We start from the raw sequence: 56,392 nt of genomic DNA, 5'->3' as shown, positions 1-56,392 counted from the left end.
CGTCGAACAACTCTCTTGCAACTTCTAAGGGCAAATCTTCTTGACCCAAATGCACACCGTCAGCTTCGCAAGCCAAAGCAAGATCAATACGGTCGTTTATAATTAGCAGTGCGTCATAACTTTCAGTTAGCTCACGTAGTTTTTTTGCTACCTTAAGCAATTCCCGATCCTTCATTTTCTTTTCTCTAAACTGAATTAGCCTAACACCTAACTCAAGGGCTTTTTTTGCCAAATCTTCATGTTTTCCAAACTTTGAGTCGGTGATGAAGTAAACTCCTTTAAGCATCGTAAGTATTTATTGCAGTCTGCATAAATCACTTTGGTGTCCCTCAAGGAAATGCTCAGGGATAAGCTCAGCGAAGAAGAGCTGAAAATCTTGCGAAGAAGCTTCGAGATAATTGGAGATATTGCAATAATAGAGATCCCAGATGAGCTAATCAGCAAGAAGGAGCTCATTGCGGATGCAATACTCAAAAAGCATAAGCATTTGAAGACAATTTTAAGAAAAGTGGGTGAAGTTAATGGCGTTTTCAGGGTTGCGAAATACGAGAAGATCTATGGAGAAGAGACTGAGACGATCGCTAAGGAGCATGGCTGTAGATTTCTCGTGGATCCAACGAAGGTTTACTATTCCTCAAAGCTCTCAACCGAGCGTGAAAGGATTGCAAGGCTTGTAAAGGAAGGCGAGAGGGTTTTGGTAATGTTTGCTGGCGTTGGACCTTATGCAATTGTCATCGCAAGGCTTTCAAAGGCTAAAGAAGTCGTAGGAGTTGAGCTGAACAGGATTGCGGTGGAGTATTTTAGAAGGAATGTTAAGCTCAACAAAGTCAACAATGTCGTTGTAATCGAGGGCGATGTTGCTGAAGTTGTTCCGAAGCTTGAGGGCAAATTCGATCGCATTTTAATGCCTGCTCCATATTCTGCGGAGAGCTTTGTTGGGCTGGTTAAGGGTAAAGTCAAATCAGGCGGTTTTGTTCATTACTACACGTTTGAAAGCGAGAATAATGAAAGCATGCTTGCTAAAAAGGTTGAAGATATTTTTTTAAGCAACGGAATAATTGCAAAGGCGAAATTCATGCGGAGATGCGGGAGCTTTGCACCCTATGTGAACAGATATGTTGTTGATCTTGAGTATTTGGGTGAAAAAGAATAAGAATTTGTAAAAAATCAAAAATTTTACCTTGGTGTTGTTGGATAGCCATGGAGAGCTTGCATTTTGTCAAGCCAGTTGCCAATTTTTGGAAAGATCTCACTCGGAGCTTTTAAGCCGAATGGTAGCTCAAGGTGACCTGTGCCTTTAATTAGCCAAGTTTCGTCGAGCGGATGTGGGGTCTTTCTTCCCATCAAGTCTTTTTCGATCTGCTCAGCTTCAACAAGTCCCGGGAGTTCTGAGAGGATCGTTATGAATGGGACTTGCACTTTGTTCATGTTGTATATATAGTAATAATAGCCATCCAAACCTGGCTTAGGATATGGTGGTGAGATCAGGTAGCTTCTCCCTCCATTTTCAAAGTATTCTCTGGCAGTAAGTCTTAGTCCAAAATCGCCGTATTGGACAAGCGTTGGTGTATAGATACTGTCCATTATATACCTGACTGCGAAATCACCGAGAGCATCATTCATGTCCTCGGTTGCATACATGGCCAAGGCTTTTATTAGTTCGCATCTGTCCCCATATTGATAGTATGCTTCTTCAATTACTTTGTAAAGGAAATTCATCGCAAGTAGAGTTGTATTCCATAACAATCTGCTTTTGGCTATGGTCTCAATAAGACTCCTCAGATCCATGTAGATCGGAATGTCAAGCAAAGCCCAACCAACTTTTGTATCCATAATTTGTGGCAGCGGTGGGATCATAGCAGGATCGAGGGCTATGACACCAAGCACAGTCTGAGCTCCTTTGATAATTCCATTTCTTTCCTTTACGAGGCTGTCATAGGAGACAACCTTCTTGCACCAAGGATCCCCACTAAGGCAAGAGACTGTGCTCTGGAATTTTGTTCCCTGCAAGTAAACGTAGCTAACTAAGCCACCAGTGCTGTGCCCCCCGATGATCGGGTTCTTTCCTGTCTTCGAGTAAACGTAGTTAATCGCTGCGGGCGTATCATACATTGCCCATACGTCAAGACTGACGTAAACAGAACCTTTTTGGCTTTTCATCGTGTCATAACCAGTTCCACGGTAGTTCACAAGCCAAACATCGTAGCCTTTTTTCCATAGATAGTAAGCAAGACTGTGCTGGAGCAGTGGGTCTGCTTTAACATTTGGATCATTCTGAGCCCAGCTTGCAATTGGCATCTGCGAATAGTATGGGGCGTAACGGCTCTTTAACTCTGCAGGGGTATGGGCGAGATACTCGTTCATGTTTGCCATTAGACCAGAGAATAGAACGATCGGCTGAGCTCCGTTATTGCAAACGCCTTTGTAGCAGTAGTGCAAAAGCTTGATCGAGACCCCATCAGCTGTTTTTACTGTGTGAATCTCACCGAATTGCTCAAAAGTGTTAGCTGTTGCAACAGAAATCATTGCAAGCACCAAGACTAACCCCGATAGCTTGGTGGACATAATGAGTTTTCGAATTTAGTGTATTTAAATTTTATCATATTTATTATTTAACAATAATTGTAATTATAATCATATGCTGCTCACATTTAAAAAATTTGCTCGGAACCCAAAAAGTTGAAAATAAAAATTCTCGTAGCAACAGGGTAAAAATTAGAGTAGGCGGAAGAGTTTTTAATATGGGAGAATATAGAGCTTTTGAAAAGGCGATGATGAAAGGGCCCCTCTGAAGCTGTGATGAGGGTTTTGAGTTCTGAGCCTAATCAATTAGATAAGCATAGAGCAATGGCAAGGCTATCGTTGCGTCGCAGTAGACTGTTACAGCCTTTGCATCGCCTTTGAGTTTGCACCAGCTTTTTGCTTCTTCAAGCGTTGCTCCGCTAAGCCCGCCGTATTGTGGAGTGTCTGTAGTGATCTGAACAGCGTAGTCGAAGCCCTCGGCAAGGAGCATTGCCTGCAAGGTAAAATTCTTGGGCACTCCTCCGCCGACGATTACGATGCCCATTTTTCTTTTCTGAGAGCAAAGATCAAGGAGCATTTTTGTATCCTTTGAGTAGTCAATCACTGCATTTTTTCCGTAGAGCATTAAATGAAGCCCTGCTATGGAGTCGTGAAGAGTTGGACAGAAGATCGGGATCTTATTTTCGAATGCAAGGCTTATAAAGGAGTCCTGAAGTCTTTTGCCAATTTCCCAAATTAGCTCGTAGCTTGAAAATATGCCTGAAAGCTCTTTAAAGGTTTCCATGAAAAATTGCTCCACAGCTTCAAAGGCAGGTGTTTCGATAAAAACGTCATAAATTCTGCTAATTCCCCTCTCTGCAAGTTCAACGTCATTGGCAAAGGGCGATCCGGAAGTGTGGGCATATCCAAGGGCTTCGCAGACTTCATGAACAATATTGGCTCCAGTAAGCACAAGGCTATGGGCAAATTTGTTTTCCAGTATGTCTTTAATAATATTCCTCATTCCCGCTGGTATCATAGCCCCTGCGAGGGTAAGGAAGATAAAAGCATCTTCTTTAACCATTTCTTTCCATATTTTTCCTGCTTCACCGAGTCTTCGGGCATTAAATGCTGTGCATGAAAGTTTTTCCACAAGCTCTGAAGCTTTTATGCCTTTTTCAACTTTTAGGTGTTCGATTTTCATGAATAAATGATCGGCAAAGAGTTTAAAAAGTTTCAAAAAACATAAATACAATAGATCAAAGAAGAGTATAATGCTTGTCCTTGTCAGCCCAAAGAATCTAAGCGAAGCCATCGAAGCCATTGAGGGTGGAGCGGATATTATAGACGTTAAGAATCCCGCAGAAGGTTCTTTGGGAGCAAATTTCCCTTGGGTCATAAGTGAGGTTGCAAAGCTTGCAAAAAAGCATGGCAAAGAAGTGAGTGCAACAACTGGAGACATGCCTTACAAGCCCGGCACAGCGAGCTTGGCAGCATTGGGTGCAGCAGTTGCGGGAGCGGACTACGTTAAAGTAGGTCTTTATGGAGTTAAGAATGAAGTAGAAGCAAAAGATGTAATAATGGCAGTTGTGAGAGCAGTTAAGAGCTACGACCAAAGCAAGAAGGTAGTTATTGCTGGTTATGGTGATTACTATAGGATTGGAGCCATATCTCCGCTTAAGCTACCACATATCGCTTCAGAATGTGGTGCAGATGTTGTCATGGTTGATACAGCAATAAAAGATGGTAGCTCAATCTTTGATCACATGAGCTTCGAATCTCTACAGGAATTCGTTTCTCTGGCAAAGGAAAATGGTTTACAGTGTGCCTTAGCTGGAAACCTTGGCTGGGGGCATCTGGAATCGCTTCGCAGACTTTCGCCTGACATTATAGGTGTTAGAACGATCGTATGTGAAAATGGAAGAAACTCACACGTAAAAAGAGAACTGGTCAGAAAGCTCAAGATGCTGGTTTAGCTTGTTTTGTAGAACAACAAAGGTTAAGGAGCTCTATTTCACTCTCTCTTGGCCCTTTTGCAATAAGTATGTCTCCTGCATGGATTGCAGTGCTTGCAGTGGGTCTTGTGATCCACTCGTTCCTTCGCTTTATTGCGATGATGTGCATTCCCGTGTTGCTCTCAACTCTTGTCTCTTTAAGAGTTTTATTCGTAAGCGGAGAATCCTTATCGACGTTTACCATAATTAGAATCTCTCCCGTTTTTCTCATTGCATCTTTAAAAACTTCCGGTAATTCCATCTTGTTGAGAAGTATTTCTGCAATTTCTCTTGCACTGTCAGCAATTTGCTCGGAGCAGTGAACTATCTCTATTATTGGGATCAATATCGAGGGATCATCGAACTTTTTGCTTGCACTCAGAATTAGCTTCTCAACTTCAAACTTCATGTTGTCGAGAACGCTTTCGATGTAAACGACTTCGAGTGCAACGTCTTCGTTTCCATAGATGAGCGAGGAATAGGCCAAGTCGACTGCAAGTTCTGAGAGATTTTTCATTTCGATTAGCAAATCAACAGCTCTGTCAAGCTCCGGAATCTCGAGCTCGCTTGCTATTCCAATTTCTCTGGTTTCATTCAAAACAAACTCATAGAGCCTTGGAACGCTGTTTGGATCTCCGCGAACAAAAAGCACGTCACCCTTCATTATTCTTGTGTCCCTGTCAACGTCGAAGATCCACTGTAGATCTCTTTTTATTGCTATAACTCTCATTCCCGTGACCTTCTGGAACATAACTTCTCCAAGCGATTTTCCTACTACGGGCGAATTTTCTGGTACCGTGACTTTTACTATGGTCTCCTCAGAGTGTGCAAGAATAAGATTTACGATGTTCTTCGGCAATTTGTAGCCTCTTAGCACGAGCGAAGAAATATCTCCAGCGGCACTGCTCATCTTGTAGCCAGCACTTGCTATCTGCAAAATGGAGGCAACTTTTTCAGTCTCTCTAATATGTCTTACTGATAAGGCTGCAATTTTTCTGATCTCTTTAATAAGATCGACAAACTTTGCCTCCAGTTCAAGCACTTCCTCAGCGACATCCTCGACATCATATAAAACGGATGAATAGGCGAGATCTATTACCAACTCGCTCGTATTTCTGATCTCCACAAGCAAATCCTTTACGGTTTTGGGCATCTCAATCTCATTAATAGATTTAATGATTTAAACTTTTCTGCCACTGAGTATACCGGGCTCTGTAACATTTTCGACAACTTATCAGAATAGTTCTCTGGTCTCTTGAAAATCCTGAAAATACATTAAAGCTTTTTATCGGTTCTCTAATTGTGGTTCGTTGCCTTGATGATGACCTTAAGATAATTTCGAACAATATAACCGCAATTAACCGCTCTTGGCTTTTTGTTCACGTCATTCTGGGGGTTTTTAAGTATACTCCAAGTAATCGCAATATCTTAAGCAACGAATTCTTCGTCAATTGCAGTAAAATATATCACGGATGGGCAAAAAGTTTATATACTTTAAATATAACTAAGGTTTGGCGGCGGGGTAGCTAAGGCTATACTCCGTCCGCTAAATCGTAGGATTTATATAGTAGGAAGTGAACGAAAATGCGGAAGGAGGTTGAGAAAATGAAAGGGTATGGATTGATAGGATTAGTGCTGTTAGTGATATTAATGTTGCCAGCGAGTGCAGTGCCAATGAAAAACGTTACAATTTATGCAGAGTTTGAATATGAAGGCCAAATGGTTAACAAGACGATATATCAATTCATAGATGGAATGAGCGCACCATACATCCCATGCACACTGCCAAACAATACAACTGCAAACTTAATATTTGAATTCGAGCTAAACCATACGGGAACTATACCAGACACATATACGATTAGAATTGTCCCACAGCCACCAATGCCAGGAGTTGAGTTCTATTTCGGTTTAGCCGATATTGGTTCTTACTACAGGACAAATCTCACTGCAATGGCTACATGGGATCTAACGAGCAAGGCTATTAAGAACACAACTGCTCCGAGTTATCTAGTGGTTACAGAAGTGAATGAACAGAATTATACACAGCTTGTTGGACCTCAGAAGTTCAAGCTCAATATTACAAATGTAAAAACCCCCAACAAGGGCGGATACTTTGTTACAGCTATTAACTTAATGGATTACTATCAAACTGTAGAGTATGGTGAATACACTGCAAAGATCTGCGTTGCTGAGCACGTTGTCATACCCCCACCGAATCCACAGGTATTGCCATGTGAAGGTGTGTGCTATTATAATTACAACAGCACTACAAACACAGTGATGCAAGCGGTTCCAGACTCTTGTTTCTATCTAAAGGCTCCGTATCAAGAGGGTAGAGAATTGCTATACTTCAAGAAATTCATCAAAATGCCAGGAGAGGACGGTGTATCAAGATGGGTTTGGGTTGAGCAAGTAACGCCTCAGGTGAAGAATACCAACGTATGCTTGGAGCCAGGAAATATTGAAGTGCCCAGTCTTGAGGGTAGAGAGTTATACTACTACTTTGATATTGATAGCTATAGTTGGACCGGGGATGGTCAGTGGAAATATGGCGAACCAACAATTCTTGGAGCACCTAACGCATGTCCAGATACGTATTATTATACAGGGAAACCTCTGAGTTCAATGAATGTCTGGGGATTCAACTTAACTGGAAGATACCTCGATAGACCCGGTAACCTTACGAGCCCACCAATAGCTTTGAGATGCAATAATTCTTCCATTAACGTCTACTTTATGTATACTTCAAATTTGGCTGGAAATGACAAGGTTGTTTTTGAGGCTTACTACGGAGGACAGTGGAATACTATAAAAGAATTCACTATTGATGATAATACTTGCTTAGACAAATTCGAGTATACAATATCTGATACGGGTGCAGCAGGGAATATACAGTTTAGATTCAGGTTTGTAAATGACACCAACCCAAGCAATGGATATGGGTTCTACGTATACGAATTCTATTTGGTTTCAGGTAATACTTGCTATATACCGGGATGTGCTAAATACAAGCCAGATTATTACTACACGGATTGTGAGTGCCTTGGAGATTACACAAAGATCGATTTGAACTATAAATATGAAGTTACAGTAGAAGCGGTTTACTACGACCCAGTTGCGGATGCAACATTTAGTTCTTATCCAAAGAAAAATCTGACAATAATTATCGACAATACTGGTCCAACTTTCAGTGCTATGCAGGATACTGGAACGAGCTTAGTTTTCAGCATCACCGATAACTTGGTCGGAGTTGAAGCAAACGCTGACAGTGAGCCCATTAAAGTGAAATACAAGGATGTAGGCTTCCAATTCAGCCGTTGGAACACTTATCCGCCATATGATAGAGATATTCGATACTACTATGATCTCTATGATCCATTGAAGCAGACGAGATCCGTTGCGGTGCACTTTGACAGAATTGAACTTGGCTATCAGGATTACCTGAGCATAATAGGAGGATGCAGAGACTGTGACATCTTCGAATACAACCCAGGAGACTGGGGAGGAAATTGCCGGTATGGATTATACACAGATTGGGACGAATACTACTGGAATGGCTGTCCACATAGCATGTGGGTAAGAGTGCCACTACAGAATTGCGAAATGGACTGCTCTGCTTCAGCAAATTGCGAGGGTTGCTACTATATGGAGGAGTGCGATGACTGTGCAAAGATCAGGTTCTACGATAATTTGGGTAGCTCCCAGTTTGGCATAAGCATCGACATGCTCGTCTATGGCACTGGAATTGCGGTGCTCAAGAATGGAGTTGACATAACAGATCAGTGCACCATAGCGAGCGATGGATTCAACGCAACTGTTACGGTTCCAAAGAACATCCTCGCTGTTGGAGATGAAGTAGTTGTCGTTGCGACAGACAAAGTCGGCAATGCAAACTACTTGAAGTATATCGTTTCCGGAGTTCCTTCAACACCGCCACCAACAACGCCACCTCCACAGGAGCCATGGCAGGCTTACGACAGCAACGGCAATGGCAAGATCGAAGATCAGGAGCTAATAGCAGCGATCTTGGACTGGTTAGGCAACGAATTGAGTGATCAGGAGCTCATAAACGTTATACTGAAGTGGCTAAGTGGCTAAACACTAAATTTTTACAATTTTTCTTAATTTTTTGATGATTGTAATCATTAGGAAAAGCTTTTAAAGCTCCATCCAGAATTTGTTTATGGAAAAAAGAATTATAGTGATGGGAAAAACAAGTTTATGTTTGGTATTGATAATGATACTTCCCGTGGCGTCTGCTAATATATATGTCCCAGACAACTATACCACGATCCAGCAAGCAATAGACAACGCAACGCCCGGAAGCTTAATAATAGTGAAACCCGGAGCGTATGCTGAAAATATAATTATAAACAAACCGCTAACAATCAAATCAGCCTGCGGATCAAATTGCACAATAATCGATGGCTTGGGTGTCGTCGCAATACAAATAAGAGCAAGTGATGTTACACTTGATGGTTTTAGGATAGTTAATTCAAGTTATTCAATTGATGCCAATGGTGTTAAGAACATTACAATTACGAACTGCACTGTTATAGGTGCTCCAGTTAAGTTGTGGTGGATTTCAGAAAGCAAATTCACAAACAATGTAATCCGAAACAGTTCTCTTTACGGATTGGCATGTTATTACTTCAAAAACAATGTCCTCCAAAATAATTCAGTCACTGGGAACAGTAAGGAAGGGGTAATACTCTATGCTGCAGAAGACAACGAGATCTCATGGAACACAATAGTGGATAACACTCGCCATGCACTTTATATTGTTAATTCAACGAATAATCGGATTTATAACAACCTTATCACGCAATATGTCTATTTAGAGAATTCCGTAAACTATTGGAATACGACCAAGCAAAGCTCTAAGAATATTGTTGGTGGTAACTACCTCGGTGGTAATGCTTGGATTCTACCATGGGGTGGCGGATTTTCAATGACTTGTTCAGATAGCAATAGCGATGGAATCTGTGACTCTGCTTACACAATTGCTATGAATAACATAGATTACTTACCATTAAAGGTTAATTTGACTCCAAGAGATCCTTGTTTAAACCTTGTTGGAGACATCTACGTTCCAGACAACTATACCACGATCCAGCAAGCAATAGACAACGCAACGCCCGGAAGCTTAATAATAGTGAAACCCGGAGCGTATGCTGAAAATATAATTATAAACAAACCGCTAACAATCAAATCAGCCTGCGGATCAAATTGCACAATAATCGATGGCTTGGGTGTCGTCGCAATACAAATAAGAGCAAGTGATGTTACACTTGATGGTTTTAGGATAGTTAATTCAAGTTATTCAATTGATGCCAATGGTGTTAAGAACATTACAATTACGAACTGCACTGTTATAGGTGCTCCAGTTAAGTTGTGGTGGATTTCAGAAAGCAAATTCACAAACAATGTAATCCGAAACAGTTCTCTTTACGGATTGGCATGTTATTACTTCAAAAACAATGTCCTCCAAAATAATTCAGTCACTGGGAACAGTAAGGAAGGGGTAATACTCTATGCTGCAGAAGACAACGAGATCTCATGGAACACAATAGTGGATAACACTCGCCATGCACTTTATATTGTTAATTCAACGAATAATCGGATTTATAACAACCTTATCACGCAATATGTCTATTTAGAGAATTCCGTAAACTATTGGAATACGACCAAGCAAAGCTCTAAGAATATTGTTGGTGGTAACTACCTCGGTGGTAATGCTTGGATTCTACCATGGGGTGGCGGATTTTCAATGACTTGTTCAGATAGCAATAGCGATGGAATCTGTGACTCTGCTTACACAATTGCGATTAACAATACTGACTATCTACCATTGAAATATACCGGTCTTCCGCCTACAACACCACCAACAACCCCGCCAACTACTCCACCTACCACCCCACCCACAACCCCAACTCCAACACCAACTCCCACTTCCGCACCAACACCTACACCTACTACCCCTCTACCAACAACCTCAGCAAAGATCTTCATCGAGCCAAACAAAACCACTGTTGCCCCAGGTGGAATCTTTGCAGTCGACATCAGCGTTCAGGATGGCACTGCCAATGCTGTGCTCCTCAACTTCACCTTCGACACTTCAAAGATCAGCTACGTTAGTGGCTCAACTCAGGGATTGTTCAACACAATGGACACAATATCCTCGAGTGCAAATTATGTCAGATATTTAGGAGTTTCAAGCTCTCCAGTTAACATTGCAAGCAAGACAAAAGTTGCAACCGCTGTGTTCCAAGTCGATTCTGGAGCTTCAGGGACTATAAGCTTCAATGTTGTTACTGCGAGTGTTAATGGAGTAAATGTATCCTTGGCTAATTTAACTGTGTTCAGCATTCAAATAGTTAAAAACAAGATCTTCATCGAGCCAAACAAAACCACTGTTGCCCCAGGTGGAATCTTTGCAGTCGATATCAGCGTTCAGGATGGCACCGCACAATCAGTGCTCCTCAACTTCACCTTCGACACTTCAAAGATCAGCTACGTTACTGGCTCAACTCAGGGAGTGTTCAACACAATTGACACAATATCCTCGAGTGCAAATTATGTCAGATATTTAGGAGTTTCAAGCTCTCCAGTTAACATTGCAAGCAAGACAAAAGTTGCAACCGCTGTGTTTAAAGTTAATTCAAACGCAACGGGGGCAATTGAATTTAGTATTATTGATGCAAATGTCGACAATAAACCTTCTGAAATTAGTATTTACAATATTCAAATCATTGAGGAGCCATGGCAGGCTTACGACAGCAACGGCAATGGCAGAATCGAAGATCAGGAGCTAATCACAGCGATAATGGACTGGTTGAACAACGAATTGAGCGATCATGAGCTGATAAATGTGATAATGAAGTGGTTGAGTTGAAATTTTAATTTTATATTTTTCTGAATTGGTGTTAGGATGCGGAAATTGGTATATGGTTGTTTAATGGTCTTAATATTGAATTTAGTGTTGTTTCCTGTGGACTGTAAGGAAATTGAAGAATCTCTCCCTGTTGCAGGAATGCCAAATCCAGCAGCAATTCGCTGTGTGAATTTAGGCTATAAATATGTCATTAAAGCAACTCCTTCTGGTGAATTGGGATTTTGTGTATTTCCAGATGGTAGTGAATGTGAATCATGGGCTTTCTACGATTGCGAATGTGGTTTATCCTGGAATGGGGGAAATTGCTCCGAAAAACTCAAAGCGGGAAAAATTGCAAATCTTGTCAAAAAAGGAGAAATAACCAGCACAGCCGACCCCTCGATCTACTTTGACTGGCGAAATTTCAAAGGAAAAGACTATACAACTCCAGTAAAGGATCAGGGTTTATGTGGTGCATGCTGGGCTTTCGCAATTGTTGCTGTATTGGAATCTCTAATAGAAATAAAAAGAGATGCCCCCGATCTCAATCCTGATCTCTCTGAGCAAGACCTGATCTCCTGTTCTTCTGCAGGTGACTGTAGTGGTGGATCCAGTTATATGGCATTGAGTTATTTGAAATCGCACGGTATCGTTAAGGAGAGCTGTTTTCCCTACTCGGATTACTATTGTAGTCCTCCAGCGTGCTTCACAACTAAAAAATGCTCTGAAAAATGCTCAATTGGAAATGAGATTTATAAAATATCAAATTTTTGGAATCTCACAGATGACATTGGCACTATAAAGAGGTTTCTTGTCTCATACGGGCCTCTTGTAGCAGTGATGAGGTATGATAGTAAAGGGTATTTCGACGAAAACGGAATATTCAGATGTATTGACGACATTTTTCTCGAGGAAGAAAATCATGCGGTAGTCTTAGTTGGATACAACGAGACAGGAAAATACTGGATCGTCAGGAACAGCTGGGGAGCAACTTGGAATGGGGATGGACATTTTAAGGTTGGTTATGGAGAATGTAGTATAGAAAAATCAGTTTACCTTGTTGATTTTGTTCCACAGAAGATTTACGTTCCGGACAATTACAGAAAGGTTCAGGATGCAATAAATAATGCAAAAAGTGGCGACTTGATCATAGTAAGAGATGGGATTTACAATGAAAGCATAAATGTAAACAGATCGGTGCTCCTCATAGCTGAAAATACCTCGGGTGCAATTTTAGATAGTTTTGGGGGTCCAGTATTCAATGTAACAGCAAGTTATACTCATATCGAAGGTTTTTCGATTAAGAATGGTTCGGTTGGAATCTATTTATGCTATACGTCGGAAAAAAACTCCATTGTCAACAATACGATTCACAATAATTCCGGGGGCATGTATTTATCTTACTCAAGTAGTAATATTATTTATAGAAACATAATTGAGAAAAATCCCATTTATGCAGTGTATCTGTTTAATTCTTCCAATAATTTGTTTTTTGACAACATAATAAATGGAACAGTTTATTTGGGCCCACTGGAAAATTCTTGGAATATTTCAAAAACAGCATTTAAAAATATTATTGGTGGAAAGTATACTGGAGGAAATGTCTGGTTGAACCCGATTGAGACTGGATATTCGCAAACTTGTGCAGACTCAGATGGCGATGGAATCTGTGACTCTGCTTACACAATTGCGATTAACAATACTGACTATCTACCATTGAAATATACCGGTCTTCCGCCTACAACACCTACACCTACTACCCCTCTACCAACAACCTCAGCAAAGATCTTCATCGAGCCAAACAAAACCACTGTTGCCCCAGGTGGAATCTTTGCAGTCGACATCAGCGTTCAGGATGGCACTGCCAATGCTGTGCTCCTCAACTTCACCTTCGACACTTCAAAGATCAGCTACGTTAGTGGCTCAACTCAGGGATTGTTCAACACAATGGACACAATATCCTCGAGTGCAAATTATGTCAGATATTTAGGAGTTTCAAGCTCTCCAGTTAACATTGCAAGCAAGACAAAAGTTGCAACCGCTGTGTTCCAAGTCAATTCTGGAGCTTCAGGGACTTTAAGCTTCAATGTTGTTACAGCAAGTGTTAATGGAGCAAATGCAATGCCAATAGTTCAGAGCATAAAAATTGGCACAGAGCCATGGCAAAGCTACGACAGCAACGGCAATGACAGAATAGAAGATCAGGAGCTAATAGCAGCGATAATGGACTGGCTGAACAACAGAATAAGCGATTTGGAGCTGATAAATGTGATAATGAAGTGGTTGTTTAATCCTAATTCTGGATTTGGTTAAAAAATATAGATGGCAGACAAAAGGATAATTAAAGGTGATCAGTGCACTCGCGGACAGACTTCTCTGAGTTCGTCAATTGCAGTAAAGTATATCACAGATGGGCAAAAAGTTTATATACTTTAAATATAACTAAGCTTTGGCGGCGGGGTAGCCAGGGCTATACTCCGTCCGCTAAATCGTAGGATTTATATAGTAGGAAGTGAACGAAAATGCGGAAGGAGGTTGAGAAAATGAAAAAGTTCGGACTAATAGGGTTGATGTTGTTAGTAGTATTAGTGACTCCAGTGATGGCTGCTACAGTATTCATAGAACCAAACAAAACCACTGTTGCCCCAGGTGGAATCTTTGCAGTCGACATCAGCGTTCAGGATGGCACTGCCAATGCTGTGCTCCTCAACTTCACCTTCGACACTTCAAAGATCAGCTACGTTAGTGGCTCAACTCAGGGATTGTTCAACACAATGGACACAATATCCTCGAGTGCAAATTATGTCAGATATTTAGGAGTTTCAAGCTCTCCAGTTAACATTGCAAGCAAGACAAAAGTTGCAACCGCTGTGTTCCAAGTCGATTCTGGAGCTTCAGGGACTATAAGCTTCAATGTTGTTACTGCGAGTGTTGACGGTGTAGATGCAACGCCTTCGGTTGGCAGTTTGACAATCTCAACAACCCCACCACCAACCACTCCACCAACAACCCCACCACCAACCACTCCACCAACAGTCCCAACTAATAAAGGACCGATCACAATACCTGATTTAGCCATAACTTCAATGAAGCTTTCTGATGAAGAAGTAACATATGGACAAGCCATCGACCTAACGGTAACTTGGTCTTATTATAAAGCAGAGGACTATGGAACGAGGTATATTGCGGTTATTGACTGGTATACATACACAACTAAGGTTAAAGTTGGAGGAGTATTTAACGTTGCAAAGGCTACAGACCCAGATAACTATAAGTGGCTTGAAAGCTTGCCTGAGCAGGGCGGAAGCAGGACATATAGCTTGAACACTGCAAACCAGGGCATGTATTCTAGCTACTACGTAGTCGTTGCTTTTAACAACTTGGGAACGATCTGGGATGATAGGCTTGTCTTCTTGGTTAAACCAGTAGCTGGTAAACCAGCAGTCTCAATAAGCGCAACTCCGATGACAGCAGCTCTCGGTGATAGAGTAGAACTAAAATATAGCCTGAGCGCATCTGAAGATTACTTTGTTGGCGTTCTAATGACCGGTTGGGAAGGCAAGGTGTATTATGCGGATTGTGTGAACGGAACATGGTCACTAACTCCTAAGGTTTACAAGGCTTCGAAATTCGATGAGAAATACATGAATTGTCCAGATTACTTCGAATTAACCTCTGCGTATGGATTCACAAAAGATACCGAGGGGTATATTGTAGCGAAGATAGCTGCTGGAAAAGATCCACAGAACCTGTTCTTAGGAACCGATCCTTATAGAGCAGAAGCCACTCAGGTAATAATACTCGCAAAGCCCACGCTTAGCTCAATCAGTGTTCCATCAAAGCATGTTAAGGGAACTGATCTGACTATAACTGGTGTTACAAATGTTGCAGAAACCAATAGCAAATATGACATTGGTCTTCCAAACATGGTCACGATAACTATAAAGGATCTTAACGATAATACGATTGGAACAACAAGTGCTATAATAGGTGCGGATAGAACATTCTCTGTCAAGATAGATAACTTTGGAACGAGATGGCCAGATTTAACCGGAGCCACACAATTGGATACAGGCTACTATAAGGTAGAATTCAAACTAACTACGGATACTGGTTTCGAAGATGATGAAACCACAGTGTTTGAACTCGTTAAAGGCATGGTTAAGATTAGCCCAGACAAGACCACGGTAGTAAGGGGCGACAAGGTCAAGTTCACAATAATAACAAATCTGAAAGTCAACAGTCCAGTATACTTCATAATGGAAGATAATAGGATCATCGGTGGAAGTGGGCAGGAAGTTAACGAAACCTTGAAAGTTGATGCTACTGGTAAGGCATATAAAGAGATCGAGGTAGCTCAGACTGCCCCCTTAACTGAATACAAATTCAAGGCAAAGATTGCTGGCGATGTTATAGATACTGTGTCAATATCGGTTGTAAAGCAGACGATTGATCTGAACGCTGACAAGACTACGGTTGCAAGGGGAGGAGAGATTAGGTTCACAGGCACCACGACTGCTAATAACGTTTGTGTATTTGCAAGTGAAGAAAATGTATTCGAAGGTGTGCCCAATGTAGATGATGTTACAACCGACTCCATTATTCCAATAACCGCTTGCACCAAGAAATTCGAGCCCGATTCGAATGACAGACTTGACTTTAAGATTAAAGTGAGATTAGATGCGGATGCTGGAACTTATTATCTCTACTTCTATGCTCCAACAAACGCTTCTCAAATTGATAAGTCTTCTGATCCACAAAAAATGTTCGCAATCGTAGTCACCGATCCAAGAATACTAAGTGTAGAGATCCCAAGCGTTATACCATATCAGGGAGAAGTTGAAGTTAAGATAGTGACTGATCCTGGTGATAGAAATTATGCTACTGTGACTTGGACACTGGAGGGACCAAATGTAAGGGCCAAACCAACTGCATTCGGCAAGTCTGAGTATACACAACCGGATGCCAATGACCAGGTGGAATTCCGCCTAGATCTTAAGGCCTACAAAGGAGCAACTAAACAACTTGAACCTGGTCTATATGTATTCACGGTTAAGCTATATCTCGGAACCGATGAAGTAGATAAGGTGCAGAAGCTTGTTGAAATTTCATCGCTTAAGATGGATGTCAAAATCGAGCCAGAGACAATAGTCGTCGGGGATCAGATTAAGATAACCGTCGAAACAAGCAGAGAAGGTGTTCCGGGCTACGACCATGTCTGGGTAACGATGGTTGGACCGAACTATAAGTCTTACCAGAGAGTAACACTCGATAGCACTGGAAAGGGAAGTGTTACGTTTGAGACTCTTGGTATCGCAGATGGAACCTATAAATTCTACATTAGAGATACTATGAATACAACTGCTGAGAAGACAGAAGACTATCTCGCCAAGGAGCTCTATTATCTCGATCCTGCAGATGCCTTAGCAAGAACATATAAAGCCCATGATGATCTCCTCGTAATCAAGACAGTCCAGATCCTCAAGGAGAAGCCAGCAGTTACAACACCACCACCAACGACTCCACCAGTTACAACTCCAGAAGTGACACCAACAACTCCGCCACCGACACCAGTCGAGACAACTCCGCCACCGACAACAACACCCGCTCCCGGACCAATTCCAGGCTTTGAAGCAATCTTCGCAATCGCTGGACTGATTGCGGTTGCCTACTTGCTGAGGAAGAGACAGTAAACCTAAATTTTTTCTTAATTTTTTCTTTTTAGTTTTCAGAATCATTGAGCATTCATTCTGCCGATTTTTGCGGGCTTTGGAAAATTTTAAATTCTCAATGAAAAAATGTCTGCATGCGTTTGGGAATTGCGATCGCAATACTGCTTGCGTTTATAGCTCCAGTTTCAGCACTCGAAAAGCTAACTTCAGATCACTTCAGTGTTGAGTTCCAGATGGATCCTGAACTTGACTGCTACACAACAGGAGAGAAATTGAACATAAAAATGGAAATTCTTCCAAAGAAATCTGATTATCGAACTCTGCTCGCAGGTGAAAAAGATAATCCAAGAACCTACTACTTCCAGACAGATCTCGAGCAGGCTTCATGGAGGTTGGCAATCGATTACTATCAGGGCGGTGTCTGGGATGAGGAGATGAAGGGCAAAAAGGTATCGATTGATGTCAAATACTTCGCTCTTGAAGGCGAAGAAAAGGGGATTTCGAAGCTGACAGCGAATTTAACTGGAATTGTTCCTTATTGCAATCTAAGGCTTTGCGAATTCAGTGCAGTAAATCCAACATGTGAGTTATGCGAGGCAAACGCATTGCCTAACATGACAATAAAGGTTGCTAACGAAGCTGTGTTCAAGAACGACATAAAATCCTTGAGGGCAAAGGCAAGTGAGCTTGCAGAGAAGCTGAAACAGGAGAACCTTTACAACGAAGAAGACTTCAAAAACGTTACCGAGCTAATAAATTCAGCAGAAACTTTTATGCTTGGCAAAAAATTCATAGATGCGGATAAAAAGCTTAAAGAAGCTGAAGCCTCGATTAATATGCTTTCGAACCTGACAAACAAGAAACTGGTGGAGAAACTCTATGATGAGGTGGAATCAAGGCTTTCAGAAATCAAGAAAATGCTTTTGAATTCCTCTGTCTTGCTGGATAAGATAAAAGGGAGTGAAAAATATGTAGATCTCGCTTTAGAGCAGAAAAATTTTGAGTCAGCGCTTAGCAATCTCGAAAGCCTGCTTAGAGAAGCTAAAGGATTGATAGATGCTGGAAAGTATGCTGTTGCTAAGGAAAGGCTTGAATCACTCGGCACAAACGCGAGCACCCTTCAGAAGAATGTCGAAGATTTATTGGAAATCATAAAGGTTGAAGCGGAAAAGTCCGGATTGGGATTTTCTTTGCCGTCTGTAGATCTGAACTTAGTGCTCATTGGGGCGGGAGTAGTTTTAATAGTAGTTCTCGGCTTGTTTGGATTTAATAGGGTTAGGAAGCGAAGAAAATGGGATGAGCTTCGATAAAGCTATAACATTTTTAATTTAAGGCAAGAATTGCAGTAAGATATATAAATTCTCTTTCATTGTTTTTTTAATGCTACCGATAAACGATATGAGAGAGCTGATCAAAGAAACGATCATTGAATTGCTTGAAAAGGATAAGGAATTTCGTTACGCGATGGCTGGGGCTATTGGACTCCAAGAAATTCTTAAAAGGCTTGATAAACACGAAGAAATTCTATTAAGACACGAGGAGGAGCTGAAAAAGCTTCGAGAGGACATGATTACAGGCTTCAAGAGACACGACGAAGAGATTGCAAAGCTTCGAGAGGACATGATTGCTGGTTTTAGAAGACACGATGAAGAAATAGCAAAGCTTCGAGAGGACATGATTACAGGCTTCAAGAGACACGACGAAGAGATTGCAAAGCTTCGAGAGGACATGATTGCTGGTTTTAGAAGACACGATGAAGAAATAGCAAAGCTTCGAGAGGACATGAACAATGGTTTCAAGTTGTTGAGGAATCAGATCTCCGCTCTGGGGGCAAGATGGGGAATAATGAGCGAAAAAGCCTTCAGAGCAGGAATCAGAGGAATAATCGAAAAAGAACTCGGAATGAAAGTCGAGGAATGGATTGGTAAAGACAAAGAGGGTTTCGTTTTCGGCTTTCCGAGCGATATTGAAATCGATGTCGCCATAAGCGATGGTAAGGTGATTTTGATAGAAGTAAAATCGAGCATAAGTCAGGGGGACGTTTTGGCTTTCAAGAGAAAAGCAGAATTCTACGAAAGAGAAACGGGAATTAAGCCAAGCAGACTTATCATTGTAACACCTTTTGCAGATGATAAGGCGATCGAATTAGCGTCGAATTTCGGAATCGAAATCTTTAATGCTTAATCTTTAATTTTCAGTTAATTCTCCACAATTGCTCCACTTTGTGATTAATTTAATCGACCACAGTAAACTTCGGGAAGAATTTTTATCCCGCAAGCCTTAGCATTGCCAATGCCAGTGATTACGCTTAACTGGAATGAACTCGAGAGACTTGTTGGGACGAGCAGAGATGTGATCCTTAAACGATTGCCAATGCTTGGCTGTGATATTGAGAGAAGCGATCAGGAAACGCTTGCGGTGGAATTCTTCCCCAATCGACCCGATCTTTACAGCATTGAGGGTGTTGCAAGAGCATTGCGTGGCTTTCTTGGAATAGAGACTGGCTTGAAGGATTACAAAAGCAGAAAAGGGAATTGGAAGATCTTCGTTGAAAAAAGCGTCTTAGCGGTTCGCCCGAGAATCGTTGGGTGTGTTGTAAGAAATCTGAAAATGAGCGATGAAGTGATCAGAAGCCTGATGGAAGTGCAGGAAGACCTTCACTGGACCATTGGCAGAAATCGCCGTAGAATGGCTATTGGAGTTCACGATCTTAGCAGGGTTAACTTTCCGCTTAAATACACCGCAGTTAACTCAGAATTCTCCTTTGTTCCTCTCGACTTCGCAAAAGAGATGAGTGTTGCAGAAATTCTCAAAGAGCATCCAAAGGGAAAGGAGTATGCGTTCATCCTTGAAGGCAAGAATGCATATCCGATGATCATCGACTCAAAAAACGAGGCGATTTCATTTCCCCCGATAATAAATGCGGAGAAGACAAGGGTGACTGAAAAAACAACAGATCTCTTCATAGACGTCACTGGCTTTGACGAATACGTTGACAAGGCTTTAAAGATCGTCGCATGCATGCTTCACGATCGTGGTGGGGAGATCGAGAGAGTTGAGGTTATTTACCCAGATCGGACTGAGGAAACACCAGACCTTTCAGCTATTAAGCTAAGAGTTCGAAAGCAAGAGATCTTTTCATTGCTCGGTTTTGAATTGAGCGATTCCGAAATCATTTCCTCACTTGAGAAAATGAGATTTGGAGCCAAAATTGAGGACGATGCGGTAGAAGTTTTTGTTCCACCATACAGAGCGGACATAATGCACGAATGGGATATAATCGAGGACATTGCGATAGGCTATGGCTATGAAAGGATCAAACCTGAATACCCAGCGACGATGACAATTGGCTTGGCGCATGAATGGAATGAGTTGAAGGAGCTTGTTCGGGAGATCATGCTTGGTCTAGGCTTTCTTGAAGTTATCACCTTCACGCTCACGAGTGAAAGGGCATATGCGAATTTGCGCAGATCTGCAGAGCCTTGGAAAGAATATGTTCCACTGATGCATCCGCTGACGATTGAGCACACTCTTGTTAGAACAGAAATTCTTTCAAAGCTTTTAGAAGTGATTGCGGTAAACAAACACGTAGAACTGCCTTTAAGGATCTTTGAAGTTGGCGATGTAGTTTTGGGGCTTAGGAATAGGCTTAGACTTTGTGCCTGCGTAACGCATCCAAAGGCAAATTTTGCTGAGCTTCGCAGTTATGTGCAAGCGGTAATGAGAGAGCTCGGATTTGAATGGACCGCTAAGGAGTCAGAAGATCCCGCTTTCATAGAGGGCAGACAGGGGGAGATCGTGGTTAAAAACGAGAAAGTTGGAGTTTTTGGAGAGATCCATCCAGAAGTCCTCGAAAACTTTGGAATTCCGAATCCAGTGGTTGCATTCGAGATCGAACTCGATAAGCTTTTTGAGTGTGGAGAATTGCTATGAAATTCCTTGTTTTAATCCCCGACGGAATGGCAGACTGGAGAATCGAAAAGCTTGGCAACAGAACTCCGCTGGAAGTCGCGGAGAAACCGAACTTGGACTTCATAGCAAAAGAAGGCTCATGCGGTTCCGCATTGACCGTGCCAAAAGGCTTTGAGCCGGGAAGCGATGTGGCAAATCTCACAATCCTTGGCGTTGACGTCAGAAAATACTACACGGGCAGGGGGCCTATCGAAGCTCTCGCAAGTGGTATCAAGGCAAATCTCGTTTTTCGATGTAATCTTGTTAGGGTAAGCGATGTGATGCTCGACTACGCTGGGGGAAGAATAACCGATGAAGAGGCTAAAAGGGTCATAGAGCACTTGAATTCGAACAAGAAGCACGACTTCGTTAAATTCTATCCCGGGAGAAGCTACAGAAACTTGCTTGCCATAAACAGGGATTTCGAAAATGATGTCAAAACTTACGCTCCGCACGATATTCAGGGTAAAAAGATCTCTGATTTCATGCCAAAAGGCGGAAAGCTTGCTGAACTTCTTTGCGAGCTCATGGAGTGGTCAAAAGAGGTTTTGCCAGCAGTGACGGATAAAGCGAACATGATCTGGTTATGGGGCGGTGGAAAGATCCCGAATTTTCCAAAGTTCAGTGCAAGCTTTGGGCTGAGGGGGGCAATGATCTCAGAAGTTGATCTGCTTAAGGGAATCGCCAATGGCTTGGGGTTCGAGTTTGTTGAAGTTGAGGGGCTTACAGGCTACATAGACACGAATTACAGGGGTTTGGTGAAGGCAACGCTTAAGTCGCTTGAAAAATTCGATTTCGTTGCCCTGCACACAGAAGGGATCGATGAGGTTAGCCACGAAGGGGATCTTGAGGGCAAAATTGAGGCTATAGAGATCTACGATGAGAAGATCGTTGGCAAGATTCTCGACAAAGCGGATCTTGATGAGCTAAAGATTCTTTTGCTTCCAGATCACCCTACGCCAATAGAGCTTAGAACGCATGTTGCCGAGAACGTCCCATTCGCAATTTATGGCTACGAAAAGGACGATGTTAAGACCTTCTCAGAGTTTGCCTGTGCAAAGGGAAGATATGGGAGCATAGATGGTTTAAAGTTGATGGATCTCTTTTTAAGACGTGAGAAAACGTGAGCCATGGATTGGATTGAGAAGGAGAAGAAGCTAATTCCTCAGGTTTATAAAAGGCAAAACGTTGTCTTTGAGCGTGGAGAAGGTTGCTATCTCTACGATCTCAATGGTAAAAAGTATTTGGATCTCGTAGCGGGAATTGCATGCATTGCCATTGGCCATTCCCATCCAGAATTTGTTTCAAGGGTTTGTGAGCAGTTGAAGAAGCTTGTCCATGTTTCAAACCTTTACTACACTACTCCACAGATCGCATTGGCTGAAAAGCTTCAAAAGCTAACGGGCATGGACAGATTCTTCTTCTGCAACAGCGGAACAGAGGCGATGGAAGCCTCGCTAAAATTTGCAAGAAAGGCAACGGGCAAGAAGAAATTTGTCGCATTCAAAAACGCCTTCCACGGCAGAACCATGGGCGCTCTTTCAGTCACATACAAGGAAAAGTTCAGAAAAGCCTTCGAGCCTCTAATTCAGCCAGTCGAATTTGCGAACTTCAACGATATCGCCGATCTCGAGAAAAAAGTTGACAGAGAGACTTCTGCGGTAATTCTTGAGCTGATCCAAGGCGAGGCTGGAGTTTATCCCGCGGAGAAGGAATTCGTGAAGGCGATATTTGAGCTTAAGGAAAAACACGGTTTCCTTGTGATCTTCGACGAAGTTCAGACAGGCTTTGGGAGAACTGGAAGATGGTTCGCAAAAGAGCATTACGGCTTTGAGCCAGACATAATGGCGATGGCCAAGGCAATGGGCTCAGGATTTCCAATTGGGTGCTCAGCAATAAAAGAAGAAGTTGCAGAAAAGCTTGAAAAGGGCGACCATGGCTCAACCTTTGGCGGAAACCCATTGGCATGCACCGCTTCGCTTGCAACGATCGAGATCATGGAGAAATACAAGCTTGTGGAGAATGCGGAAAAAATGGGCGATTACTTCATGAAAAGGCTGAAAGAGCTTTACAGCGAAGTCAGAGGCAAAGGGCTCATGATCGGCTTTAAAGTTTCGAACGCCGAAGATCTCGTTAAGAAAGCACTTGAAAAGGGGCTAATTTTGAATGCAACGTCCGAAGAGAACATAAGGCTCGTTCCACCGCTCGTAATTGGAAAAGAAGAGATAGATCTTGCAATAGAAATTCTTTCAGGTCTCGGTTAGCAACAGCTCCTAATACTATCCTTAACTGCCTCAATTCCCGCCTGAACGATCAGATCAGCAGTGGGGACTTCAAAAATCTTGCCGCCGATCTCGAGAGTTCTGCACTCATACGGGGCACAGAGATCACAGCAAGGAGTATGTCCGAGCTTTGCGTTGAGCCAGTCCTCGAGAGGAAGACCGTTTATAAGAATCTGATTTGAACTCAGCGGATCTTTTTTGAACTGCTCTGCAGAAATCTCCTTTTTTTCAAGCAGAACTTTAATGCCAAATGGTCTCAGGATTTCTCTTAAAGTTGAAACCGCCTTTAGAATCTCGATTTCAGTGGACTCACATCTACTGCAGGTCTTTCCATCTTCGATTAGCCTTTGCCACGTAATCGTAAGAAAATTTTCGGATCTTCCACAGCATTTCGAATTCATAAGCTTTGGTTTAAAAAAGGAAATAAAAATCTTACCTTTTATCCGCAGGGCGGTAAAACAGAAAAATACAATATAGGATGCATTCGGGTCAGTTCAACATTTCCCAAGGAAAATTTTATATAGTGTCAAATTGAAACATTTTTTTCAATGAGATATCTCGTAGTTTTACTGCTAATTCTTATACCGCAGGTTCTTGCATTAGAGCTGAGAGTAGGCGTTTATGATAACCCTCCGCTCGTGAGTCAAGAAGGTCTGAATTACGAAGGTCTATACATAGATCTGATTGAACATATTGCAGATAAGGAAGGCTGGAAAATTGTTTATGTATACGATCACTTTCCAAACTTAATAAAAAAGCTTGAAAATGGCGAGATCGATCTGATGACTGCAATAGCTTTCACTGAAGAGAGAGCGAGGCTTTTTAACTTTACAAACGAGACGGTTATCTCAAACTGGGGGGTGATTGTTGCAAAGCAGACATATGATTCGATTTTAGAGCTCCATGGGCTTAAGGTTGCAGGGGTTAAGGCAGACGTATATACGGAGGGTTTTAAGAAAATCTCAAAAGATTTCGAGCTGAGTTGCGAGATAATAGAGATAGATGGAGATTATAAGCAAGTTTTTGAAGCGGTTAGAGATGGCTACGCTGATGTAGGAATAGTTTCAAGAATCTATGGCTCCTTCTATGCTAAAGACTATGGTTTAGAGACTACAAATATAATATTTTCGCCCATAAGTCTGAAGTTCGCCTCCAAAAACAGAGAATTGCTCTCGGTCATAGACAGACACTTGGCAGAAATGAAAGCGGACAGCAACTCTGTTTACTACCGCTCACTTGATAAGTGGTTCGGTGTAAAACCAGAATTTATCTCAAGCTGGTTGTATCAGGTAATTGCTATCGGGGCTATTATTTTTATTGCTCTATTGATTGGCAATGTCTACCTCGGCAGAGAGATCAGAAAAAGAACTGAAAAAATTGCGGAAGAGGAGAAATTTTTGAGAGCGATTTTTGATGTCACTCCTGAGGGTATTTGTGTCATAGATCCAAACATGAAAATCATTTCTATTAATAAAACGCTTGAAAAATGGTTTGGGAAGGAGCAATCAATCGTTGGCAAGAAATGCTTTGAAATTTTCCAAAACCGTGCCTCTCAATGTGAAAACTGCCCATCGATTAAAGCTATGAAAAGCAGAAAAGTTGAGAAGGCAGTAATTGCCACCCCCCAGGTCATCAGGTTTATTGGCTTGAAGTCTTTAGCAGTCCTATTTTCGATGAAAGAGGGAATTTAAAAATGTCTGTTCTGTTCATGGAAGACATTACAGAGAAAAAGATCGCTGAAGAGAAGCTAAAGGAAGCCTATGAGCTCTACGATAACGTTTGGGAGAACTCCAATGATATCTTGGTGTATCACGATTTTAGAGAAGGCTATGTGAAAATGAACAGGAAGGCTCGAGAAATTGTTGGTTATGAAGTTGGCTCAAAAATCTCCTTATCAGAACTCTTTGATTCAAAATATCAAGAAATTGCTAAAAGCAAAATGCAGGAAGTTTTGAACACTAAAAAAGCAACAGAACCTTTTGAACTTCTATTAAGATCGAAAGACGGTAAAGAGATTTGGATCGAGGTTGTTGCTTCTCCAGTATTGAAGGATGGGGAAATCGTTGGGATGCATGTTATTGCGAGGGATATCACCGAGAAAAAGAAACTGATAGAGCAGCTCGAAAGAAACATGTTGGCAATGGCTCATCTGGTGGATAAGATAAAGAATCCTCTAACTGTGGCAAGAGCATTCTGCGAACTCCATGAGAAAGTTGGGGATGAGGGCATTGAAAAGGCAATTCAGGAAATAGACGTCGTTATAGACCTTCTTCGAGATCTTGACAAAGCATGGGTTGAATCGGAAAGACTTCGAAATCTGCTTTTTGGAAGAAAAATCTAAATTTTGCAAAATCTTGCTGGGATAGTTTCTGTCTCCTTAGCTTTTCCCTCTTCTTTCAGAAATCTCAAATAAGACAGAGTTTCAAGTAAAGCGAGATATTTGTCGAAACTGTTAAGCCGCCTATAATCTCCATGGCTCCACTTAATACTTTTGGCTATTTCTTCCAAGGTCATCGGTTTGCCCCCTATCAGTTCGAGAACTTCTGCGGTTCTCTGGCGGTAATGCTGGATTAAGTAGTCAATCCTGTCTGACAAGTCGTATATCTTTCTCTCGTGAGCGGGATAAACGACCTCAACTTCCAGTTCCTTGAGCCTTTCAAGAGCGTTTAGATAGTCTTTAAGACCATAAGGGAATTCGGGATAATAGCTCAAATTCGGCGTCGTATCGCTGAGAATTGCATCCCCAGAGAAGAGGACGTTATCTCGGTAGAAGCACATATGCCCCGGAGAGTGTCCGGGAACGTGGAGAGCCTTAAATCCGAGAATATCCTTTGTTATATCCCCGACTTTTGCCCGAAGACGCAACTTGAGATATGAAAGAACTTCAAGAGGTTTCACGTATTCTTTGGGTATTCCATATCTCTCGCATATGGCGTATTGCTTTTCAACAAAAACCCATGGAGTCTCGTAGATGTAGATCAATGACTTCTCAATCGGGTGAAAGAACGCATCAACTTCTGAAAAGAAAATATATCCAAGGTGATCTACATGGTGGTGTGTAATCAGCGCGTATTTCGGTTCAAGTTCCGCAATCTTATCAGCACTCTCCTGAGAGCAAAATCCGCCATCTATCAACACTTCAGAGTCGATGAGATAAACATAAACGAATTCAGGGTTGCCAAGGGGCAACTCTATTTTTAGGGTCTCGATCTCCATAAAGAATGGGAGCGGTTTTTAAATATAGCACAAAGCTTTTTAATTTCTACGTGAATTATATGATGCTCCACCTCTCACACCCGGGTGAAAAGCATGATCCTGGGTCGGTTGGTGGAGCAACAATATGTGGTTTTATGAGAATCTGCGGTGTGAACAGCGTTTTGGAAGCGTTGAAGTCCGGAAGGGTAATTAAGATCTACTATAACTCAGAGAATCCAAAGATTATCGAGATCGTGGAGATTGCCAGAAAAATGAAGATTCCTGTTTACAGAGCAAAAGTTCCAGAGAAGATCTGTGCAGAAATTAGCCCTATAAGGTATGCAAATCTTGAAGAAATAGCAAAAAAAGCTATAGCTGAAAATAGTTTTATACTTGTGCTTGATAATGTCAATGATCCTCAAAATCTTGGAGCATGTATAAGGACCGCTGAATTTTTTGGCTGTGCAGGGGTAGTTATAAAGAGAAGGAGGGCTGTTCAAATAACCGAGGGTGTTGTTAGAGCCTCAATGGGGGCGGTTTTTCATATTAGAATAGCAGCTGAAGAAAATCTGCCAAATGCAATAAGGAAATTAAAGCAATACGGTCTCTTTGTTATTGGGGCAGATCTTGATGGAAAAGACGTTAGAGAGATTTCATTGAAACCCCCGGTGGTTATCGTAGTAGGTGGTGAGGACAAAGGAATCTCAAAAGGAGTAAAGAAGCTATGTGATGAAGTTGTCCGTATTTCGGGAATAGGAAAAGTAAACTCACTCAATTTATCGGTTGCAAGTGCTATTATAATGTTTGAAGTATTTAAATCATCAAATTTAAGTAATGTTTAAGATTATCAACCTCACCAATCACTATGATCGAAGAACTTCTGACGCTCATCGAAAAAAACAGATCTCAGCTCACAAAAATTGATGAAGATCTTTATGAAAAGATTAGAAGAAGAATTGAAGAGCTTGAAACTCAGAAAGAAGATAGCGAGAGAGTCGAAGACGAAGTCAAAGCTTTAAAGCGTTTGCAAAAGAAACTTTTTGAGCTAAGAACTGGAAAGATAATAAACGCTGCATGGGCCGAAGTTTGTGGGCAGGAAGTTGGTTTCAACGATGAAAATTTGAGCTCGTTAGAAAGAGAATTTTTCAGGACTCTCGTTGAAGTTATAAGCGAATTTCGTAGAAAGGTTTTTGAGGAGAGGAAAGAAAAGGTGGACAAAGTTCTCGTCAGAATTAAAAAAGATGTGGAAATCCTTGGGGTGGATGGAAAAAGATATAAATTGAGAAGGGAAGATGTCGCTACTCTACCGGCGGAGAATGCTGAAGTGCTCATAAAAAGTGGAGTTGCGGAAAGGATAGAGGTGAAAGGATGAAGTATCCAAAGAAAGTAATGACCTACTGTAGGTTCTGCAGGAAGCACACTCTTCATGAAGTCGAGAAAGTGGGTAAAGGGAAACCAAGTCAACTCAAGTGGATTAATCGACAGAAACGCAGAAGAGGAAAGGTTGGAAACCTCGGAAAGTTTAGTAAGGTCCCCGGAGGAGATAAACCGACAAAAAGGGTAAACATAAGGTTCAGATGTACAGTATGCAAGAAAGCCCACACGAGACCGACGTGGAGGGTAAAGAGATTCGAGCTTATAGAGAGGTGATGGAATGCGAACAAGGAGCAAGTTCATTCGCGTGAAGTGTCCTGACTGTGAACATGAGCAAATAATCTTCGATCACCCTTCCACACTTGTAAAGTGTTTGATCTGTGGCAGAACAATTGCAAAGCCTTCTGGAGGAAAAGGCGAAATACTTGCAGAAGTTGTAAAGGAATATACTTGAAAAGCTTTTTATTCATTAAATTTAGCAAACCTTAATGCTCTGGTTACTTGTTATCTTTCTGGCATACTGGACACTACTTGAAGTCTTGAACAAAACTGGAACTCTGCAAAAGTATGGAATGAAAAATTATGGGCCAATTTTGATGATAAGAACAGTCAGAGGACTAAATACTGTTGAAAAAATTTCAAGGGCAAAAAGGTTCTGGAGACTTTTTTCGGATCTCGGCTTACCCGTTGTCTTCTTTGGAATGGGTTTCATGGTAGTCCTTGTTCTCCTTGCAGATTATGTGATGATTGTATCTCCACCAGAACCCTCAGAATTAACAAGCCCTCAGGCGGCTCTGCTGATACCCGGTGTAAATCCGTTCATTCCACTCGTATGGGGAATAATTGGACTCATAGTTACCCTTGTTGTCCACGAGTTAAGCCATGCAATACTTTGCAGAGTCGAAGGAATAAAGGTAAAATCTCTTGGATTGATCTTGGCTTTGGTTCCAATTGGAGCATTTGCTGAACCGGATGAAGCGGAACTATCTGACAAGAAAACGAAGAAAATTTCAAGAATCAGAGTCTTCTCAGCAGGTGTTATCAGCAACTTTGTAGTGGCTTTAATAGCATTTTTAGCTTTCTTTCAGGGTTTATCTCTATTGAATCCTACTATTAGCGTAGTGGATGATAATGGAAAGTTCATCGGAAAAGTTGTGGAATTGAATGGCGTTGAAGTTAAAGGCGAATTTGCTTCGCTAATAAAACCCGATGTGAACACCGTAATTCTTGAAAATGAATCTGGGAGACATACAATTACTTTTATTGGTGTGGAGGGAGTAAAGATATCTGGAATTTATAGAGAAGCCAATAAGACATATCCAGCAGAACTTGCCGGTTTAAAGGGAGGAATGATGATCACAAAAATAGATGGTGTTCCTGTGAGCAATCCATTGGATTTCAACAGAGAAATGCAGAAGAAAAAGCCCGAGCAGAGTATTTCGGTTGAGGTTTACGATGTAGAAACGAAAGAGTTTAAGATCTTCAATCTGACGCTTGTGGACAAGAATGGAAGGGCATTTATGGGGATCTACGTTGGTCAGTTAAAATGTATAGGAGGGATAAACTTTTACGATTCTAAGAAAATTGTTGACGATCTCAGGGGAATTCCGACATCTCTAAAAGAACCAGTAGGCTGGTTTTTGGTCATCTCCTTGCCATTTGCTTTTCAGGGATTCACGGGAATTGAGAATCTCTTTGATAATCAGCCTTACATCTTCTGGGTTCTCAACTCCTTATATTGGGTTGCTTGGATAAATTTCTGGGTAGGACTCTTCAACTGTCTTCCCGCAATTCCACTCGATGGTGGCAGAGTGTTTCATGAAATTTTTTCAGCGTTGCTTTCAAGAAGATTTGGTGAGAGAGCAGAAAAGATCTCAATACAGATCGCAAAGCTCTTTGCTGTCTTCATTTTCTTATCTCTGGCGTTGATGATTTTGATTCCAAACTTAAAACTACTGGGCATATGAAATGCAAGAAGTGCGGTAAAAAAGCGGTAGCAAATCTTAGAGCTTACAGAATCGTCTTGTGTGCGGATTGCTATTTAGAATTTTACAAAAGACTGGTCGAAAGATCTATAAAGAAGTTTAAAATTTTTAGAGAAGATGATAAAATTCTTTTGGCAGTATCTGGTGGCAAAGACAGCTCTGCAATGGCTTCTGTTCTCAAAGATATCGGTTTTGAGTTTGAAATGTTATACATAGATCTTGGAATTGGTGAATATTCTGAAGAGTCTAAGGAAAAGGTGAAAAGACTCGCTGAAATGCTTTCAGCAAAGCTTAACGTTGTTGAACTAAAAGATTACGGCTTTACGATTCCAGAAGTAAGGGGAAGGATTTGCTCTGTTTGCGGAACCGCAAAAAGATACATTATGAACAGATTTGCAAGGGAAAATGGCTTCAGTGTAGTTGCCACAGGACACACCGCTGAGGACATAGCTTCTTTTTATCTTAAAAACATCGCTGGTAATCAGCAGGCTTTTGCCGAAAAGCTTTTGCCGAGAATAGAGCCTTTCAATGCGAAGGTTGTTGCAAGGGCAAGACCGCTGTTCGAGATCAGTGAGAAGGAGAACATGCTTTACGCAATAATTAAAGGTCTTCCATTTAAGTCGGAAGAGTGCCCATATGCTCCGAAGCCAGAGTGGAAGGAGATCGTTTATGATATTGAACTAAAAAAACCTGGTTTTGTGAAGAATTTCGTTAGAGGTCTAACGGTTGGGGTTAAGAAATCACTGGAGACCAGATATTGCTCAATATGCGGTGAAATTTCAAGTGGTGAGATCTGCTCTTTCTGTAAAATTAGGAGCAGGTTTTCAAAATCCATGTAAAGACTTTTAAAATGATACGAAACTTTATAATATATGGATCTATCAAAGCTAAAATTTAAGGACGGCCTGATTCCAGTGATCGCCCAGGACGTGCACACCAAAGAAGTGTTGATGCTTGCTTATGCGAATGAACTTGCGATTCAAAAAAGTCTTGAAACCGGTTTTGCTCACTACTGGAGCAGGAGCAGGAATGAGCTATGGATGAAAGGAGAAAGCAGTGGGAATACTCAAAGGCTGGTTGAAATAAGGGTTGATTGCGATTGCGACGCTCTGCTATATGTTGTAGAGCAGAAGGGAAACGCCTGTCATACTGGAAATAGAACTTGTTTCTTCAGGAGGATTGAAGATGAGGATTGTTCCTGATACGAGCATAATTGTTTCTGGGGGAATTTCAAAAATATTAGAAGAAAAAAAAGTCGACGAAATCATTATTCCTGAGGCGGTTATTGCCGAATTGGAAGCCCAGGCAAATTTTGGACGTATAAGCGGATTCAGAGGGTTGGCTGAAATTGAGAAGATAGTTCAAATAGCCAAGGATAAAAACATAAAAGTTGAATTCGTGGGAAGAAGACCCAGTATTGACGAGATAAAACTTGCAAAAGGTGGGGAAATAGACAGCATGATTAGAGATATAGCAAAGGCTCACAATGCGATTTTGATCACTTCTGATCGTGTTCAGAATATGATAGCCAAAGCAAAGGGAATCGAGACGATATATGTGAAGCCAAAAGTGATAAAGCCTGAAGAAACGAAAATTATGAGCTTCTTTACTCCGGACACTGCGAGTGTCCATCTGAGAGAAGGTGTTCCGCCTTTTGCAAAGAGGGGGAAGATTGGCAATCTAAAACTCGTCAAACTTTCAGATAAGCCCATGAGTTACGAAGAAATTTCCGAAATCGCAGACGAGATAATAGAGGCAGCAAAACAGGATGAGGAAAGTAGCATAGAGATTGAGCGAAAGGGTGCAACAGTCGTTCAGCTTCGAGATGTTAGAATTGCTATTGCTGAAAGACCATTTTCAGATAGACTGGAAATAACCGCGGTTAGACCAATTGCAAAGGTGGGTCTGGAAGAATACGGAGTCAGCGAGGAGCTAAAAAGAAGAATAGTTGAAAAGCAACGTGGCATTCTAATAGCAGGCCCTCCGGGAGCGGGAAAGTCTACCTTTGCAGCAAGCGTTGCCAACTACCTGCTTGAGAACGGCTACGTAGTGAAGACGATGGAAAGCCCAAGAGATCTAATGGTTAGAGACGAGATAACGCAGTATGCACCACTTGAAGGTGACATGACTTTGACATCGGATATACTGCTTCTTGTGCGTCCAGATTACACGATCTACGATGAATTACGCAGGACTTCCGATTTTCAGGTTTTTGCAGACATGAGACTGGCAGGAGTTGGAATGATCGGTGTTACGCATGCAACAAGGGCTATTGATGCTGTGCAGAGAATGATTGGAAGAGTTGAGCTTGGTGTAATTCCGCAGGTTGTTGATACAGTGATCTTCATCGAAGCAGGAAAAATTGCGAAGGTTTATGAGCTAGATTTTACAGTAAAGGTTCCAAGTGGTATGTTTGAGGCGGATCTTGCGAGACCTGTGATAGAAGTCAAGGACTTCGAAACGAAAAGGGTCGAATTCGAAATCTACACGTTTGGCGAGCAAGTAGTTGTGATGCCTGTTGAGAGTGATGAGAGAGTTAAAAAGGCTGTAAGCGAAAGAATATCTCAATTTCTTGACGATTTTGAAGTGTTAGTTTCAGGAAGAAAAGCAATAATCAAGGTTCCTGAGAGTAGCATTCCAAAGATTCTGGGTAAAAAGGGAAAGAGGATAAAAAAGCTTGAGGAAGAGCTTAAAGTTTCCATTGATATCGTTCCAAAGGAGCCAGAGATCTCTGAGCTTAGAGTAGAGGAAACAGATAAGTATTATTTCATATACGCAGAGGGCTTGGAAGGCAGAACGGTAGAGGTTTATGCAGATGACGAGTATCTTTTCTCTGGAGTGGTGAGCGCTAAGGGTGTTATAAAAGTTAGAAAAGACAAAGAAGCCGGTAGAAGTTTAAAGATCGCAAAAGCAAGAAATGCAAAACTAAAAATTAAGGTGATAGATTGAGATTTATATTTGCTATTATATTTATTTCTGCAAATCTTATGGCGGTTCTTTCAACTCATAGATACGAATCAGCTGGAATGGTTGTGTTTGAAAATCCTGAAGATGTCTCAAACTCCTTTATTTATTTTATTCTAATACTTTTATTTACATCACTGGTCCTTTTATTGGCCAGATCGCAGCAGTTTTTGGCGGGGCTTATTTACTTTTTGACTCTTATTTCGATTTTCTACGTTCTCATTCCATTTTTAGACGTATTTGCCATTTTCGTAGCAATAGTCATTACCGCTTTGCTAATAAAAAAACCCAATTGGCTTTTGGTGAACATTTCAGCCTTCATGCTCTCCGTAGGAATATCGGCGATGTTTGGAATAAGCCTTGAGCCTTTACCTGTGATGGTTCTGCTTGCAATCCTTGCGGTCTACGATGCAATTTCAGTATATAAGACAAAGCACATGCTCAGCCTTGCGGATTCGGTTACCAAAATCAACGCTCCTATGGTGTTCGTAATACCAAAGGGGGAAAATAAGATGCTAATGGGTGTTGGAGACGTTGTTATGCCAGCAATACTTGCTGTTTCCGCTCAAAGATTCACTAACTCTCCAGAAATTGCTTTTATAAAGCTATCTGCTCTGCTTACAATCATAGGTGGGTTTTTCGGGCTCGCGTTGCTTTTATATCTGGTTGAAAAGAGAAAAGGAGCACATGCTGGATTGCCTTTTATAAACACCGGGGCTATAGTAGGATTTCTTCTGGCTACATCGGTTCATTCTCCCTGAACAATCTTCGCTTCATTTACTATACTTTCTCCTCTTTTGCCAAGAATCTCTATTACCTTTTTTTGATTCTCTACAAGATCCCTGCAGAAAGCAAACCCTTCTTTAAGCAGTCGTTCAATCTCAAAGTCCTTTAGACTCAAAACGGTGATTGGATATAATTTCTTGGATTCGAGCATGAATTCTATGCCCTCATTCTCAGGATACCTCCATCCCGTTAATAACATACCTCTGCAGTTAGCAAATCTTATGGCTTCGCTTGAAAACTTCGTATTGGTGAAAAGCCAAATTGCGTCGAACTTTTCTCCAGCTTCGAGTATGTCAAGAAAACGGGCGTAAGAGTAGAGAACGTCTTTTAATCCAGTATAAACGCTGATGTTGTGGAATTTGCACTCTATAAGAAATCTTCTTTTTTCCTTTTCAGCGATAACGTCGATCTCGTGGAGTGCACATTTGCCCTCGATCAGCTGATTTGTTGCAGTTTCATAACCATATGCCCTCAAGAGAGCAGAAACGAACTTCTCGAATCTATATCCTGCCGGACCCAAACGAAGCAGTGAAGACTTTAACCCATACGTTGCTGAAACCCTTTTGGAATATTTGCCAACTATCTCAAGAGCGATATCGAGAATTCTATCAGTCTCAATTCCGTCGTAAATTCTATTTTTGACTTCCTTAGCAACTAACAGTGCTTTATCTTCACTCAACCCTGCTCGGATCAATGTTCGGATCAATTTTTCTTCACTAAACTCTTCAAGCCTTCCATCTCTTTTCCTAACAAGCATTCTCAGAAGTGCACCTCCTCAAATTTCTTACCTTCTTTCAGTGTTAGTAGATAAAGTAGGTAGCTAAGCCTGTTTAGCCATTCAATCGATTGTTCTGAAACAAGTCCGTTTCTGTATAGAGTGAGAGCCCTTCTTTCAGCTCTTCGCACAACTGATCTTGCAACGCTCAGTAATGCGGTGGACTCATCTTTTTCGAGGATCACAAAGCACTTCATCTTAGGAACTTCAGCTTCGAGTTTCCTGATTTCTGAATCTATCCATTCGATTTCGGTCACTTCCACCTTTCTGCCACCTGCAAATTCCTCACAGATCCTGAATAGTCTCTTCTGAATTTCGCTTAGTGTTTCTTTAACTTCTTTATCTCTTGCAAAAACCTTTGCAAGCCCTATGAATGCATTTGCTTCATCTATAGTCCCAATGCACTCCACAACTGCTGAATCTTTGAATGCTTTTCCACTCAGAGTTCTGGTTTCACCAAAATTCATCCCGGATCACTTCCTAAATGTCTGGAGTCCTTTGATTTCAAAGCTAAAAATCTTTTTCTTTAAGATCCTATAGTCAACTCCCATCTTTGGAAGATTATCTGCCATTTTTGTCTCAAAATGGCTTGGTAAAAATGCAAACGCTATTGCCTGAAATCCACCCAAAAGCTTCGCTTTTTCCAGATTTTTCATAAAAGAAATGCTCAAAAGATCATTTAAGCTTTTTCACCAATTTTTTGGACATAAAACCTCGCTGGAGAGATCCATTCACTTTTACAATTTGGACATCTGCTTGGATGCGGATTTTCGAATTCAAAGCCACATTTCTTGCACTTTGGTGGTTCCATGAGCACTTGTTTGCCTTTTCTCTTTAGCACTCTCGAAGCCTTCTTTATTGCCTCAACCACACTCTTTTCCTGCGAGGGATCAAACTGTAAGGCGATACAGATTTCTTTTGCACTCATTGGCTGTTTTTCAAGCAATGAGATTATTTCTTCGAGTCTCATAGCTTTAGCTTTCGTCATATAATGTTAAATCTTTTACGTGTTCTTTGATCCCCTTCCTTCAGCAACACCATTATTGAATTTTTCTATTCCATTAACTTGGGAACCCTGAAAACACAAAGCTAATTAAATGCTCGAAGGGTGTGAGATCTGATGATCGAAGAAACAATGAGAGAAATCGTCAGAAGCAGGATCATAAAGATCCTTGAAGGCAGACTTGGCAAAGAGCTTGCAGTCGAAGTTGAGAAAAAGCTCAGCAGCGAAGAAAAAGGGAGAATTCTGAAAGAGTATGAGAAAAATGGAAGACTTTCTGAGGAAACTTACAGTCTTATCTTGTCCAAATATTGCTTTAAAGATCTTACTTCTGTTCTTTTTGGTATTTCTTCCAATATCTGTGTTTATCCCGAAATCACGGAATCTTTGATTGGAAGCGGAAAGTCTGGTTTAAAAGGGTTGAGAAAGCATGTTAGAGAACTTGGCTACTCCGAAGACAAATTTGAGGAGATCATTCAGGCTCTATATTCAGAGATCAGAAAACTTGCAAGAGATCCGAATTATAACGAACTTCTTGCAATTGCATCTCTTGAGATTGGTTTATACTATCTTGATTTCGATATCAGAAAAGCCGAAGAATTTCTGCTGGAAGCATACGAATTAAGGAAGAATTTTTATGGAACTCCCAATATTTTAAAACTTCTAAGTGCTCTAATTCAGATTTGCAGTGTTTACATCCGAGTTAAAAAACCCGAAAAAGCCATAGTTATGTTTGAGAAGATCCATACGATAATCAAGGAACTTGAGAGAGCTCAAAAGCTGGATGCTACAACACTCAGCACAGTGAGGGATCTCGGTAAAAAACTTGGTAGAGAATTGTGATTGAAAAAAAGATTTAGAAATTAGAATACACTTGGGGCTGGCACTAACGTCGAATATCCCAGAAAAATTTAAAAATATCCAAAATGGGTTTCTTTTTATGATCATAACCGACAACCACATGCACATATACAAGCATCTCAAGCTCAAAGCTCTGGAGCAATTCAAGCAAGCAGGAGGCACTCATGTTCTTCTTGTATCGCTATTAGCGCATCACTACGATGTTGTGCCAAAAACTGGAAAAGATTTTGTAAAGGTCTTTGAAGAGCATCTCAGCTTGGTAAGAAAGGCTAACAAAATTGTGAAAGCCTATGCGGTCCTTGGTGTTCATCCAGCGGAGATTACAATCATTGGTCCAAGACTTGGCTTTGAAAAAGCTGCCGAGATCATGAAGGAAGCCCTAACAATCGCAGGCGAGTATGTTGCTAAAGGTGAAGCGATTGCAATCAAGAGTGGTAGACCGCATTATCGTGTCGATGCCCACGTATGGAGGCTGAGCAATGAAGTGATGAAGCATGCTTTCGAAATCGCGAAAGAAGTTGGCTGTGCGGTTCAGCTACACACAGAAAGCTATAACTTCGAAATGGGAATGGAAATTGCAAAGATGGCTGATGGGGTTGGACTAAAGAGAGATAAAGTTGTGAAGCATTTCAGTCCTCCGAAAGTGAAAGAGTTTGAGCAAATAGGAATATTTCCGTCGGTTCTTGCTGGAGACGATAAAGTTCTCACAGCTGCAAAAGAAGGAGACCGCTTTGTGCTTGAAACGGATTACATAGATGATCCAAAACGTCCTGGAGCGGTGCTCGGTCCTAAGACTGTTCCAAAAAAGGTTAAAGAACTGCTTGAGCATGGTTTTGGCGAGGATTTTATATACAAAATTTGCAAGGAGAATATAGAGAAGATTTATGGAGTTGAGCTATGAGAGGGAAGCTTCTTGAAGATTTTGCTGAACTCAACGCTAATCCAGAGATCGAACGACAGGGCTTTGGAGTCAAAAGAGGAGAAAAGATCTACTTACACCCAATAGAGGCTTTTTACCTCCAAATGAAGGGAAAAGCTTTTTTTGCGGAAATGGAAGAGCTGAAAAAATGGATTGAAGAAAAATTGGCGTCTTATCCGGAATTTTACTTCGTTTACGAGGACTTAAGAAGCAAAGGCTACAGACCAAAGTTAGAAAACGAGTTCATATTTGCAAAAAGAGTTTTTTATCCGATTTCAGAGAAAAATATTATTAAGCTTGATAAATTAGTGGAGGAGCTTCGCAAATATCGTGAAATTGTTCTTGCGATCGTAGATGAGGAAAGCGAAATCACGTATTACCTTGTTTCTGAACCTGAATTGCATGGAGAACAGCTGGAGGAGTTGCCAAAGATTCGTGGAAGAATTTTGAAGGATAGAGTTATAACGGAAAACGTTGAAATCTTCAGAAAGTATTTCTATGGCAGTGAAGTTGGGGGTAAAGTTGTTCTCTCCCTTTTCGAAAGTCTTTATTTGCTGGAGTCTGGTTTTCTTGAGCTCAATTCTATAGAGAAGCTTTATGAAGCGATAAAAGAAATAAGCGATTTCCAAGAAAAATACAGTGTTTACAAAGATTTAAAGAGAAGAAGGTTTGTTGTTAAGACAGGTTTTAAATTTGGAAGCGATTTCAGGATATACCGTAAGGTTGAGTCAGCTGAAGACCTGCCTCACTCAGAATTTCTTGTCTGGATAGTTAATTCAGATTTGGTTCCGAGAGAGTTGGCAAGAGCGGTTAGACTGTCAAATAGTGTAAGAAAAAAGCTCATATTGGCGTACAAAGGCGTTTATCTCCTTTTTGATAGGGTGAAAGTATGAAGGTTGTAGTTGGTTCAAGAAATCCAACAAAAATAGAAGGCACGAGGCTTGCTTTTCGACAATTCTTTAATGAAGTCGAAGTTGTGAGTGTAAAGGTCTCAACCCCTTTCAGACAACCTTTTAACGAGCAAACGATCGCTGGAGCTATAGAAAGAGCTTTAAAGAGTTATTCACCAGAATTTGACTTTTCTGTTGGAATTGAAGCCGGGCTTATGGCAATAAAGCACACAATCACTGGTTATATGGATTTTCAGGTAGCAGCAGTTTACAATGGCGAACGGTTCACACTCGGGTTTGGACCAGGTTTTGAGTATCCTAAGGAAGTCGTTGAGAAAGCTCTAAATGGTGTGGAAGTTGGAGAAACAATGGAAAAAATTTCAGGAATAAAGAATTTGGGCAAGAAATTCGGGGCAGTGTATTACCTGAGCAGAGGGGCAGTTTCAAGAACAGAACTTTCAAGACTCGCAGTTACCATGGCTCTGATTCCTTGGCTGAATTCAGGGCTCTACATATGAATCATGCTGAACAACCGCAATCTTTTATAATGGTGATAAACTTAAAATATCGGTAGTTTTGGAGTTTATGTGGTCGGGATGCTGTCCAGACTATTTCTCCATGAGAAGACGGTAGAAATTTTGCTTAATATTCTCGAAGCTGAAGAGAAAGGAGAAAAAGTTTATCCACTTCAGATTTCCAACTCATTGAACTCCCCCTATAGCCACATTTCGAGAGTCATCAGCGAATTTGAGAGGAATTGCATAATCGAAAGCAAACTTGAGGGCAGAACCAGAGTGATAAAGCTTACTGAGTGCGGTAAAAAAATTGCGATTTTGCTCCGGGAACTAAAAAATGAGCTTTCAAAGGACTTTGTCTCTATTATGAAGGTTAAAAGGCTGGAAGAGATATACAAAACTTCTAAGAAGGATTTTTATTATATAGCTCCTATTATTGCAGAACTCGAAATTCTGATTTCCTCAACAAAGGATGTTAACGCTCTTGAAGTGGCGAAGAACTTGAAAAAACGCTTAGAGAGCGAATGCCTATGCAGAGCTTAGAAGAAATGAAAGAAGAAATGGTTGAGCTTCTGTGCAAATTAGTTGAGATAAAGGCAATTTCGCCAGACTTTGGTGGAGACGGAGAGTTGGATAAGGCGGAGTTGCTCATGAAGTATTTAAAAGACTTCGACTACGTTGAAAGATTTGATGCGAGAGACGATCGTGCCAAGGGTGGAGTAAGACCGAACATAGTGGCCAAGGTTAAGGGTGTCTTGGATAAGACAATCTGGATAATTACGCATTTGGATGTTGTTCCAGAAGGTGACAAAAGACTTTGGAGAACTCCACCCTTCAAGGCAGTGGTTGAAAACGGAAAGGTATATGGTAGGGGAAGTGAAGATAACGGGCAAAGCATAGTCTCATCTCTTTTTGCAGGAATTGCAGTTTTGAATTCCAATATTAAACCAAAGTATAATCTTGGACTTGCTTTCGTCTCTGATGAGGAGAGTGGAAGCAACTATGGGGTTAAATATCTTATAAAGCAGGGAATTTTTTCAAAGGAAGATCTTTTTATTGTTCCTGACGTTGGATCTCCAAAGGGAGAACTTATAGAGATTGCAGAGAAGAACATTCTCTGGCTTAAGTTCGAAGTTTTTGGAGTTCAATCCCATGCAAGCAGACCAGTAAAGAACGCTTCGAGGAGGGCAATGAAGTTCATTCTTGACTTGGACGAAAAATTACATTCCAAGTTCAATGGTAGGGATGAACTCTTTGATCCCCCATATTCGACATTTGAACCTACAAAAAGGGAGAAAAACGTTGATAATGTGAACACAATTCCGGGCGTTGACGTTAGCTATATGGACTGCAGAATTCTACCTCAGTATTCGCTTGAGGAAGTCATAGATTATGTTGAAAGCGTAAGGAGATTCTACGAGATCAAAGATAAGGAAAAAATAAATGTTGAAATTGTTCAGAGTTCGAGTTCACCGAAAACACCTGAAAACGCTGAGATAGTATTGAGACTCTCTGAAACTATCTCGAGACTTCGAGGTTTCAAACCAAAACTCTTTGGGATTGGTGGGAATACCTGCGCCTCTTTCTTAAGGAAAGAGGGATTTAGAGAGGCTGTTGCCTGGTGCACCACAGACTCAACAGCTCATAAGCCAAATGAATACTGTAAAATCGAAAACATGGTTGAGGACGCAAAGGTATTTTTCTCGCTCTTTTTTGATCCAAAATATTAAATATTTTCTTGTATATATTTACCTGAATACCTATTTGTTTTTGCACAGAGTTTCATGAAAACAAGCTGAACTATTCTTGCGTTTCTTTTTAACCAAACTCCGTAGGGATTTAGCACTGCAATTGCGACTTCACTCCTACCTTCGTAACCAGCATCCCATACCGCGGTTATAACGTCCACCCCGCATCGCACAAGGCTTGATCTCGGTCTTGCTATTGCCATTAGATCTTCGTCAAGTTTTATAATTTCATTGAGGACAGCTTTATAAACCCCCGGGGGCAAAAAGACCCAATCTTTAAACTGAATTTCCTCGCTTTCAGATAACACTCTTTCACTGTTATCAAAATCGATTTTTCCGGCAGATCGCAGTTTTTTCACAGCTCTTAAAGTGCAATCAAATCCATTTGGCTGTAGCTGGACATTTAGGTCTATGAAGTCTCTTATAAGCCCATTTTCAATCCTCTGTCTAATTTCGTTCGAATTCAGAACGCACATATACCTCGTGATTTTGTGTTGATTTTAAAATTTTTTAATTAGATTTTCCCTCAGCTCCAGCAACGATTCTCTCTATTTTCTCTTTCAACTCGGAAATTCTCTTTGATAGTTCTTCCAACTCCAGTTTGAACTTATTTAACTCAAAAACTACCTGCTCGATTCTTTGCTTCTCATCTTTTAATTTTTGGATCTCCTCTCTCATTTTTCCAATCTCTTGGAAATTTTCAATGAAGCTTAAGATCTCATTCAGCTTTCCCTGCTTTAGTAATTCGTAGGTTTCTCTTACAAGCTGTCCCGCTTTGCTCTCACCTTTTAAATGCTTCCTTATTGTTGTCTCAGTTCTTCCAAGCTCTCTTGCAATCTCGCTTACACTCATTCTTGCCTTCTCCCGTGCAATTGAACCCGCAGCTACAGCTAAACTGTCAACCCATGTTAGCCTTTCAGCTGGATCCCTTATCAATTCCAGAACTTCTTGTCTGAATAGGGTCGCAAATAACAAGGTGCTCTCGAGTTTGTGGATGTCTTCTCTTCCAATTGGATTAAGCGGAATTTCTAATTCGGTCATTTTTTATCACCTCAACTTTAAAATTCTGTCCGGGTAAACAACGATTCCCTTGGAAGTGATCTCGAACAGATGTCTCTTCATCGAATGACTTGTCCCCCTCATTTTCCATACTATAACAGATCTTTTAAGTTCTCCATCGATTTCGTCAAGATCAAGTCTTATTATTCCATCAACCCCGTGTTCAACGCCTGGACCGCCAAAACCACGTTCCTCAACGCTAATCTGACTTACAAATATTGAGGTGCATCCCATACCAGCGAGGAATCTCTTCAGCTGCAGAATTATACTTCTTGCAAGAGTCGGTTTGGTAATATAAAGGGTGGTTACTGAATCTACAACAACTCTTTTTGCGTTTGTATCCTTTATAGCTGTTCTCAAAACGTCTACTAGCTCTCTTACATCTCCTAAGTCCTGCACTATGTATTTTTCAAGCTCTTTTGATCTCCCAACACCTGCGGTGAAAGCATCAACAAGAGCAAACTTCCCTTCTTCTTCAAAATTTTTCACATTCCAGCCAAAAGTGGCCATATTATGTCGAATTTGAACAGGATGCTCTTCTAAAGCAACATAAATTCCGGATTCGTTATTTTGAAGTCCATACCACAAAAATTGCTGTCCGAATATCGTTTTTCCAGTTCCAGGACCACCGCTCAGCAAGACAACGTTTCTTTCTGGTATTCCGCCGTTGAGGATTTCATCCATTCCGGGTATACCTGTCTTTAATTTCATGAGTTTATGGTGCAAAATTAAAATATAAATTTAACTCCAAAAAATTTATCCTCCGCTAAGTTTTTATTTACCTTTTGCCTCACGGAGTTCATGTGCGAATCGAAGGTCTTCTCAGCCAGAGGTGAACTTCTAATGGAAGATGTGGTCAGAATAAAGGTTGATGGAGAACTTGTTAAAATTTGGGATATTCTTGGAGGTTTGAAGGAAATTAGAGGGAAAATTTTGGAAATAGATCTTGTAGCTCACAAGGCAGTAATGGAGGTGTTTTGATGAAGATCAGGGTAGCAGTAAATGGATATGGAACTATAGGTAAAAGAGTGGCGGATGCAATCGCTCTTCAGGACGATATGGAGGTTGTTGGGGTTACAAAGACAAAACCAGACTTTGAAGCAAAAATCGCATCAAAGAAGTTTGATCTCTATGTAGCAAAGAAGGATAACATTGATGCTTTTGAGAAAGCAGGGATTGAGATTTGTGGGACGATCGATGATCTTCTTGCAAAGGCAGACATTGTTGTTGACTGTAGCCCAGATAAGGTTGGAGCTGAGAATAAAAAAATCTACGAGAAGATTGGAATAAAAGGAATATTCCAGGGAGGAGAGAAAAAAGAAGTTGCAGAAGTTTCTTTTAATGCTCTTGCCAATTACGATCAGGCTAAAGGCAAAAGATTTGTGAGGGTTGTCAGCTGTAATACCACTGCATTGGCAAGACTGATTTATCAGCTAAAGACGAATTTCAGGATCGGCAGGGTTAGGGCAACAATATTGCGAAGAATAGCAGATCCTAAGGAAGATGCAAGAGGTTTAACAAACGCTATAATGCCTGATCCGATCTCTTTACCATCGCATCACGCCAAAGATGTAAAGACTGTTCTCCCGGATGTCGACATAGTTACCACAGCTTTTAAGCTTCCAACGACTCTGATGCATGTTCACTCACTTTCCATTGAGATGAAGGAAAAAGTTAACAGAGAGGACATTATCTCAGCACTGGAAAAGGAACCAAGAATTATGCTTGTATCTGAAAAGGACGGGTTTACATCAACAGCAAAAATAATAGAGTTTGCAAGAGAGCTTAGAATGAGGTATGACTTATTTGAAAACGTCGTATGGCTTGAATCAATAGCCATTGACGGAAATGATCTTTTTGTCACTCAGGCAGTGCATCAGGAGGCTATAGTCGTTCCAGAAAACGTTGATGCCATAAGAGCTATTTTTGGAGTTGAAAAGAAGCTAAGTATAGAAAAAACGAACAAATCTCTCCACATTGGAGAGAAAAATTTTTAAACTTTATGATTACTTAGATCATGGACGTGGAAACGAGAAAATCGATATTGATGGATGCATTTGAAGAGTTGAAAGCAAAGTGGTCTGTTGATGAGAGATTTTTGAGCTCCAAGGAAGAAGAACCGAGCACTGTAGAAGGTCTGCCGGAAAGCAAGGTAAATGACTTACTTCAATTGAAGGAAAAGTATAAACTCGATGAAATTGGTTTCGTTTTCCTTGTTGGAGCGGCAGTGGGATTTTATCAGGGTCAAAAGAACGTTAAGAACGTTGTTCGTGAAATGCTTCACAGTGTAAATGAAGTCGTGAATACTTTCTTAAGAAGGGCATGAAGTATGCGATAAAAATCGCATACTTCGGTGATAATTTTTTTGGCAGTCAATATCAGCCAGATCGTAGGACTGTTGCGGGAGAAGTTCTGAAAGCTTTAAAAAATTTTGGAATTGAATCGAAATTGAGTTTTGCAGGCAGAACTGATGCGGGAGTTCATGCTCTTGGTCAGGTAGTGGCATTTAATAGTGAACAGAAAATAACTCCAAGAATGCTTAATTCAGAACTGCCATCCGATATAACTGCTTGGGCATCTGCGGAGGTTTCAGAAAATTTTAACCCGAGAAAAGCGACAAGCAGAGTATACACATACGTTTTTTATGATGACGATTTCGATCTTTCCACGATTGAAGAGGCTGTAAAGCTCCTTCATGGAACATGGGATTTTTCGAATTTCACGAGGGGTTATAAAGGTGGAAAAAGAACAATTTATAAAGCAGAAATAATAAAAGATGGGGACTTTTTAATCTTTGAAATCGAGGGTAACGCTTTTACTTGGAACATGGTCCGTTGCATAGTAACAGCACTAAAGCAAGTTGGAAAAACAAGGGACTTGGATTGGTTTAAAAAAATGCTGATACCAGAACAACATCGGGAAAGAGTTCATCCATCTCCACCATACGGTCTTCTGCTTAAGGATGTGAAATATAGAGATATAGAATTTGTGGTTGATGAGAAAGCATTGCAACTGCTTAAGTTCAGGATCAAGCGAAAATTGGTCGAAACTGGGGTTTTGTATAAACTTTTCTCACTAAAACTTGAAGCTTCTGAGTCCGGAAAATAGAACTACTACTGCTAATTTTTTCGATATCATCGAAGGGGAAATCGGACAGTCGCCATATCTTATTGCCATATCTTTATTGAGTTTTTCAACCTTGTTTATGGCTTCAAAAATACCTTCCATGGTTATTTCATCCTTTGGACCGCAAAAGAGTATCAAGGACGATTTTGCTCCAGCCAAATCTCCATTTATGCTCAGATTCTCCATTGCTTTGTCGAGTAGTTCTAGCATTCTTCTCGTCCTTATAGCCTTCAGTTCGCTACCCTTTTTAAATGTGTTCAGATTTGATATCTTCTGTTCTGCAAAGCCTACAACTGAAAATCCATCCGATTTAAGGGCATTGAAAACGTCTGAGGTATCAACAACCACTTCTCCGGCAATTCTTCTCTTGATGTCCACTTCCCCGGCTAAAGCGAGCAGATTTAGAGCGTTGAGAATTTTTGAGTCCGATTCAGCCTTTCCTTCAAATGCAATAATTATATCTGATATTCTCTGAATTGCCCTCACTTTTTTCTTTATCTCGCGTATGTCGATATCTCCAAGACTTGGGATCAAGGTGAGATAAATGACAGGGTCTTCCGAAAAGGACTTTAATCTTTCACAGAACTCAACAGAAACTTCGAAAGCAAAATCGTCTTCAAGGGATGTTATAACCAAATTTCCCTCCCATATTTCATAATGCTTTGTCAGAGCATTGATAAAACCCGGAACTCCTCTTCGATCTCTTAGATAATACTTTCGATCATCTCCAATTGAGACACTTCTTATCTGCGATTCATCACTTAGCACGGCAAAGCATTTGAATAGAGGGACTCTATTGACTTTTACTCCGTGTTTGTAGAAAAGCTCCGCTATCTTTGCCCCCCTCAAACCGATCCCAACAGTTAATAATCTCATTTTTTATACTTTTTTCATTTCTGTTTATAGCTTTTCGCATTCCCAAGTTGATGGGACTTTATGCAAACGATGATTTTATAAATTCTTTTTTCTAATCTCTACGGGGGGTGATCGTTTGCCACTTCTGATGTTCATATTAGACGGACTACCGGATAGGCCGATTAGAGGTAAGACTCCTTTGTCGGTGGCAAAGAAGCCAAATTTAGATAAGATTGCAGAGTTTGGTGTAAACGGAATAATGGATACGATCTCCCCGGGCGTAAGGCCAGGAAGTGATACGAGCCATCTGGCTTTGCTTGGCTACGATCCATTTAAATTTTATACGGGAAGGGGACCTATTGAGGCTGCAGGAGTAGGAATATCTCTTAAGCCAGGTGACGTTGCTTTCAGAGCAAATTTCGCAACAGTCGTTGGCAATGGCAGTGTTTTTGATAAAGTAGTCGTGGACAGAAGAGCGGGAAGAATAGAACAAACTGAAGATCTTGTTAAGGCTCTGAACGAAATAGACCTGTCCTTGGATTTTGAAGTTGCAAAGGCTACGGGACACAGAGCGGTTGTAGTTTTTAGAGGAAATTTATCTGCAGATGTTACTGAGACGGATCCAAAGGTTGTTGGCGAGAAAGTGAAAAAATGCATACCTCTCAATGAACACGCAAAAGATATAGCTGAGGTTGTAAATGAGTTCATGCAGAAGGCTCACGAGGTTCTCGAAAACCATCCATTAAACGCTGAAAGGGAAAAAAGAGGATTACCCAAGGCGAATGCCATTCTTTTAAGAGGCGCAGGCCTTATGAAAGAAATTCCAACCTTTAGGGATAAGTATGGTTTAAGACTTGCGGTCGTTTCTGCAACGGCCCTCATCAAGGGGGTTGGTAAAATAGTTGGTGGAGAAGCCATAACTCCATATGGGGCGACGGGAAATAAAAGGACGGACATAGGTTCAAAAATACGCACTGCTTTGGATTTGCTAAAGAGTTACGATGTAGTGCTGCTTCACATAAAGGCTCCAGACGAAATTGGGCACGATAAGGACTTTGATGGGAAAGTGGAGTTTATTGAAAAGCTTGACACACACTTGGGCAAACTTTTAGAGCTGGATTTCTCGAAGAACTGTTTGATCGTCACATCAGATCACTCAACTCCCGTCAGCGTGGGTGAGCATACTGCCGATCCAGTCGTGGTTTCAATTGTGCATGAAGGTGTTAGGGTCGATGACGTTAAGAGATACACCGAGTTTGACGCTCCGAAAGGTGGACTTTGCAGGATCAGAGGAATGGATCTTCTGAACGTAGCTTTTGACTTGCTAAATCTTTCAAAGAAATTTGGGGCGTAGTATGCTGGAAAAAGCTGTTGAAGCAATTCTTTTTTCTTCTCCTGAGGCTTTGGAGATTTCTGAAATTTGCAAAATTTTGAAAGAGAAACCGGAAGTAGTTGAAAAGGCTATTGAGTCCATTGCAAAGAAATATGCAGAAATGGGCTCCGCGATAGAGATAGTAAAAGTCGGAGAGAGATATTTAATGAGAGTTAGGCCAGAATTCATGGAAATAGTTGAGAGATTCACCGAAAGAGAATTGGATCGTGGAACTCTAAGAACACTCGCTGTTATTGCGCTTAAACAGCCTATAACGCTTGCAAAGCTTGCAAAGATTAGAGGAAATAAATGCTACGATCACGTGAAGAAGCTGAGTGAGCTAAAGCTGATAAATGTTGAGAAGAAAGGAAGATCAACAATTCTTACTACAACAGAAGCATTTGCATCCTATTTCGGATTTGAGACGAAGGACCCTGAGGAAATAAAAGAAAAGCTCAGAGAATTCTACAGAGGGCAGAAGGATTAGCGAAGCTTCTTATAGCATTCAACGCATAGACCATGGTCGAAGTAACATTTTTTACAAATTTCCCTACCGCATCTTCTACATTTAAACTCTGCAATTCTTCCACAGCTACATTTCATTTAAGGTCTCTTGCAATGACTTCTGCAACTTTTTTTCCACTCTTCAGCATTCCGCCAAATATGGGCCCCATTCTGGGCAAATTATAAACACTCGCTACTGCCATTCCAGCAACATAAAGCCCCTCAACAACTTTGCCAGTTTTTTCAACTACTAGAGATTCACTAACTTCACAAAACGCAGATCTTTCGCCAGGAACAGCAATTTTTAACGGAACCTTTCTTGATGCGACCGCAATAACTTCTGCATCATGCCCGGTGGAATCTACAACAGCTTTTGACTCCACAAAGATCGGATCCACGTGCAATCCAGCTAATTCGACCGCACTCCATTGTAGGCAGACTCCAGTAATTCTAAGTGGATTCTCTCTGAATATGACATCGTCAACCGACACTCCAGGAATGATCTTTGCTCCACAGTCAATACATTTCGAGGCAAGTTTTGCCATGAATTCTGAAGAGTCGCAGATTAATAGCCCGGATTTTTCAACAGTCCGTATGTTAAAATACTCAAGGATATCCTTTGTATCTTTTTCAAGCGCAATCTTGTGGAAAAGCATTCCACCTCCCCCAATGCCACCGCCAAAGCTAAGTCTTCGTTCGAAAATTATAGTCTTTAAGCCTTTTTCTGCAAGATAAGCTCCAGCTGTAAGTCCTGCTGGCCCTGCGCCAACTATGACTACATCACTTTTTGCATAGTTCAACCAGTCCTTTGTGGCCTCTTCAATTATTGCTTTCGTTATTTCCGCCTCCATCCTCTGCTTTTTTCGTTGAGATGAATATAAATTCTTCGGAGAAAACAATCAAGCTTGGAGCGTAATATTTTTAAGCAAAAAGTTCAACTCTTATTACCCGCCTTAGCTCAGCCTGGGAGAGCGCGGGACTGTAGTTTGCCACTCCGCTGGCAAGCGGAGATCCCGGTGTCCCCGGTTCAAATCCGGGAGGCGGGATGACACTTCTTTTATTTTTAGTAAAATGCGAGCCATGTAAGTCTTTTTGGTTTTGAAATTTAAGAAATTTGGCATTCTATGGGAATTTTCGAAGGTCATTACCTGTTCTATTCTCTCTTTTCGTGATCTTCTCAGCAGAGATATTAAATTAAGGTTGCAAAGCTGGAGAAGTCACTTCTTTATGCTCGATCCATTCTTTTAGCCAGCTCTTCAATTTCTCTGTTGTTTTCACTTCCACGTCGTATATGTTAAGGATGCCGAGAAGTTCGCCCATTCGAATTTCGCCATCTGATATAGGTAAAAACACGGCTTTTTCAATCTCTTTTTCCTCCTCTACTTTGGCCATTCTCCTTTGAATCGTATCTATGACTACACCAAATGGATGTCTCATCATACCGAAGGTTGAAATTATGGTATTTTTCGGGAGTTTTATCTTTTTGATCGAAACTATACAGACCTCCCCAGCTTTAACCCTTTTGTTCTCGTTCGCAATTAGTAGCTCCCATCTCGCTACGGGGGATCTTCTGAAACCATAGGGTGGTAGTTTTACAGTTGTTCTTATCACACCTTTTCCGCTCCTGTAAACGGTAGTAAATGACCTCTCTTCCCCCTTTACAATTGCTTTTAGGTCTTCAAGGTCAACAAAGTATATTGCAAGGGCTCCGAGCATGTCCCCTTCTTCGATTTTACCGTCTTCGATTGGTAAAAATATCGCATGAGTCAGTTTTCTCTCCTGTTCGACCTTCTTTGGTTTTCCTTTCTGGATAACATCTATAAGAGAACCATATGCGTTGCCCATAAAGCCCGTTAGCGTCGCAACTGTGTTCGGTGGCAGAGCGAGACACCGGATTTTGACTTTTGTCAATTCATTCTTTCTAATTATTATGCTTTCATCTGCAATTACGGGTTCCAGCAGAGCGATGTGGACCCTTCTGTATAGTGTGTCAGTCATCTTTTGGGTTTTTCTGATCAGGTTTCCATTTTCTTTCCAAGTAATTCTACCAGTTCTCTGTTCGCTGATAACCTCAAATTTCTGCTGACCCAATCCAAGAGTTTTACCTACAAATCCAGTTTTAATAAAAAACACTTTAATAACCCCAATTAAGTCACACTTCTTAATAATACCATTCTCTACCGGAATAAAAACTGCTTGGCTGATGCATTTGTCTTCCTCAATCATTGAGGGTCTTCCGTATTCGATAACGCTTATCGTAGTCCCAAGTGCATGGCGGGCTTCGTTTAGACAGCCAATCATTGTGTTTGGTGGAAGCGAAATCCTCTGGACATCAATAATTGCGGGTTTACCCTTTTCCACGGGAGTATCTTTTTCAGCTATAAGGGGCTTGAGCTGGGTGAAAGGGACCATTCTAAACTCTGAATTTTTTAAATCAACTTCAATTGTTTCAATTTTATCTCCAACAAGCCCAGACCAGTATCTCATTTTCAGTCTCATACTATAACTATTAAACGTTACTCTCTATAAACTTTTCTGCAATTCATAGAAAAGACTAAATCCTTCCTGTTTTAATAATATTATGGATAAACCAATACTCCAAGTTGCACTGGATCTACTGGAGCTAAAGAGGGCGATTGAGATTGCCGATGAGGCGATTAAGGGTGGGGCAGACTGGGTCGAGGCTGGAACACCATTAATTAAAAGTGAAGGTATGAACGCGGTTAGAGAGCTCAAGAGAGCTTTTAAAGATCATAAAATCGTTGCGGACATGAAGACCATCGATACAGGAGCGGTTGAGGTAGAGATGGCCGCAAAAAGCGGTGCGGATATTGTGATAATTCTTGGACTATCAAATGATGCAACTATCGCCGAAGCCATTCGCGCAGGTAGAAAGTATGGCTGTGAGATCATGGCAGATCTGATAAATCATCCTGATCCAGTAAAAAGAGCTAAGGAGCTTGAGGAAATTGGTGTAGATTACCTGAATGTTCACGTTGGCATTGATCAGCAGATGATCGGAATCGATCCGCTCGAAGTTTTAAAGAATGTTGTTGGAAGTGTTAACCTTCCCATTGCTGTAGCTGGCGGACTTGATGCAGAAAGAGCATCAGTTTGCGTTTCTTTGGGGGCAAAGATTGTTATAGTTGGTAGCAACATAGTAAAGTCGAGAAATGTCGTTGAATCCGCCAGAAGGGTTAGGGAAGCAATTGACAAAAAGGCCGGTACTTACGTTAAAAAGAGCATGGATGAAGAGACACGAGAGCTTTTAATGAAAGTTTCAACACCAAACGTGAGCGATGCGATGCATCGGGCAAGAGCTATGAGCGGAATCTATCCACTGGTTCGCGGTAAAAAAATTGTTGGCAAGGCAGTAACTGTAAGCACGATGGATGGAGACTGGGCCAAGCCAGTGGAAGCTATAAACGTAGCTGGTGAGGGGGATGTGATTGTAATAAAATGTTCCGGTGATACTGCAGCAGTTTGGGGGGAACTTGCGACAAGAAGTTGTCTCAACAGGAAGATTGCAGGGGTTATTATTGATGGTGCTGTTAGAGATGTTGACGACATAAGGGCTTTGGGCTTTCCACTTTTTGCAAAAAGAGAAGTTCCAAATGCAGGTGAGCCCAAAGGTTTTGGAGAGATCAACGTCAGGATAATTTGCGGGGGCATAGAGGTAAATCCAGGAGACTGGATAATTGCGGACGATAACGGAGTGATGGTAATTCCAAAGCAGAGAGCTTACGAGATTGCGAGGAGAGCATTTGAAGTTAAAAAGTCTGAAGATCGAATTAGGGGTGAAATAGAGGAAAAGGGCAGGACGCTTGCAGACGTCGTGGAGCTTTACAAGTGGGAAAAAGTTAGACAATTGTCGAAATAATTATAGTCAATTAGTTAAATTTATAAGCAGAGTGGAAAATTAGTCTTGTGGAGCACAGAAGATTTGCAGAGCGAGTTTGTGGCGAGATAGTTTTGGCAGAACATCATGGAGAAGCGATGAAGAAGTGGAGGCAAATATTTTCTATTTCTCAGAGCGAGCTTGCAAGAAAGCTCGGAATATCTCCGTCTGTTATAAGCGATTACGAAGCTGGAAGGAGAAATCCGGGTGTTACGTTTATAAAAAAATTTGTTTTAGCATTGATAGAGCTTGATTCCCAGAGAGCTAATCCAATAATTTCCAAGTATCGGGAATTACCTGACCTCTCTTCAGCAATTATTGACCTTGCAGAGTATTTTAGGGGTGTAAGTGTTGAGGAATTCTGTGCAAAAATTGAAGGAGAAAGGTTGAACAACTTTGAAAAGACTATAAACGGTCATACTGTAATAGACAGCCTTAACGCAATTTTGATGTTTAATGCATACGACTTTTACAGACTTTTTGGCTTCACAAGTGAAAGGGCACTGGTGTTCACAAAAGTGACGAGTGGAAGATCTCCAATGGTAGCTGTAAGAGTTTCAAGTTTGAAGCCTTCGGCTGTAGTTCTCCATGGGATCCAGAAAGTTGATGAGATGGCGGTTAGAATTGCGGAAGCAGAAAAAGTTCCGCTTATTCGCACGGAACTTGAGGTTGGTGAGATGATAGGTAGGCTAAGGAGGGATTTTCTGTGATTGGGATAGTATCTTACGGCACCTATATTCCAAAATACAGGATAAAGGTTGAAGAAATAGCCAGGATCTGGAAAGAGGATCCTGAAGCCATAAAAAACGGTTTAGGGGTTAAAGAGAAGTCTGTTCCGGATTTGGATGAGGATACTGCAACGATGGCAGTTGAAGCTGGACGAGAGGCGTTAAGTAGAGCGAAAATCAAACCAGAAAAAATTGGTGCAGTTTTTGTCGGGTCTGAAAGTCATCCTTATGCTGTAAAACCAACAGCGACAATTGTTGGCGAAGCTCTTGGTATAGGGAACTATTACTTCTGTGCAGATCTCGAATTTGCCTGCAAAGCTGCAACTGCTGGCATGCAGTTTTGCTTTGCCATGGTTAAGGCCGGAATGATCGAATACGGAATGTCAATTGGTTCCGACACAGCTCAGGCGAAGCCAGGGGATGCCCTTGAATATACTGCAGGAGCTGGAGCAGCAGCGATCATAATCGGTAAGGATCCAATTGCAGAGATAGAGGCAACAGTTTCTTACACAAGCGACACACCGGACTTCTGGAGAAGAGATCTACAGCCATATCCAAGCCATGGCGGTAGGTTTACTGGTGCTCCTGCTTACTTTAGACATGTAATTTCTGCAGCAAGGAAATTGATGGAGATTTGTGGCTACAGCGAGAAGGATTTTGATTACGCAGTCTTTCATCAGCCGAACGCTAAATTCCCCGTGAGAGCGGCAAGTATGCTTGGTTTCAAAGAGGAGAATATTGCTCAGGGAATGCTTGTAAGAGCGATTGGAAACACTTATTCTGCCTCTTCATTGCTTGGACTTTGTGGAATTTTGGATATAGCAAAGCCGGATCAGAGAATTCTTCTTGTTTCATTTGGCTCTGGAGCGGGAAGTGACGCCTTTGCAATAAGGGTTACTGACAAGATTCTGGAGTATCCTAGAAATGCCACAGTCTGGGACAAGGCGAACAACGGAGTTTACTTGGATTATGCACTTTACCTGAAGCATAGGAGGATGATAAAATGAAAGTCGCGGTTGTTGGAGTCGGATGCACCGAATTCGGTGAGCTATGGGACAAAAGCTTTAGAAGCATATTCCTCGAAGCGGGAATTGAGGCTTTGAACGATTGTGGGATCGAAGGCAAAGAAATTGGAGCAATCTATGTCGGAAATATGAGCGGAGGGAAATTCATAGATCAAGAACACATCGCCGCTTTAATTGCAGATCACGCTGGCTTGGCTGAATTTGGAATCCCAGCTGTTAGGGTAGAAAATGCAGATGCAAGCGGTGGCTCTGCATTTAGGCAAGCTTTCATGGCTGTTGCCTCAGGAATGCACGATGTTGTGATTGCCGCAGGAGTGGAGAAGGTCACGGACTCCGTTGATCCTATGGGTGTTCTTTCTACTTCTATCGATCAGGAATGGGAGAGATTTGTTGGTGCAAATCTTCCAGCGCTTTATGCAATCATTGCAAGGCTCCATATGCATAAATTTGGCACAACTGAGGAGGACTTGGCAAGAATCGCGGTTAAAAATCATAAAAACGCTGTGCACAACCCGAAGGCTCAATTCAGAAAGGAGATCAAGGTTGAAGATGTCCTATCTTCCGAATTCGTTGCAGAACCCCTGAAGGTTTTAGATTGCGCTCCATTGAGCGATGGAGCTTCAGCGGTGATCTTGGCTAATGAGAATATAGCAAGAAAACTCTGTGACACCCCAGTATTCGTGGAGGCATGCACTCAAGCGAGTGATTACTTGGCTTTGCAGTGTCGCAAGGATCTTTTGACAATGAGAGCCGTTTCAAAAGCTTCAAGAGATGCTTATAGAATTGCTAAAATAGGGCCAGAGCAAATAGACGTTGCAGAAGTGCATGATTCTTTCACGATTGCAGAGCTATTGGCTTATGAGGATCTTGGATTTGCAAAAAAGGGGGAGGGAGCGAAGCTTATAAGGGAAGGTGAGGTGGAGATTGGCGGAAAGATTCCAGTAAATCCTTCAGGAGGTCTTAAAGCCTGTGGACACGCTGTAGGGGCAACTGGAATAAGACAAATTGTAGAATTGGTTTTGCAGTTGCGTGGAGAAGCTGGAAAAAGACAGGTTGATGCTGAAAAAGCTCTCGCTTTGAATGTTGGTGGCACGGGCGCGACTGCAGTAGTTACGATCCTTTCGAGGTGATCTTATGGTTCCGAGATTTTGGCGGAAAATCAAATATCGCTACGATGTTGTTGGTAGCTATTGCGAAAACTGTGGAAGCTACTATTATCCCAAGAGGGAAATTTGTCCGAGATGCAGAAGAAGAAGTAAGCTAAGGGACGAGAAGTTTCCAGATGAGGGAATTATTTTGAGCTACACAGTTGTTAATAGTAGGATCATTGCGATGATTGGATTAAACAATGGTGCAAAGACCCTTGCAGAAGTCTGTGCGGACAAAGTTGAGATTGGAATGAAAGTCAAAAAGGCATTCAGGAGATACGGCGAAGAGGGGGAAGCAGGGATAATCTACTACGGAACAAAGTTCGTCCCGATTTGATTTTTAATTTTTTAATTTTTTAGTTTAAGCACAACTTGTTTTCCGAATTGTTATTCTACGAATTTCCTAAATAACCCCATTAGATTAAAATAAAACGATAAAAAATTTTCTCAAAAATCTAAATTCGATGTTTACTCCTGATTATGGTAGGCTTTTAGCACAGCATCAACAATCTTATCTCTGGCTTCCTTACTTACCGGATGGAACAGATCCTGATAGCTCCCATCTTTTCCTTTTTTGCTGGGCATGCTAACCCAAAGCCCCTTTTCACCCTCTATAACTTTCAAACCCTTCACAACGAATTCATTGTCCAAGCTTACAGAGGCATACGCCTTTACGTTTCCGTCTCCCTTCGACTTGTATATTCTAACTTCTGTAATTTCCGCCAATTCAAACCCTCCTTTTAAGTTTTCTTTTCCATTAGTAGGGCAGTATATAAGTTTTTCCTATTTTAAAGTTGGATCCGTCTACATCGGCCATTTACTATAAGGACAACTTATTTTAGACCAATTTCAGAAAAGAAAGATTCACCACAACATATTTTCCCCCGAATTTCCACTTCTTTTCTTCCGTATTGTCTCTTTTCTGCAACATTTTCCATATCCGGACACAAGAAAAAGTCTTCAGAAGGCTCAGAAAGCCAAACGAACCGCTTACGACCTCGATTGCATCTGACCATAGATAAGGAGCTTTACGACTGGCTAAAACAAAACGTCTCAAATATCTCTTCTTTTGTAGAAAAGTCCATTAAAGCCATAAAAGACCAAATACAGCCAGCTTTTATCCTAATTTCAAAAATAGACAAGCCATGGGCAGGGTTTGAACCTGCAACCTGATGATTACGAGTCACCCGCTCTGCCAGTTTTTTACCGTTTCTACAAGATTTAATCGCTTCTTCGAGTAAGTTTGGCAAGTTAATACCTTCTTTCTTTGCAAAATCCAGCAAAGCCTCATCGATATAGACTGAAGTTCTCTTCTTCATTTTATCACCATTCTTGTATTTATATAAACTAATACTATCTATAGCAAACTACCGCACAACATTATTTATGCTTTTATTACAAAAATCGAAAAATACTGTGGAAATAAACCAAAAAAGATTTGATTAGAGTAAACTAAAAAAGAAATCAATCGAGAAATTCGATCTCGATCTTTTCCTGCTCCCGATCCGCTTCAAAAATCAACCACTTCTCGGATGTCACCAAGAGATCGGGTGGTAGAAAGATCTTTTTTCCACAGTGAGGGCATTGATGTGTTACTCTCTCTTCAACGTCTTCTTCGCTTAGAGGTTCAACCATTAGGTTTATAGAAGCCCAGTAGCCAGTTTCAAACCACTCTCCACATCCTGGACACTTTATCTTCACCCTTACTGGTAATGACATGTGAGAAAGTTCACCTTCAAAAATAAGATTTTTTCTGGTATCTAAGTATGAGGGTTGAAATCCTTCTTTGCATCTTCGAGCTTCTCAACATCTTCGAGTTCTATAATTTCAAGAATTCTGACCTGTAACTCGAGAATTTTCAACAAAGTCTCTGCAATTTCTCGATCTATTGCTTCAGTAATCACGAGAGCTGAAAGCGTGTTCAAAATTCTTTGAACGTCTTTAGCGTTCTCAACTTTTAAAACTCTCTTCAATTTTCTAAATTCTTCCCTCTTCATTTCCATCCTCCTTCCACAGATTTTCAAGAATTTTTTCAAATTCATTCTGTGGACTTTTCAGCGCTAAAATCTCGTTTTTAAGCTTTATAGCACGCAGGAGAGCGTTTGTCCATACCTCCACAACTCTTGGCTTTGTTTCAAAGTCGAAAGTTGAAAAAATCGAATAAGCCTTGGCTATAACGCTATCCAGAGCGGTGATCTCATCTAAGACTTTAGATGCAAGTTCATTAACATGCGAATCGTATTTCCTTCGAGCCTCTTCAATCATGCTCGGATAAATGTGCCTCTTGTGATTTGAAAGATTGACTTTGTTTAGGCAAAGTTCTGGGAAGGAAGCGATTATCTCGTTGTATGCTCGATTATCCACAAGCATTTGATCAATTTGCTCCC

60 protein-coding genes and 1 tRNA gene (2 of these 61 cut by a window edge) are annotated in these 56,392 nt (G+C 41.2%); 40 read left to right on the top strand and 21 right to left on the bottom strand.

Going from position 1 to position 56,392, the window contains the following annotated elements:
• Positions 1-286, bottom strand: partial view of a thiamine phosphate synthase gene (gene thiE / locus QXI54_02135; protein ID MEM0301953.1) — the beginning only. The gene continues 317 nt to the left of window position 1, outside the view; the window shows 286 of its 603 coding nt (coding positions 1-286); the start codon lies at positions 284-286; its stop codon lies beyond the left edge, outside the window.
• Positions 287-322: 36 nt separating this feature from the next.
• Here thiE and QXI54_02130 point away from each other — a divergent pair, with 36 nt between their 5' ends.
• A complete protein-coding gene (locus QXI54_02130; protein ID MEM0301952.1) occupies positions 323-1,153 on the top strand; it encodes a class I SAM-dependent methyltransferase family protein in 831 nt (276 codons plus the stop codon).
• Positions 1,154-1,176: 23 nt separating this feature from the next.
• Here QXI54_02130 and QXI54_02125 read toward each other — a convergent pair whose 3' ends face one another.
• A complete protein-coding gene (locus tag QXI54_02125) occupies positions 1,177-2,565 on the bottom strand; it encodes a hypothetical protein (protein MEM0301951.1) in 1,389 nt (462 codons plus the stop codon).
• A 256-nt stretch (positions 2,566-2,821) separates the two neighbouring features.
• The gene (locus QXI54_02120) at positions 2,822-3,706 is read right to left on the bottom strand and encodes a deoxyhypusine synthase (protein ID MEM0301950.1); all 885 of its coding nucleotides are present in this window, start codon (positions 3,704-3,706) and stop codon (positions 2,822-2,824) included.
• Positions 3,707-3,776: 70 nt separating this feature from the next.
• Here QXI54_02120 and QXI54_02115 point away from each other — a divergent pair, with 70 nt between their 5' ends.
• Positions 3,777-4,478: a (5-formylfuran-3-yl)methyl phosphate synthase gene (locus tag QXI54_02115; protein ID MEM0301949.1), complete on the top strand. Its 702-nt coding sequence runs from the start codon at positions 3,777-3,779 to the stop codon at positions 4,476-4,478.
• Here QXI54_02115 and QXI54_02110 read toward each other — a convergent pair.
• Positions 4,462-5,649: a TrkA C-terminal domain-containing protein gene (locus tag QXI54_02110; GenBank protein ID MEM0301948.1), complete on the bottom strand. Its 1,188-nt coding sequence runs from the start codon at positions 5,647-5,649 to the stop codon at positions 4,462-4,464. The two genes, QXI54_02115 and QXI54_02110, sit on opposite strands and share 17 nt — an antisense overlap.
• A gap of 431 nt (positions 5,650-6,080) precedes the next feature.
• On the opposite strand from QXI54_02110, the gene QXI54_02105 reads away from it, so the two are divergent.
• From QXI54_02105 to QXI54_02065, 9 genes are all read left to right on the top strand, one after another.
• Entirely contained in the window at positions 6,081-8,597 is a 2,517-nt protein-coding gene (locus QXI54_02105; protein MEM0301947.1) for a hypothetical protein, read from the top strand.
• An 85-nt stretch (positions 8,598-8,682) separates the two neighbouring features.
• A complete protein-coding gene (locus QXI54_02100; GenBank protein MEM0301946.1) occupies positions 8,683-11,394 on the top strand; it encodes a NosD domain-containing protein in 2,712 nt (903 codons plus the stop codon).
• A gap of 36 nt (positions 11,395-11,430) precedes the next feature.
• On the top strand, positions 11,431-13,686 hold the full coding sequence (locus QXI54_02095; GenBank protein MEM0301945.1) for a C1 family peptidase: 2,256 nt from the start codon (positions 11,431-11,433) through the stop codon (positions 13,684-13,686).
• A gap of 209 nt (positions 13,687-13,895) precedes the next feature.
• On the top strand, positions 13,896-17,066 hold the full coding sequence (locus QXI54_02090; GenBank protein MEM0301944.1) for a PGF-CTERM sorting domain-containing protein: 3,171 nt from the start codon (positions 13,896-13,898) through the stop codon (positions 17,064-17,066).
• Between the two features lie 113 nt (positions 17,067-17,179).
• Positions 17,180-18,355, top strand: a complete 1,176-nt coding sequence (locus QXI54_02085) for a hypothetical protein (GenBank protein MEM0301943.1) — start codon at positions 17,180-17,182, stop codon at positions 18,353-18,355.
• Between the two features lie 70 nt (positions 18,356-18,425).
• Positions 18,426-19,229, top strand: a complete 804-nt coding sequence (locus QXI54_02080; GenBank protein MEM0301942.1) for a DUF3782 domain-containing protein — start codon at positions 18,426-18,428, stop codon at positions 19,227-19,229.
• 108 nt (positions 19,230-19,337) lie between these two features.
• Complete coding sequence (gene pheT, locus QXI54_02075; GenBank protein ID MEM0301941.1) at positions 19,338-20,978, top strand: phenylalanine--tRNA ligase subunit beta; 1,641 nt, start codon at positions 19,338-19,340, stop codon at positions 20,976-20,978.
• The gene (locus QXI54_02070; protein MEM0301940.1) at positions 20,975-22,123 is read left to right on the top strand and encodes a cofactor-independent phosphoglycerate mutase; all 1,149 of its coding nucleotides are present in this window, start codon (positions 20,975-20,977) and stop codon (positions 22,121-22,123) included. The genes pheT and QXI54_02070 overlap by 4 nt, the downstream gene beginning before the upstream one ends.
• A gap of 3 nt (positions 22,124-22,126) precedes the next feature.
• Positions 22,127-23,260, top strand: coding sequence for an aspartate aminotransferase family protein (locus QXI54_02065; GenBank protein ID MEM0301939.1), 1,134 nt, complete (start codon positions 22,127-22,129; stop codon positions 23,258-23,260).
• Here QXI54_02065 and QXI54_02060 read toward each other — a convergent pair.
• The gene (locus tag QXI54_02060; GenBank protein MEM0301938.1) at positions 23,257-23,679 is read right to left on the bottom strand and encodes a DUF2703 domain-containing protein; all 423 of its coding nucleotides are present in this window, start codon (positions 23,677-23,679) and stop codon (positions 23,257-23,259) included. The two genes, QXI54_02065 and QXI54_02060, sit on opposite strands and share 4 nt — an antisense overlap.
• Positions 23,680-23,826: 147 nt before the next feature.
• Here QXI54_02060 and QXI54_02055 point away from each other — a divergent pair, with 147 nt between their 5' ends.
• Both QXI54_02055 and QXI54_02050 read left to right on the top strand, forming a co-directional pair.
• Positions 23,827-24,969: a transporter substrate-binding domain-containing protein gene (locus tag QXI54_02055; protein ID MEM0301937.1), complete on the top strand. Its 1,143-nt coding sequence runs from the start codon at positions 23,827-23,829 to the stop codon at positions 24,967-24,969.
• Positions 24,945-25,619, top strand: a complete 675-nt coding sequence (locus QXI54_02050) for a PAS domain S-box protein (GenBank protein ID MEM0301936.1) — start codon at positions 24,945-24,947, stop codon at positions 25,617-25,619. Before QXI54_02055 ends, QXI54_02050 begins: the two co-directional genes overlap by 25 nt.
• Here QXI54_02050 and QXI54_02045 read toward each other — a convergent pair.
• Entirely contained in the window at positions 25,616-26,494 is an 879-nt protein-coding gene (locus tag QXI54_02045) for an MBL fold metallo-hydrolase (GenBank protein ID MEM0301935.1), read from the bottom strand. The two genes, QXI54_02050 and QXI54_02045, sit on opposite strands and share 4 nt — an antisense overlap.
• 62 nt (positions 26,495-26,556) lie before the next feature.
• On the opposite strand from QXI54_02045, the gene rlmB reads away from it, so the two are divergent.
• From rlmB to QXI54_02000, 9 genes are read left to right on the top strand one after another with little or no spacing between them, the layout of a single operon-like run.
• A complete protein-coding gene (rlmB, locus tag QXI54_02040) occupies positions 26,557-27,315 on the top strand; it encodes a 23S rRNA (guanosine(2251)-2'-O)-methyltransferase RlmB (protein MEM0301934.1) in 759 nt (252 codons plus the stop codon).
• Positions 27,316-27,338: 23 nt separating this feature from the next.
• Positions 27,339-27,845, top strand: coding sequence for a hypothetical protein (locus tag QXI54_02035; GenBank protein ID MEM0301933.1), 507 nt, complete (start codon positions 27,339-27,341; stop codon positions 27,843-27,845).
• Positions 27,842-28,123 carry a 50S ribosomal protein L44e gene (locus QXI54_02030; protein ID MEM0301932.1) on the top strand — a complete coding sequence of 94 codons (282 nt, stop codon included), beginning with the start codon at positions 27,842-27,844 and terminating at the stop codon, positions 28,121-28,123. The genes QXI54_02035 and QXI54_02030 overlap by 4 nt, the downstream gene beginning before the upstream one ends.
• A 4-nt stretch (positions 28,124-28,127) precedes the next feature.
• The gene (locus QXI54_02025; GenBank protein ID MEM0301931.1) at positions 28,128-28,301 is read left to right on the top strand and encodes a 30S ribosomal protein S27e; all 174 of its coding nucleotides are present in this window, start codon (positions 28,128-28,130) and stop codon (positions 28,299-28,301) included.
• A gap of 34 nt (positions 28,302-28,335) precedes the next feature.
• Complete coding sequence (locus QXI54_02020) at positions 28,336-29,814, top strand: site-2 protease family protein (GenBank protein MEM0301930.1); 1,479 nt, start codon at positions 28,336-28,338, stop codon at positions 29,812-29,814.
• On the top strand, positions 29,811-30,671 hold the full coding sequence (locus QXI54_02015) for an ATP-binding protein (GenBank protein ID MEM0301929.1): 861 nt from the start codon (positions 29,811-29,813) through the stop codon (positions 30,669-30,671). The genes QXI54_02020 and QXI54_02015 overlap by 4 nt, the downstream gene beginning before the upstream one ends.
• Before the next feature lie 33 nt (positions 30,672-30,704).
• Positions 30,705-31,034: a phosphoribosyl-AMP cyclohydrolase gene (gene hisI / locus QXI54_02010; GenBank protein MEM0301928.1), complete on the top strand. Its 330-nt coding sequence runs from the start codon at positions 30,705-30,707 to the stop codon at positions 31,032-31,034.
• Complete coding sequence (locus QXI54_02005) at positions 31,018-32,781, top strand: PINc/VapC family ATPase (protein MEM0301927.1); 1,764 nt, start codon at positions 31,018-31,020, stop codon at positions 32,779-32,781. The genes hisI and QXI54_02005 overlap by 17 nt, the downstream gene beginning before the upstream one ends.
• Positions 32,778-33,557 (top strand): presenilin family intramembrane aspartyl protease PSH, encoded by a 780-nt coding sequence (locus QXI54_02000; protein ID MEM0301926.1) that lies wholly within the window; start codon positions 32,778-32,780, stop codon positions 33,555-33,557. The genes QXI54_02005 and QXI54_02000 overlap by 4 nt, the downstream gene beginning before the upstream one ends.
• Here QXI54_02000 and QXI54_01995 read toward each other — a convergent pair.
• Genes QXI54_01995 through QXI54_01980 form a run of 4 tightly spaced genes read right to left on the bottom strand, consistent with a single transcriptional unit; the run spans position 33,545 to position 35,327 of the window.
• Complete coding sequence (locus QXI54_01995) at positions 33,545-34,339, bottom strand: ATP cone domain-containing protein (protein ID MEM0301925.1); 795 nt, start codon at positions 34,337-34,339, stop codon at positions 33,545-33,547. The genes QXI54_02000 and QXI54_01995 overlap by 13 nt on opposite strands.
• A gap of 2 nt (positions 34,340-34,341) precedes the next feature.
• A complete protein-coding gene (locus QXI54_01990) occupies positions 34,342-34,824 on the bottom strand; it encodes a cob(I)yrinic acid a,c-diamide adenosyltransferase (protein ID MEM0301924.1) in 483 nt (160 codons plus the stop codon).
• A gap of 6 nt (positions 34,825-34,830) precedes the next feature.
• The gene (locus QXI54_01985; GenBank protein MEM0301923.1) at positions 34,831-35,013 is read right to left on the bottom strand and encodes a hypothetical protein; all 183 of its coding nucleotides are present in this window, start codon (positions 35,011-35,013) and stop codon (positions 34,831-34,833) included.
• A gap of 23 nt (positions 35,014-35,036) precedes the next feature.
• Positions 35,037-35,327 carry a transcriptional regulator gene (locus QXI54_01980; protein ID MEM0301922.1) on the bottom strand — a complete coding sequence of 97 codons (291 nt, stop codon included), beginning with the start codon at positions 35,325-35,327 and terminating at the stop codon, positions 35,037-35,039.
• A gap of 150 nt (positions 35,328-35,477) precedes the next feature.
• Here QXI54_01980 and QXI54_01975 point away from each other — a divergent pair, with 150 nt between their 5' ends.
• The 6 genes from QXI54_01975 to QXI54_01950 all read left to right on the top strand — a co-directional run bounded on the left by QXI54_01975 (position 35,478) and on the right by QXI54_01950 (position 40,272).
• Positions 35,478-36,200, top strand: coding sequence for a hypothetical protein (locus QXI54_01975; GenBank protein ID MEM0301921.1), 723 nt, complete (start codon positions 35,478-35,480; stop codon positions 36,198-36,200).
• A 97-nt stretch (positions 36,201-36,297) separates the two neighbouring features.
• Entirely contained in the window at positions 36,298-37,119 is an 822-nt protein-coding gene (locus QXI54_01970; GenBank protein MEM0301920.1) for a TatD family hydrolase, read from the top strand.
• The gene (endA, locus tag QXI54_01965; protein MEM0301919.1) at positions 37,116-38,030 is read left to right on the top strand and encodes a tRNA-intron lyase; all 915 of its coding nucleotides are present in this window, start codon (positions 37,116-37,118) and stop codon (positions 38,028-38,030) included. Before QXI54_01970 ends, endA begins: the two co-directional genes overlap by 4 nt.
• Positions 38,027-38,545, top strand: coding sequence for an inosine/xanthosine triphosphatase (gene yjjX, locus QXI54_01960; GenBank protein ID MEM0301918.1), 519 nt, complete (start codon positions 38,027-38,029; stop codon positions 38,543-38,545). Before endA ends, yjjX begins: the two co-directional genes overlap by 4 nt.
• A gap of 78 nt (positions 38,546-38,623) precedes the next feature.
• Positions 38,624-39,085, top strand: coding sequence for an ArsR family transcriptional regulator (locus tag QXI54_01955; GenBank protein MEM0301917.1), 462 nt, complete (start codon positions 38,624-38,626; stop codon positions 39,083-39,085).
• Positions 39,073-40,272, top strand: coding sequence for a M20 family metallo-hydrolase (locus QXI54_01950; protein ID MEM0301916.1), 1,200 nt, complete (start codon positions 39,073-39,075; stop codon positions 40,270-40,272). Before QXI54_01955 ends, QXI54_01950 begins: the two co-directional genes overlap by 13 nt.
• Here the strand turns inward: QXI54_01950 and QXI54_01945 are convergent.
• From QXI54_01945 to QXI54_01935, 3 genes are read right to left on the bottom strand one after another with little or no spacing between them, the layout of a single operon-like run.
• Positions 40,269-40,766: a deoxyuridine 5'-triphosphate nucleotidohydrolase gene (locus QXI54_01945; GenBank protein ID MEM0301915.1), complete on the bottom strand. Its 498-nt coding sequence runs from the start codon at positions 40,764-40,766 to the stop codon at positions 40,269-40,271. The two genes, QXI54_01950 and QXI54_01945, sit on opposite strands and share 4 nt — an antisense overlap.
• 34 nt (positions 40,767-40,800) lie before the next feature.
• Complete coding sequence (locus tag QXI54_01940; protein MEM0301914.1) at positions 40,801-41,331, bottom strand: hypothetical protein; 531 nt, start codon at positions 41,329-41,331, stop codon at positions 40,801-40,803.
• 6 nt (positions 41,332-41,337) lie between these two features.
• The gene (locus tag QXI54_01935; GenBank protein ID MEM0301913.1) at positions 41,338-42,060 is read right to left on the bottom strand and encodes a KaiC domain-containing protein; all 723 of its coding nucleotides are present in this window, start codon (positions 42,058-42,060) and stop codon (positions 41,338-41,340) included.
• A 90-nt stretch (positions 42,061-42,150) separates the two neighbouring features.
• On the opposite strand from QXI54_01935, the gene QXI54_01930 reads away from it, so the two are divergent.
• From QXI54_01930 to truA, 4 genes are read left to right on the top strand one after another with little or no spacing between them, the layout of a single operon-like run.
• The gene (locus QXI54_01930) at positions 42,151-42,330 is read left to right on the top strand and encodes a CooT family nickel-binding protein (protein ID MEM0301912.1); all 180 of its coding nucleotides are present in this window, start codon (positions 42,151-42,153) and stop codon (positions 42,328-42,330) included.
• Positions 42,330-43,346: a type II glyceraldehyde-3-phosphate dehydrogenase gene (locus QXI54_01925; protein MEM0301911.1), complete on the top strand. Its 1,017-nt coding sequence runs from the start codon at positions 42,330-42,332 to the stop codon at positions 43,344-43,346. The genes QXI54_01930 and QXI54_01925 overlap by 1 nt, the downstream gene beginning before the upstream one ends.
• A gap of 20 nt (positions 43,347-43,366) precedes the next feature.
• Positions 43,367-43,675, top strand: coding sequence for a hypothetical protein (locus QXI54_01920; protein MEM0301910.1), 309 nt, complete (start codon positions 43,367-43,369; stop codon positions 43,673-43,675).
• The gene (gene truA, locus QXI54_01915; protein ID MEM0301909.1) at positions 43,672-44,457 is read left to right on the top strand and encodes a tRNA pseudouridine(38-40) synthase TruA; all 786 of its coding nucleotides are present in this window, start codon (positions 43,672-43,674) and stop codon (positions 44,455-44,457) included. Before QXI54_01920 ends, truA begins: the two co-directional genes overlap by 4 nt.
• Here the strand turns inward: truA and QXI54_01910 are convergent.
• Positions 44,425-45,351, bottom strand: a complete 927-nt coding sequence (locus tag QXI54_01910; protein ID MEM0301908.1) for a cell division protein — start codon at positions 45,349-45,351, stop codon at positions 44,425-44,427. The genes truA and QXI54_01910 overlap by 33 nt on opposite strands.
• A gap of 115 nt (positions 45,352-45,466) precedes the next feature.
• On the opposite strand from QXI54_01910, the gene QXI54_01905 reads away from it, so the two are divergent.
• Both QXI54_01905 and scpB read left to right on the top strand, forming a co-directional pair.
• Positions 45,467-46,684 (top strand): 2,3-bisphosphoglycerate-independent phosphoglycerate mutase, encoded by a 1,218-nt coding sequence (locus tag QXI54_01905; protein ID MEM0301907.1) that lies wholly within the window; start codon positions 45,467-45,469, stop codon positions 46,682-46,684.
• Position 46,685: 1 nt separating this feature from the next.
• Positions 46,686-47,189, top strand: a complete 504-nt coding sequence (gene scpB, locus QXI54_01900) for an SMC-Scp complex subunit ScpB (protein MEM0301906.1) — start codon at positions 46,686-46,688, stop codon at positions 47,187-47,189.
• 112 nt (positions 47,190-47,301) lie between these two features.
• Here the strand turns inward: scpB and QXI54_01895 are convergent, their stop codons facing one another.
• Positions 47,302-48,057 carry a sulfide-dependent adenosine diphosphate thiazole synthase gene (locus QXI54_01895; protein MEM0301905.1) on the bottom strand — a complete coding sequence of 252 codons (756 nt, stop codon included), beginning with the start codon at positions 48,055-48,057 and terminating at the stop codon, positions 47,302-47,304.
• 96 nt (positions 48,058-48,153) lie between these two features.
• On the opposite strand from QXI54_01895, the gene QXI54_01890 reads away from it, so the two are divergent.
• Positions 48,154-48,252: transfer RNA gene (locus QXI54_01890), tRNA-Tyr, on the top strand.
• A 148-nt stretch (positions 48,253-48,400) separates the two neighbouring features.
• On the opposite strand, the gene QXI54_01885 is transcribed toward QXI54_01890, so the two are convergent.
• Entirely contained in the window at positions 48,401-49,705 is a 1,305-nt protein-coding gene (locus QXI54_01885; GenBank protein MEM0301904.1) for a DUF22 domain-containing protein, read from the bottom strand.
• Positions 49,706-49,787: 82 nt separating this feature from the next.
• Here QXI54_01885 and hxlA point away from each other — a divergent pair, with 82 nt between their 5' ends.
• From hxlA to QXI54_01860, 5 genes are read left to right on the top strand one after another with little or no spacing between them, the layout of a single operon-like run.
• Positions 49,788-51,086 (top strand): 3-hexulose-6-phosphate synthase, encoded by a 1,299-nt coding sequence (gene hxlA, locus QXI54_01880; protein MEM0301903.1) that lies wholly within the window; start codon positions 49,788-49,790, stop codon positions 51,084-51,086.
• 47 nt (positions 51,087-51,133) lie between these two features.
• Entirely contained in the window at positions 51,134-51,814 is a 681-nt protein-coding gene (locus QXI54_01875; protein ID MEM0301902.1) for a helix-turn-helix domain-containing protein, read from the top strand.
• Complete coding sequence (locus QXI54_01870) at positions 51,811-52,839, top strand: hydroxymethylglutaryl-CoA synthase (GenBank protein MEM0301901.1); 1,029 nt, start codon at positions 51,811-51,813, stop codon at positions 52,837-52,839. The genes QXI54_01875 and QXI54_01870 overlap by 4 nt, the downstream gene beginning before the upstream one ends.
• Entirely contained in the window at positions 52,836-53,987 is a 1,152-nt protein-coding gene (locus QXI54_01865; protein ID MEM0301900.1) for a thiolase domain-containing protein, read from the top strand. Before QXI54_01870 ends, QXI54_01865 begins: the two co-directional genes overlap by 4 nt.
• A gap of 4 nt (positions 53,988-53,991) precedes the next feature.
• Positions 53,992-54,342, top strand: coding sequence for a Zn-ribbon domain-containing OB-fold protein (locus QXI54_01860; GenBank protein MEM0301899.1), 351 nt, complete (start codon positions 53,992-53,994; stop codon positions 54,340-54,342).
• A 131-nt stretch (positions 54,343-54,473) separates the two neighbouring features.
• Here QXI54_01860 and QXI54_01855 read toward each other — a convergent pair whose 3' ends face one another.
• From QXI54_01855 to QXI54_01835, 5 genes are all read right to left on the bottom strand, one after another.
• Positions 54,474-54,731, bottom strand: a complete 258-nt coding sequence (locus QXI54_01855; protein ID MEM0301898.1) for a SpoVG family protein — start codon at positions 54,729-54,731, stop codon at positions 54,474-54,476.
• Positions 54,732-55,033: 302 nt separating this feature from the next.
• Complete coding sequence (locus tag QXI54_01850) at positions 55,034-55,324, bottom strand: type II toxin-antitoxin system CcdA family antitoxin (GenBank protein ID MEM0301897.1); 291 nt, start codon at positions 55,322-55,324, stop codon at positions 55,034-55,036.
• Between the two features lie 145 nt (positions 55,325-55,469).
• Positions 55,470-55,724: a CpXC domain-containing protein gene (locus tag QXI54_01845; GenBank protein ID MEM0301896.1), complete on the bottom strand. Its 255-nt coding sequence runs from the start codon at positions 55,722-55,724 to the stop codon at positions 55,470-55,472.
• A gap of 41 nt (positions 55,725-55,765) precedes the next feature.
• Entirely contained in the window at positions 55,766-56,002 is a 237-nt protein-coding gene (locus QXI54_01840; protein ID MEM0301895.1) for a hypothetical protein, read from the bottom strand.
• Positions 55,983-56,392: the 3' portion of a hypothetical protein gene (locus QXI54_01835; GenBank protein MEM0301894.1), read on the bottom strand. 34 nt of this gene lie beyond the right edge of the window; the window shows 410 of its 444 coding nt (coding positions 35-444); the start codon falls outside the window, past its right edge; it ends in the stop codon at positions 55,983-55,985. The genes QXI54_01840 and QXI54_01835 overlap by 20 nt, the downstream gene beginning before the upstream one ends.

The organism is Archaeoglobaceae archaeon (assembly GCA_038734275.1).
Lineage (GTDB): Archaea > Halobacteriota > Archaeoglobi > Archaeoglobales > Archaeoglobaceae > WYZ-LMO2.
The sequence above is the reverse complement of the archived record's forward strand: the minus strand, read 5'-3'. Positions and strand labels throughout refer to the sequence as shown.

Excerpts from the sequence above, each read along its gene's own strand:
- QXI54_02125 (MEM0301951.1), bottom strand. The coding sequence starts at position 2,565 with ATGTCCACCAAGCTATCGGGGTTAGTCTTGGTGCTTGCAATGATTTCT.
- QXI54_02120 (MEM0301950.1), bottom strand. The coding sequence starts at position 3,706 with ATGAAAATCGAACACCTAAAAGTTGAAAAAGGCATAAAAGCTTCAGAG.
- QXI54_02115 (MEM0301949.1), top strand. The coding sequence starts at position 3,777 with ATGCTTGTCCTTGTCAGCCCAAAGAATCTAAGCGAAGCCATCGAAGCC.
- QXI54_02110 (MEM0301948.1), bottom strand. The coding sequence starts at position 5,649 with ATGCCCAAAACCGTAAAGGATTTGCTTGTGGAGATCAGAAATACGAGC.
- QXI54_02105 (MEM0301947.1), top strand. The coding sequence starts at position 6,081 with ATGCGGAAGGAGGTTGAGAAAATGAAAGGGTATGGATTGATAGGATTA.
- QXI54_02100 (MEM0301946.1), top strand. The coding sequence starts at position 8,683 with ATGGAAAAAAGAATTATAGTGATGGGAAAAACAAGTTTATGTTTGGTA.
- QXI54_02095 (MEM0301945.1), top strand. The coding sequence starts at position 11,431 with ATGCGGAAATTGGTATATGGTTGTTTAATGGTCTTAATATTGAATTTA.
- QXI54_02090 (MEM0301944.1), top strand. The coding sequence starts at position 13,896 with ATGCGGAAGGAGGTTGAGAAAATGAAAAAGTTCGGACTAATAGGGTTG.
- QXI54_02085 (MEM0301943.1), top strand. The coding sequence starts at position 17,180 with ATGCGTTTGGGAATTGCGATCGCAATACTGCTTGCGTTTATAGCTCCA.
- QXI54_02080 (MEM0301942.1), top strand. The coding sequence starts at position 18,426 with ATGCTACCGATAAACGATATGAGAGAGCTGATCAAAGAAACGATCATT.
- pheT (MEM0301941.1), top strand. The coding sequence starts at position 19,338 with ATGCCAGTGATTACGCTTAACTGGAATGAACTCGAGAGACTTGTTGGG.
- QXI54_02070 (MEM0301940.1), top strand. The coding sequence starts at position 20,975 with ATGAAATTCCTTGTTTTAATCCCCGACGGAATGGCAGACTGGAGAATC.
- QXI54_02065 (MEM0301939.1), top strand. The coding sequence starts at position 22,127 with ATGGATTGGATTGAGAAGGAGAAGAAGCTAATTCCTCAGGTTTATAAA.
- QXI54_02060 (MEM0301938.1), bottom strand. The coding sequence starts at position 23,679 with ATGAATTCGAAATGCTGTGGAAGATCCGAAAATTTTCTTACGATTACG.
- QXI54_02055 (MEM0301937.1), top strand. The coding sequence starts at position 23,827 with ATGAGATATCTCGTAGTTTTACTGCTAATTCTTATACCGCAGGTTCTT.
- QXI54_02045 (MEM0301935.1), bottom strand. The coding sequence starts at position 26,494 with ATGGAGATCGAGACCCTAAAAATAGAGTTGCCCCTTGGCAACCCTGAA.
- rlmB (MEM0301934.1), top strand. The coding sequence starts at position 26,557 with ATGCTCCACCTCTCACACCCGGGTGAAAAGCATGATCCTGGGTCGGTT.
- QXI54_02035 (MEM0301933.1), top strand. The coding sequence starts at position 27,339 with ATGATCGAAGAACTTCTGACGCTCATCGAAAAAAACAGATCTCAGCTC.
- QXI54_02030 (MEM0301932.1), top strand. The coding sequence starts at position 27,842 with ATGAAGTATCCAAAGAAAGTAATGACCTACTGTAGGTTCTGCAGGAAG.
- QXI54_02025 (MEM0301931.1), top strand. The coding sequence starts at position 28,128 with ATGCGAACAAGGAGCAAGTTCATTCGCGTGAAGTGTCCTGACTGTGAA.
- QXI54_02020 (MEM0301930.1), top strand. The coding sequence starts at position 28,336 with ATGCTCTGGTTACTTGTTATCTTTCTGGCATACTGGACACTACTTGAA.
- QXI54_02015 (MEM0301929.1), top strand. The coding sequence starts at position 29,811 with ATGAAATGCAAGAAGTGCGGTAAAAAAGCGGTAGCAAATCTTAGAGCT.
- hisI (MEM0301928.1), top strand. The coding sequence starts at position 30,705 with ATGGATCTATCAAAGCTAAAATTTAAGGACGGCCTGATTCCAGTGATC.
- QXI54_02005 (MEM0301927.1), top strand. The coding sequence starts at position 31,018 with ATGAGGATTGTTCCTGATACGAGCATAATTGTTTCTGGGGGAATTTCA.
- QXI54_01995 (MEM0301925.1), bottom strand. The coding sequence starts at position 34,339 with ATGCTTGTTAGGAAAAGAGATGGAAGGCTTGAAGAGTTTAGTGAAGAA.
- QXI54_01990 (MEM0301924.1), bottom strand. The coding sequence starts at position 34,824 with ATGAATTTTGGTGAAACCAGAACTCTGAGTGGAAAAGCATTCAAAGAT.
- QXI54_01985 (MEM0301923.1), bottom strand. The coding sequence starts at position 35,013 with ATGAAAAATCTGGAAAAAGCGAAGCTTTTGGGTGGATTTCAGGCAATA.
- QXI54_01980 (MEM0301922.1), bottom strand. The coding sequence starts at position 35,327 with ATGAGACTCGAAGAAATAATCTCATTGCTTGAAAAACAGCCAATGAGT.
- QXI54_01975 (MEM0301921.1), top strand. The coding sequence starts at position 35,478 with ATGATCGAAGAAACAATGAGAGAAATCGTCAGAAGCAGGATCATAAAG.
- QXI54_01970 (MEM0301920.1), top strand. The coding sequence starts at position 36,298 with ATGATCATAACCGACAACCACATGCACATATACAAGCATCTCAAGCTC.
- endA (MEM0301919.1), top strand. The coding sequence starts at position 37,116 with ATGAGAGGGAAGCTTCTTGAAGATTTTGCTGAACTCAACGCTAATCCA.
- yjjX (MEM0301918.1), top strand. The coding sequence starts at position 38,027 with ATGAAGGTTGTAGTTGGTTCAAGAAATCCAACAAAAATAGAAGGCACG.
- QXI54_01955 (MEM0301917.1), top strand. The coding sequence starts at position 38,624 with ATGCTGTCCAGACTATTTCTCCATGAGAAGACGGTAGAAATTTTGCTT.
- QXI54_01950 (MEM0301916.1), top strand. The coding sequence starts at position 39,073 with ATGCAGAGCTTAGAAGAAATGAAAGAAGAAATGGTTGAGCTTCTGTGC.
- QXI54_01945 (MEM0301915.1), bottom strand. The coding sequence starts at position 40,766 with ATGTGCGTTCTGAATTCGAACGAAATTAGACAGAGGATTGAAAATGGG.
- QXI54_01940 (MEM0301914.1), bottom strand. The coding sequence starts at position 41,331 with ATGACCGAATTAGAAATTCCGCTTAATCCAATTGGAAGAGAAGACATC.
- QXI54_01935 (MEM0301913.1), bottom strand. The coding sequence starts at position 42,060 with ATGAAATTAAAGACAGGTATACCCGGAATGGATGAAATCCTCAACGGC.
- QXI54_01930 (MEM0301912.1), top strand. The coding sequence starts at position 42,151 with ATGTGCGAATCGAAGGTCTTCTCAGCCAGAGGTGAACTTCTAATGGAA.
- QXI54_01925 (MEM0301911.1), top strand. The coding sequence starts at position 42,330 with ATGAAGATCAGGGTAGCAGTAAATGGATATGGAACTATAGGTAAAAGA.
- QXI54_01920 (MEM0301910.1), top strand. The coding sequence starts at position 43,367 with ATGGACGTGGAAACGAGAAAATCGATATTGATGGATGCATTTGAAGAG.
- truA (MEM0301909.1), top strand. The coding sequence starts at position 43,672 with ATGAAGTATGCGATAAAAATCGCATACTTCGGTGATAATTTTTTTGGC.
- QXI54_01910 (MEM0301908.1), bottom strand. The coding sequence starts at position 45,351 with ATGAGATTATTAACTGTTGGGATCGGTTTGAGGGGGGCAAAGATAGCG.
- scpB (MEM0301906.1), top strand. The coding sequence starts at position 46,686 with ATGCTGGAAAAAGCTGTTGAAGCAATTCTTTTTTCTTCTCCTGAGGCT.
- QXI54_01895 (MEM0301905.1), bottom strand. The coding sequence starts at position 48,057 with ATGGAGGCGGAAATAACGAAAGCAATAATTGAAGAGGCCACAAAGGAC.
- QXI54_01885 (MEM0301904.1), bottom strand. The coding sequence starts at position 49,705 with ATGAGACTGAAAATGAGATACTGGTCTGGGCTTGTTGGAGATAAAATT.
- hxlA (MEM0301903.1), top strand. The coding sequence starts at position 49,788 with ATGGATAAACCAATACTCCAAGTTGCACTGGATCTACTGGAGCTAAAG.
- QXI54_01865 (MEM0301900.1), top strand. The coding sequence starts at position 52,836 with ATGAAAGTCGCGGTTGTTGGAGTCGGATGCACCGAATTCGGTGAGCTA.
- QXI54_01860 (MEM0301899.1), top strand. The coding sequence starts at position 53,992 with ATGGTTCCGAGATTTTGGCGGAAAATCAAATATCGCTACGATGTTGTT.
- QXI54_01850 (MEM0301897.1), bottom strand. The coding sequence starts at position 55,324 with ATGAAGAAGAGAACTTCAGTCTATATCGATGAGGCTTTGCTGGATTTT.
- QXI54_01845 (MEM0301896.1), bottom strand. The coding sequence starts at position 55,724 with ATGTCATTACCAGTAAGGGTGAAGATAAAGTGTCCAGGATGTGGAGAG.
- QXI54_01840 (MEM0301895.1), bottom strand. The coding sequence starts at position 56,002 with ATGAAGAGGGAAGAATTTAGAAAATTGAAGAGAGTTTTAAAAGTTGAG.